This window comes from Streptomyces sp. UC4497 (assembly GCF_054871485.1).
Genome location: NZ_JBTYHB010000021.1, coordinates 1 through 56794 on the forward strand (window position 1 = coordinate 1; position 56794 = coordinate 56794).

The following is a 56794-nucleotide window of genomic DNA, read 5'->3' on the forward strand; positions in this document are numbered from 1 at the left end:
AGTAATTCGTGATTCGGTTGGCGGGAAGGACCTATAGTGGTCGCATGGAGGAGCAGACGACGTCGCACACCGGGTGGACGTTCTTGACCAACCACGCCCGGGTACTGGCAGCCATCGCCGACAACCGCCAGGTCCGCATCCGCGACCTGGCCGCGCACTGCCGCCTGACCGAGCGCGCGGTGCAGCGGATCATCACGGATCTCGAAGAGGCCGGGTACCTCTCGCATGTGCGCGAGGGCCGCAGCAACGTCTACGAGATCGACCCTGCGAAGATCCTGCGGCACCCGGCCGAGGCGGACGTGAGCGTCGCCTCCTTGCTGGCACTGCTCGCGCGCGACGAAGCCGATCGCACCAACCCCGCGCTGCGCCTGTCCTGAACCGCGCTCCCGCCGCGCCTCGCGGGCTTCAACCGGCTCGAGTTGGTCGGGCAATGCCCCCTGCACAAAGCCCGGCGACCCCTGCGCAAAGCCTGGCGCCTTCAAGGCGCACCTGTTAGCTTCCCCTCCCATCGATCATACATTCAGTCACGACGTGTATGAATGGAGGGATCATGCGGGGAACGACGGCCGTGGTGCTCGGCGGCAGCATCGCGGGGCTTTGTGCCGCGGGAGTGCTCGCGAACCATTTCGACAAGGTGATCGTCCTGGAGCGGGACCAACTCCCGCCGGACGCCGAGCACCGACGCGGCGTACCGCAGAGCAAGCACCCGCACTTCCTGCTCAACTCCGGGCGCCGCGCGATCGGTGAGATCTTCCCCGGCTTCGAGGACGCGCTGATCGCCGCGGGCGGGATGCTCCTGATGCCGTCGCTGGACGCGGCGTACTGCGAGAACGACGGCTATGCAGCGCGCAAGTCCAGTTCGATGACGATGGTCTACAGCTCCCGCGTGCTCATCGAGCGGGTCCTGCGCGACAAGGCCCGCGAACTCCCGGCCATCGAGATCCGCGAGGGCGTGACCGTCACCGGACTGCGTACCAGCGACGGCGGCACAACGTCCGGACGCGTGGAGGGAGTTGACCTCCGCACGGACGAGGGCCCGGGCTCGCTGTCCGCCGACCTCGTCGTCGACGCGCTGGGGCGTGGCTCCTCCGTCGCGGACTGGCTGAGCGGGGCGGGGTGGCCGGCGGCCGAGGAGAAGACCCTCGACGCCAAGGTCACCTACACCTCCCGGTGGTACGACCTGCCGCCCGCCGGCCAGCGTCCCGCGTCGTGGTGGTGGAAGCACCTGGTCGTCACCCCGACCCAGGACACCGGCGACCACCCCGAGGAGCACGAGTTCCTCAGCAACTTCTTCCCGATCGAGGGCGATCGGGCCATCGTGTGCATGGGTGCGTGGGGCCTGCGGATGCCGCGCGAGGTCGACGCGTTCGAGGCCGCGGCGGACCGTGTGCGGGCGGCGTCCTTCGGGCGGGCGATGCACGGCTGCACACCCACCTCCGAGGTGCACCTGACCCGCTCGACCGGCAACAAGTGGCGCCGCTTCGATCTGCTGGACCGGCCGCCCCTCGGCCTGGTGAGTGTCGGTGACTCGATCTGCGCGTTCAATCCGTTCTACGCCCAGGGTATGAGCTCGGCGGCCCGCTCCGCGCTCATCCTGGCCGAGCTGCTGCGCGCCCGCGACACCCTCGACGCCGCCTTCTTCCGCGAGTTCCTCGCGCGGCAGAAGAAGTCGCTCGACGTGCCCTGGATGCTCGCGATGGCCCGCGACCAGGCCTACGACTTCGCGACCGGCACCGAAGTCGTCCCCGCCTGGCGCCGCAGGATCGCCGCCCGCATGAGCTGGCCGGTCTTCAACGCGATCACCGCCACGAGCCGCGAGGACGACTACGTGGAGCGAACGTTCACCGCCGTCTTCAACCTCGACAAGTCGCTGCGGGAGATGGCCACCGACCCACGGTTCTGGCTCCGTATCGCGCGCCACAAAGTGCGCGAGCTGTTCGGGCGCACGGTCGTGCCGCACGGTTTCGACGACCAACAGGACCCGCCCGGCACCGACTTCACCGGCATCACCAAGGCCAACGCCCGGACCTACGAGAACCGCTCGCCCGCCACCGAATCCGACCTCGTCAACGACTGAGACAGCACCGCCTGGAGGAGTGACGAATGGGCTACTCATGCGACTCCGCGGCCGAGCGCCTCGCGGAAGGGCTCGGCTTCTCCTGCCATGACGCGGCTCCGGTCGTGGACTTCCGCAACCCGTTCGGCCTGGAGAGCGGCACCATGCCGTTCCTGGAACTGCTCGTCGTCGGCGGGGCGGTGTTCGCCTTCGTCCACGCGTGGCGGCGGTGGCGCCGCGACGGCGACCCGGTCAACATCTCGCTGTGGTTCGCCTCGGTCGTCTACCTGGCGGTGATCGAGCCACCGCTCTACTTCCCGAGCTGGTTCGGGCTCCAGGAGCACGTCGGCTTCATCTTCTCCCACAACGTGTTCACCGTGCAGTTCATGTACGACCGACTGCCGCTGTACATCGTGGCGTTCTATCCGGCGCTGTCGCAGCTCGCCTACGAACTGGTCCGCGTCCTCGGCGTGTTCGCCCGGCGCGGCCCGCTGGCCGGTTCGCTGGCCGTCGCGTTCGTCTGCCAGGTGTTCTACGAGATCTTCGATCAGCTCGGACCGCAGCTGAAGTGGTGGGCCTGGAACCCCGGCAACAAGATGATCAACGAGCCGGCGCTCGCATCCGTCCCGATGAACAGCATGTTCCTGTTCGCCTCGGTGTCCTTCGGCGCGATGACCTACCTCGTCGTACGGATGGTCGGCGCACGGGACGGACGACCCACACCCACCGGCCGCCAAACAGCTCTGCGCACCGTCGCCGCCGGTGTGCTGACACCACTGGCGATGGGCATCGCCGGCATCCCCAGTAACCTCTTCCGGGGCGGGGACCAACTCGGCATCCAGCGAGCCGTTCTCGGCGTCGAGATCGCCCTGGTCTGGATCGTGGGCCTCTACCTGCTCGCGGACGTGTGGCGTGCGCGCCGTTCGCAGCCGATGCCGGTCCCGGTCGAGTCCCCACTGTTCGCCCGCGTCTATCCGGCCCTGTACCTCGCCGTCCATGTCGTGCTCTGGCTGGTCGCGTTGCCCGCCTACCTCGATGCGTCCGGCGGCGTCACCGAGCAGGGCACCCCGGTCGGCAGCCTCTGGTACGCCGTCCTGTGCGTCCTCGCCGCGACCGGCCTGGTCGTGGCCGCACTCCGCGCGACCAGGCCCCAACGGACCCTGGAGCCTGTGCGATCCTGAGGCCATGGGGCACCACGGCTGGGGAGGCCGACCTCCCGCATCGGACGCGGAGGCACGGCAGCGGATCATCGACGCGACGGCCCGCTGCGTCGACCGGCACGGCGTCACGAAGACGACCCTGTCCGACGTCGCCGGCGAACTCGGCGTCACCCGCCAGACCGTGTACCGCCACTTCGGCCGCCTCAGCGACATCATCGCCGAGGTCGCGGCCCAGGGCGCCGAGTCGTTCGTCGACCTGATGATCACGCACCTGCAAGGCATCACCGACCCGGCCGAAGCCGTGGTCGAGGGCATGATCTTCTGCGTACGGACCATCCCCACCGAGCCGCGCCTGAGCCTCCTGCTGCAACTCGGCGACACCACCGCCTTCGGCCGCGGCGCCACCACCAGTGACACCATCGTCTACGGCGCCAAGATGCTGCAGCGCTTCCCCGTCGACTGGTCCGCCGCGGGCATCGCCGAGGAGGACCTCGACGGCCTCGCCGAGATGATCATGCGCCTTCTGACGTCGCTGCTCCAGCACCCCGGCGAGTCGCCACAGGACGAGCCCCGGCTCCGCGCCCTCCTCAACCGCTGGCTGGCACCGGCGCTGTCCTGACGGAAGTGTTCAGGGACGTGTTCGCGGCCGGCCCGCCGCCCCGCTCACCGGCTTGAGCGATCGCCCGTGTCCGGCGAAACGGGGCGGCCGTTACCCGGGCAGGGTGCGCCGTCGTGGTGCGCCCTGGCGTGCCCAGCGCCCTCTTCGAACTGTTGGAGCTCTCAATGCGTGGATCCTCGCTTCGGTCTGCGGTCGGTGCCGCCGCTCTCGCCGCAGGCGCCCTGGTGTCCCTCGCGACCCCCTCTTCGGCCGCCGACAGCGCCTCGCCCCTCACCGGGAACGACACAAGCACCTGCGCCGAGTCCGCCGCCGCCCTGCCGTCGGTGGTGAGCGACGGAAGCCTGGCAGGCGTGTGCGATGTCATGGACCAGTGAGTCGGCCCGGCCCTCGACACCCCCTCCACGTCCGCCCACTGAGACGGAACTTGACCCGCGGACACCGATGCGGAACATTTCCCTAGTAATCCAGTAGGAATTGCAGGCAAGGAGGGAGGGGCCCGTGCATCCGCTCGACCTGCCATGCTCCGCTCCGGCGACGGGATCCGCCTCGGAGTACCCGCGCCCGGCGAGCCCCTCCCCTTCCTGCACATCCGGCACATTCAGCACAGGCGCGCTACTCGTCGCCCGTCGGCACATCGACCTCTGCCACTGCGCCAGCGCCTGCTGTCGGCACTGACGCCGCCCCTTTGCTACTTGCCCCCTGCTCCACGTTCTGTGAGGTCCTCACCCCGCCATGTCCACACTCACCTTCCACTGGTTCCTGCCCACCACCGGAGACAGCCGCCACGTCGTCGGAGGCGGTCACGGCTCGACCCCCGGCACCGCGGGGGGCGACCGTCCGGCGTCCGTGGAGTACCTGGGCCAGATCGCCCGTACCGCCGAACAGCTCGGCTTCGAGGGGGCGTTGACGCCCACCGGCGCGTGGTGCGAGGACGCGTGGCTGACCACGGCGATGCTGACGCAGGTCACCGAGCGGCTGAAGTTCCTCGTCGCCTTCCGGCCCGGCCAGATCTCCCCCACGCTCTCCGCCCAGATGGCCGCCACCTATCAACGGCAGTCCCACGGACGCCTGTTGCTGAACGTGGTGACCGGCGGCGAGAGCGCCGAGCAGCGCGCCTACGGGGACTTCCTCGACAAGGACCAGCGGTACGCACGGACCGGCGAGTTCCTCGACATCGTGCGCCGCCTGTGGGACGGGCAGACGGTCGACCACCACGGCGAGCACCTCCGCGTGGAGGGCGCCCGCCTGAACCGGCTGCCGGACCCGGTGCCCAGCGTCTACTTCGGCGGGTCCTCCCCCGCGGCCCTGGACGTCGCCGCCGCGCACACGGACACGTACCTGACCTGGGGCGAGCCGCCGGCGGCCGTCGCCGAGAAGATCGCCGAGGTCCGCAGGCGGGCCGAACTCCTGGGCCGTACGGTCCGGTTCGGCATCCGGCTGCACGTCATCGCCCGCGACACCTCCGCGCAGGCCTGGGCGGAGGCCGAGCGGCTACTCCAGGGCATGGACCCGGAACGCATCGCCGCCGTCCAGCGCGGCCTCGCGACCTCCGAGTCCGAGGGCCAGAAGCGGATGCGCGCGCTGCACGGCAGCGGCACCAGTTCCGACCTGGAGATCTACCCCAACCTGTGGGCCGGCGTCGGCCTGGTGCGCGGCGGCGCCGGCACCGCCCTGGTCGGCAGTCACACGGAGGTCGCCGACCGTATCGAGGAGTACCACCGGCTGGGGATCGACGAGTTCGTGCTCTCGGGCGTGCCGCACCTGGAGGAGGCGTACTGGTTCGGCGAGGGCGTCCTGCCGCTGCTGGAGCGCCGCGGTGTGTGGCACCACCCGGCCGCACCGGCCCCCGTAGAGCCCGGCACCGTGGCGTTCGCGGGCGTGTGAGCGCGGCATGAACACGGACACGGACACACCACTGACGCACGCCCAGGACACGGGCACGGAGAGCAGCACCACGTCGGGACGCAAGCTGCGCACCGTCGTCCTGTCCAGCCTGCTGGGCACCACCGTCGAGTGGTACGACTTCTTCCTCTACAGCACGGCCGCGAGCCTCGTCTTCGGGAAGCTGTTCTTCCCGGAGACGAACGGCACCGTCGGCACCATGCTCGCCTTCGCCACGTTCGCGGTGGGTTTCGTCGCCCGTCCGCTCGGCGGCCTGCTCTTCGGACACATCGGCGACCGCGTGGGCCGCAAGCGCACTCTCGCCTTCACCATGGGCCTGATGGGTGTCTCGACCGCGCTGATCGGCCTCCTGCCCACGTACGAACAGGTGGGCGCGCTCGCCCCCGTACTGCTGCTGGTCCTGCGTGTCGCGCAAGGTGTGGCGCTCGGCGGCGAGTGGGCCGGAGCCGTGCTGCTGGCGGTGGAGCACGGGCCGGAGGGCCGCAAGGGCCGGTTCGGCAGCTACCCGCAGATCGGTCTGGCGCTCGGACTCGCCCTCGGCACGGGGGTGTTCGCGCTCCTGAGCAACGTACTGAGCGACGACGCGTTCCTCGGCTACGGGTGGCGGGTCGCGTTCCTGGCCAGCCTCGTCCTGGTGGCGGTCGGGCTGACCGTACGTCTGAAGATCGACGAGACGCCCGCCTTCCGCGCCGTGCTCGGCCGGACGACGGGCCCCCGGGCCGTCCCCCTGGTGGAGGTGGTGCGCGAGCCACTGACGCGCCGTCACCTGCTCCTCGGCATGGTGGCCCGCTGGGGCGAGGGCGTGGCCTTCAACACCTGGGGCGTCTTCGCGCTGACGTATGCGACCGGGACGCTGCAACTGCCGCGCACCTCAGTGCTGTTGACGGTGACCGGTGCGTCGCTGGTGATGGCGGTACTGGTCCCGGTGTCGGGGCGGCTGGTGGACCGGTTCGGCGCACGGCGCACCTACATGACGGGCATGGCCGCGTTCGGGGTGTCGGTCTTCCCCGCCTTCCTGTTGTTCCAGACGGGCGGCGTGCTGGGCTTCGCCGTGGCGCTCGTGCTCGCCCTGGGCATCGTGCACGCCTGCTTCTACGGGGCGCAGGGCACGCTGTTCGCCGCGCTGTTCCCGGTGCACGTGCGCTACACGGGCATGTCGGCGGTCTACCAGGTGTCGGGCATCTTCGCGTCCGGCATCACACCGCTCCTGGTCACCGCGTTCCTCGCACTCGGATCCGGCACCCCGTGGCTGGCCTGCGGCTACCTCGTCCTGTCGGCGGCGGGCAGCGTCTGGGCGACGTCCCGGCTGCGCGAGAAGGACCTGTTCGTACGGACCGGCCGGGCGCCCGACGGTGAGTCGGACGCGCGGTCCGGGGAGCCTGTGCCTGCGTGAACATGGCTTGGCAAGGAAGAGGGCGGCAGCTCAGTTGCCGTGGGTGATCAGGCTGCCATCGGTGCAGTGTTCGAAGTGGCCCGAGTGGTCGCCCACGGAGTCGCCGAGCACGGGGGCGACGGCGACTTCCTGGAGGCAGGCGGCTGCGGAGCCGGCGTTCCAGTCGTCCGAGACACCGACTCCGGAGCCGAGGTTGCTGCCGTTCACGGCGTGGGCAGGTGCGGCGAGTCCGGTCATGGCGAGGGCGAGACCGGCGACGCTGATGATCTTCTTCATGCCGGGCAAACGACGCGGCGTGGCGGATGGGTGCGGGGCGGCGTGAGGTATCACCTGCCCGGGCGGACCGCGCGGCGAGAAACTGAACGACGGCGACGATCAGGCACAGCGGGACGGTTTTGGCCGCATACATCCGCGCGCCTGCCAATGAGGCGTTTCACCCGTGCGTCAGCGCTGCTCGGACGCCGCTGACGCCGGGGGCAGCGCCGTGGTCCGGGTGAGGGCCGCGGGGTGCGGGCCGTTGCGGCGGGCCAGGGACTCGCGGGCGGCCTCGCGGGGGTGGCGGCGGCGCCAGTACGGGTTGTCGTGCGGCAGCTTGGCCGACACCCGGCCGTACATCCCGAAGGAGGCCACGAGCAGACCCATCACGAAGCTGAAGACGACGTTCGTCATGCCGAAGTCCAGGACGTTGGCGGGGCGGTCCAGGACGAAGAGGTGGAAAAAGCCGCTCAGGACGAACAGGGCGCCGACCGTCATGTTGAGGGTGGACGCGACGTTGCCGCCGATCACCGCGCCGCCGATGAGCACGAGGCCCACGACGACCGAGATCAGGCTGAGCACGCCGTTGGTGGACATGCCGGCGATCTGCGTGCCGTCTGTGTCGAAAGGGCTGAGCTGGTCGGCGAAGCCGAGGCAGCCGAAGACCAGCAGGATGACCCCGCACAGCCCGGCGCCGTAGCGGTAGACCCGGGCCAGCCGGTGGTCGACGGGGAGTTCCTCACTGAGCCTCATGACGTGTCCTCTCCTGTGTCGAACGCGCCCCTCCCACGACGAAGCCGATACTCCGTCCGCTGGTGCCCCTACTTCACCGGGGGGAGGCCGAACGGTTGCAGTGAGCCCCAAAAGGGGACATTCGACGCGTTGGGGCATCCGGCTCGCCACCGTCACGCGAAGCATCTGTGGCATCCCGGCACGAGCCGTCCGGGAGCGCGAGCGACGAGAGGCACGGCCATGACAGTCCCCCACTGGCTCTTCGGTGACCAGCTCGGTCCGCACCACCTCAGCGGTCTCGGCGATGTGCCCGTGGTGATGATCGAGTCCCGTTCGGTGTTCCGGCGCCGCCGTTTCCACCGGGCCAAGGCGCACCTGGTGCTGTCCGCGATGCGGCACCGCGCCGCGGAGCTCGGCGACCGGGTGCGGTACGTGCGGGCCGAGACGTACCGGGAGGGGCTGCGCGAGGCGGTGCCGGACGGCGCCGAGGTGACGGTGAGTCACCCGACCTCGTACGCGGCGCTGCGCCTTGTGAAGTCGCTGGACACGGTGCGGGTGCTGCCCGCGCGCGGCTTCCTCGTGCCGCACGCGGACTTCCGGGCCTGGGCGGACGGGCTGGGCGGACACCAGCTGCGGCAGGAGGACTTCTACCGGTGGGTGCGACGCTCGCACGAACTGCTGATGGACGGCGACCGGCCGGCCGGCGGACGCTGGAACCACGACCACGACAACCGCGAGGCCCCGCCGAAGGGAGCGCGCACGCTGGGTGCCCCGGCGCCCTACCAGCCGCGCGAGGACGAGATCGACGAGGAGGTGCGCCGCGACCTGGACCGCTGGGAGCGCGAGGGCGCGGTCCGGTTCGTGGGCAGGGACGGGCCGCGCCGCTTCCCGGCCTCGCGGCGGGAGGCGCTGGCCGCGCTGCGCCGGTTCGTCGAGTTCCGGCTGGCCGGGTTCGGACCGCACGAGGACGCGATGCTGGCCCGGGACCCGGTGATGAGCCACAGCCTGCTGTCGTCCTCGCTCAACCTCGGCCTGCTGGACCCGGCGGAGTGCGTGGAGCGCGCCGAGGACGCCTGGCGGGCGGGAGACGCCCCCGTCAACAGCGTGGAGGGCTTCGTCCGGCAGGTCGCCGGATGGCGCGAGTACGTGTGGCAGCTGTACTGGTACTTCGGCGAGGACTACCGCCACCGCAACGCGCTGCGCCACCACGAGCCGCTGCCCGAGTGGTTCCTGGAGCTGGACGCCGACGCCGTACGGGCACGCTGTCTGGCCACGGCGCTCGCGCAGGTACGGGACACCGGCTGGACCCACCACATCCCGCGGCTGATGCTGCTGGGCAGTCACGCGCTCCAGCGGGGCTGGGACCCGGAGGCGGTGACGGACTGGTTCCACCGCTGCTTCGTGGACGGCTACGACTGGGTGATGGTGCCCAATGTCGTCGGCATGTCCCAGTACGCCGACGGCGGCCGCATGACGACCAAGCCGTACACGTCCGGAGGTGCCTACGTGCACCGGATGAGCGACCTGTGCACGGGGTGCGCCTACCGGCCCGGGGAGCGCACGGGCGAGCGGGCCTGCCCGTTCACCGCCGGGTACTGGGCGTTCCTGCACCGCCACCGGGCGCGGCTCGAACACAATCCGCGCATGGCACAGCCCGTTCGCGGCCTGGACCGGCTGGCGGACCTGGAGGAGCTGCTGCGCGGCGAACGGGAGCGCGGCGACGGTCCTCCGTGATCGCGCCCCCTCCGAGCCCGGACGTCACGCGGGCCCCGGCGGCGCGGCCGGGTCAGCGCCGCAGGTCCTGCAGCACCTCGCGGGCGGCCCGGGCGCCGGAGGCCAGCGCGCCCTGGACCGAGCCGGTGGCCCGGTGGTCGCCGCACACGTAGCGGCCCGGCGTCACGCGCGTGGTCCGGGTCAGCGGCTGCGGCGGTGTCATGGCGGGCAGCGCGTCCTCCACGGTGCGGTGGGTCAGCAGGTCCCAGCCGTCACAGCCGGTGCCGTACGCCTCTCCGGCGGCCTCCCGCACCGCCCGTTCACGGCCCTGCGTGTCCCGGCCGAGCACCGAGGTGGCGACGAGCGTGTGGCCGGGCGGCGCGTACTCGGGCACGACGTCGCTGAGCACACACGTGTTGAGGAAGCGGCGTTCGGTGTCGACGAGCAGGGTCGGTTCGCCGAGCGGGGAGCGCGGGGCGACGTGGTAGTACGTCGTCACCACGCGGGAGCCGGGCGTGGTGACCTGCGGCAGCAGCCCCGGGACTGCGCCCGGGCCGGTGGCGACCACGATCGCCCGCGCGCGGATCTCCTCGCCACCGGTGGTGAGCACGCCTGCGTCGGTGAGTTCGGCGACGGGGGTCTCCAGCCGTACGGCGTACGGCGGCAGGGCCCCCGCGAGGGCCCGCGGCAGCGCGCCGACCCCCGTGGCCGGCAGGCACAGTGTGCCGCGCAGCATGCTCCGCCACACCAGGTGGAACACCCGGGCGGATGTCTCGAGCTCGTCCTCCAGGAACACCCCCGACAGGAACGGGCGGAAGAACCGCTCCACGAGGTCCTCCGAGATCCCGGCGGCCGCGAGCGCGGTACGTGTGGTGGTGTCGGCGGACCGCTTGAGCAGCCGGGCGGGCGCCAGCATGTCGCGGGCGGACAGCGCGCCGAGCGCGGCGAGGTCGCGGGGGCCGGCGAGGCGGCCCGGCAGCAGGTCGGGCACCGTACGCGGGCGGCGGGTGGGGTCGCTGAAGCGGAGCCGGCCGCCGGGGGCGTGGATCAGGACACCGGGGGTGAAGGGCCGCAGGCGCAGGCCCCGCAGCGACACTCTGCGCCGGACCTGCGGGTAGGAGGTGTTGCAGACCTGGAAGCCGCGGTCCACGACGAAGCCGTCGACCCGGTCCGCGCGCATCCGGCCGCCCACCTCGTCCGCGGCCTCCAGGACCTGGGCGTCGACGCCGGCCGACAGCAGGTCCCGGGCGCAGGCGAGCCCGGCGACGCCGGCCCCGACCACGAGCACCTCGGCGCCGTCCCTGGCCGCGGACGTGCGAGGTCCCAGGGGCTTGCCAGTGGCGGACATGCGATCACCTCTTCCGTCCGTCGGCGTGGCCGGTCGGCCTGTTCCCTGTGTTCGGCGGAAGGTGGGCCGACGGATGCGGTGTCATCCGGGAGGGGCTGGGAGTTTGAAGACAGGCCCTCGCGTCAGCGTGCGCGCAGCGCGGTCACCGCGTCGCTGAGGCTGTGCGGGTACGCGGCGCCCGTGACCGCCGCGCCCCGCCAGCCGGGGCCGCCGAGCTGGACCAACGGTTTCTGGCGCGCGCCCTTGAGGCCCCAGCTGACGCGCAGGAGGTGCTCGGCGAGCGAGGCGCCGGCCGTGGAGCGTGTCTGGGACCAGAGCATCACCGCCGCGGGACCGGTTCGGTGCACCGCTTCGGCCAGAGCGTCGGCGGGGACGGCCGCTCCGAGCATCCGTACCGGGCGCCCCTCGACGGTGAGAGCGGCGTGCATCGCCTCAAGGGGCAGCGTGTGCTGTTCGCCGGGAGTGCAGGCCAGCAGGACGGGAGCGCCTGTACGGCGGATCGGTCGACGGTCAAGGAAGGGGACACAGCGCAGCGCCGTGGACACATGCCAGGACAGGAAGTGCTCGACCTCGACGTAACGGTCACCCCCGGACTCCCACTTGCGGCCGACCGCGTTCAGCGTCGGCATCATGAGCTCTTCCCAGGTGGCGACGACACCGTGGTCGCGCAGGAAGCCGTGGAGGCGGTCCTCGACGGTGTCGGCGTCGAGGCGCGCGGCCGCGCGGGCGAGTCCGCGGCACTCGGGGCGCGCCACACCGAGGGCGAGGCCCGCGTGCTCAGCGGCAGCCGGATCGGTGACATCGCCGTCGCCGTCGAGCGGGGGTGACTGCACTGGGCCCGCGCCGCTCTTGACGAGCCGCGCGGCCTCGCCGGGCGGCACACCCTGCGCGGTCAGCCGGCACATGTCCTCCAGCATCGCGACGTCGTCCGGGGACCACCGCCGGTGGCGGCCCTCGCTCCTGCGGGCCGGTCCCAGTCCGTAGCGCCGGTCCCAGGAACGCAGGGTGGTGGGTGACACACCGAGGCGCCGGGCCACGGTTCCGGACGTGAGACCGGCGCCGTCGGCCGCGCCGTCCGGGGCACCCGCCAACTCGTCGTACGCCTGCTGATCCATGTACGCACCATATCGATGCAAGAGCAGTGCACCACCGCACCGCCTGGGGTTGTCGTTTTGCCCGCGCACGCGCGCATCCAACCGGCCCACCGGCGCGGAAGAAGAGTTGCAAGCCGCCGGACCGTACCGCGCCCCGTCCCACCCTCTCCCGCCCCCACGCCCGACGAAAGCGCGAGGTACGCCATGTCCACGCCACCCGGGGACCGGCACCCACCGACCGAGGACCTCGCCCTCGTGGCGCTGGACGAACAGGTCCTGGACACCTTGGACACGGACCACGTCCTCGGCTGCCCCGCCTGTCTCCTGACCCTCGGCCTCATGGTGCGGGTGGCGCGGGCCGCCCGGTCGGGGCCCGCCCGGCCCGCCGCGCCGCCGACGTCGACGTGGCAGGAGATCCGTCGCAGGTTGTGAGGCCCGGCCGACGGCCTGACCAGCGGCCCAGCGGCGGACCGAGCAGCGACCGACCCACATATCGATGCAACTTCGCTGCAAGTCGAACCCGCCCTCTTTCGTCGGAACAGTGAGGGCCGGCAGCCGACGGCGAAAGGACCGGGCCATGTCTGTCCTACTGACCATGACGAAGGCGGAAGCACCGGGGGCGGGGATCCTGTCGGCACGGGGCGGCCCTTCGGACGAGGAGCCGGACGGCGAGACACCGGTCGACGACGAGACACCGGTCGACGACGAGCAGCCCGACGAGGAGATCGCCGCCGAACTGCTGCGCGGGAACGAGGCAGGCCTCGAAGCCGCCTACCGCCGCTGGGCGACGCTGGTGCACACCCTCGCCTACCGCTCGCTCGGTGACGCCCGCGAGGCCGAGGACGTGACCCAGCAGGTCTTCCTCGCGGCCTGGCGCGGCCGACGGAACTTCGATCCCCGGCGCGGTCAGCTCGCCGGCTGGCTCGTCGGCATCACCCGCCGCAAGGTGGCCGACGCGCTCAGCGCGCGCACCCGGCGCACCGAACTGATCGACGCCGCCGGGAAGTTGCTCGCGGTCCACCACCCGGTGCAGGAGCGCGACGTCCAGCGCGTACTCGACCAGGTCGTCGTCACCCACGCACTGGCTCAGCTGCCCGCGCCGCAGCGCCGCGTCCTGGAGCTCACCTTCTACGACGACCTGACGCAGACTCAGATCGCCGAACTCACGGGATGGCCGCTGGGCACCGTCAAGAGCCACGCCCGCCGGGGGATGCTCCGCATGCGGGACCAGCTCATGGCGACGACGGGCGCGTGAGCCCCTCCGAGACGATCACGGCAAGACGGTGCCGCGGCCGGAATCACGACCGGCCGCGGACCGCCACCACACATGGTCGCTACGACGTGCCGGACACCTTCAGACCGCGTATCCGACCGGCGTTGTCGAACGAACCGAAGCCCACGCGCCCGTCACCGGGTCGCGTGCTCACGGCCGTCATCAAGGGGTAGTGCGAACCGTCCATGTAGACGGCCGTCTCCCCCGTGTCGCCGCATCGCACCACCCGGACCTGGTGCCAGGCCGCGTCGCTGATCGCGGGAGGAGCGCCGGTGGTGCCGTCCCACTGGTCCTCCACCCGGAGGCGGTCGGCGTCGTCCACCGTGAAGACGCCGTTGTGCGGGTAGATGGAGTTGTCCTGGGACAGATGCGCGTAGCCGAACCGGGTGTCCGACTCGTGTCCGAAGACGACGACCACGTCCCGGTTGTCGATGTCGGTCGGCGTATCGATGCGGACCTGGGCGTCGATCCGCACATTGCGGTACGTGGGGCCTGCGGTCAGCACCGCGTACTCGTAGGGGCGGCGCGGTCCGGGCCGTTCGGCGCCCTGCTCGGTCATCACTGCCTCGCCGTCCTTGAACTGCCACTTGGACGGGGTGACGGGCTTCCAGTTCTCCGCGCCCATCACATCGGTGAGGGTGGTCCCGTCGGTGTCGCAGCTCGCGAACCTGCGGGTTCCCGTCACCTTCCAGATCTTGCCGTTGGCCTTGGAGAGGATGTACAGCTCGCCGTCGGCGTCCTGTCCGAAGCGCAGGTCGACGCGCTTGTCTCCGGTCAGCTCCTGCATGGAGACGCGCTTGCCGGACTTCGCGTCGTAGACCATCAGGCTGTGCAGCTGTGCCAGCCGCTGTTCGGTGCCCGGCTTCGCGCGCCGCATGTCGCTCTCGTCCGTGTAGAGCAGACGGCCGTCGACGATGTCACCGAAGATGTACGTGCCCTGGAGGCCGTGCAGATCGTGGCCGCGGTAGACGTAGCCGCCCGAGATGCCGCGGCCCACGTCGGACTTGCAGTCCCAGTCGGCCGGCGGGTCGTGGTCGTAGGCGGCGACCGGATAGGTGTAGCCGTACTTGGCGTCGTCGGCGGGGAGCGGGAGGATCTTGGCGCAGGGGTCGGTGGCCTTCTTGTCGAAGACGAAGGCGCCCTCGCGTTCGCTCCAGCCGTAGTTGTCGCCGGACCTGACCTCGTAGACGGACTCGATGGCGTGCTCGCCGACGTGGGACAGGAACATGCGGTGGCTGCCGCGCGTGTCCCAGCTGAAGCGGTGCGGGTCGCGCATGCCGATCGCGTAGATCTCGCCGAGGGTGCCCGATTGGTTCACGAACGGGTTGGCGGAGGGGATGCCGTACTGGCCGTTCGCGCTGTCGTGGCCGCGCGGGTCGATGCGCAGGAGCTTGCCGTGCGGGAGGGCGCGGTTTTGCGGGTCGCCGGTGCTGTTGCCCTTTCCGCCGTCGCCGACCGCGATGTAGAGCAGCCCGTAGTCCGCGTCGCCGGGCTTCGCGGTCGGGTTGAAGTCGATCTGCTGGACGCCGTGGACCTGGCCGTTGAAGCCGATGCGGAGCAGTTCGCGGTGGGTACCGGAGAACGTGGGGGCGCTCGGGTCGTCGGCGGTCCACTCAGTGACGATGCCGTGGAACCCGTTCCCGCTGGGCTGGTTGAAGTCCGGCTTGGCGTCGGTCAGTTCGGGCTTCTCGGTGTGGACCGTGTAGAAGCGGCCGTTGTGCCGGAAGTCCGGGTCGAAGGTGACGTAGCCGAATCCGGTGCCCAGGCCCCGGCTGGCGTAGAAGGCGGACGAGAACTCCTTGTACAGGTCCAGGTAGAGGTGCTGCCCGGAGCCGTCCTTGTTCAGGGAGTACATGCTGCCGTTCTGGTCCGCGACGGCCAGCCGGCCGGAACCGCCCGGGAACGGGGTCAGGTAGTTGATCCGGTTGTAGCGGATGAGACGGTCGTCCTCGACCGGGCCCGGGCGCGGCTCGGACTTGGGGAGCCGGGCGAACTCCTCGACCTCGAGGCCGAGGCCGGAGGTGACGGGTTTGCCGGGGATGGGGTCCGTGATGGCGCTCGCCCCGGTGTCGGCGGTCGGTTCGGCCGCGCCCGCCGGTGCCACGGCGAGTGTCGCGGCGAGCAGGGCGACGGTGAGGATCTGGATCAGGAGGGGTCTTTTACGGGGCCGGACGTGCGGGGCCGACGGGGACAAGGGGGCTCCCTTCGTACGCTTCGTACGGTGTGTGCAGGAGACGAGATCTGGACGGGCGCTCAGGATCCGGGGTGCCCGCCGGTGCGGCGGTACTCGGCCCGCACCTGGCCGGCCGTGGCGGCGCGGTCCAGGAACAGCAGGTCGTCCATGCGGCAGTTGCACGGGTTGGCCTCGCGGGTGTTCTGCGGAAAGCTCCCGCCGATCTTGATGCCGCGCGGATCGGTCGGCGAGGCGAGATCGGGTTCCGGGTCTCCGGCGAGCGCCCACGGGTCGTCGTCGCGTACGTAACTGCCGGGCAGGGCACGGCCGTTGCGGTACAGCGCCATGTCGCCGGTGTCGAAGTCGAAGGTCGCGGCCAGGTGGACCCACTGGCCGTCCGGCAGGTGCTGCCGCCAGTCGCCGTCCGCGGCGAAGGTCTGGGACGCGGAACCGTCCACGCGGCGGCCGAGGGCGACCAGTCGCAACTCTCCGTCGACGTCGATGAGTTCAAGGAGGGCGCGGACGTCGTGGCCGTTGGAGTCGCCGGTCAGGACGCCGGCGAGGCCGATGGCGTTGTAGAGGTCGGAGGGGTCGGCCGTTCCCGAATTGGGGCTCGGATTCTGCCCGGTGGTGCGGAACCAGCCCATCACGGTGGCCTGGCGGGTCCCGTTGAGGGCGTGCATCGAGGCAGCGCCGTCCGGGTCGTACACGCCGGACTTCCAGTCGTCGTTGCCGGCCGCGCCCGGCTGCACCTGCCGGGTCTGCAGGACGTGGCCGCGGCGCGGATCGACGTCGTCGCGCACGCGCATCGCCGCACCGCCGTTGACGAGCGACAAGGTGGTGCCGGACGGCCCCACGTCGCGTTCGCGCCCGGCGTCCGCGGGGTCCGGATGCTCGAAGTCGTAGCCCGCGACCAGGCTTCCGCCGAGGCCGGACCCGGTGACCGCGGGGCGGGCATCCGGCGCGGATGCGGCCCCGGGCGGGGTGATGAACGCGGTGGCGAGCAGGGCGGCCCCGGCCGCCATCGCGGTGGGCCACAACCCCGGCCGCAGAGGTCTGCGTCGGCGTGACGGCACTGCGGTTCCAGGCGTCATGTCCCCTCCCGAGGGCAGGCGTTGAAAGCGCTTCCTGTCATGTCTGGTGCAACGTACAAAGATCAGGCGCGGGCGACAAGAGATCTGACAACGATGTCGAAATTCCTCCCAGCGAGCCCAGCCGGCTACCCGACCGCCCACCCCGGCCACCCTCCTTCCGTCACTTCCTGAAGGCTCAACCACCCCTTGTATGGCCTTAGTTGGACTTACCGCACCCCGCTCTCCGTGGACTTCTGCCGCAACCCTTGACGCCTCATTCACCAACCTGAAGCATGCGTCGCTCAGGGAGCGCTCCCACAACCCCCCATCGTTCATTTCATGAACCAGGAGAGCCGCTGTGACCCAGCCGTCCCGTCCTCCGTCTCCATCGCGCCGTGGTCTGCTCGCCGCGGGCGTCGCCGCCGCGGCACTGCCCGCGCTCGGCAGCGCGGCGGCGTCCGCCGCCACCACGAAGAAGTCCGCCAAGCCGGCGAAGCCCGGCAAGAAGCTGGCCGCCGGTGGTGACCTCGGGCCGAACGTCATCGTGTTCGACCCGTCCACGCCCGGCATCCAGGCCAAGGTCGACGAGATCTTCAAGCAGCAGGAGTCCGCCCAGTTCGGCACCGGCCGCTACGCCCTGCTGTTCAAGCCCGGCACCTACAACGGGCTCAACGCCCAACTCGGCTTCTACACCTCGATCATGGGCCTCGGCCTCTCCCCCGACGACACCACCATCAACGGCGACGTCACGGTGGACGCGGGGTGGTTCAACGGAAACGCCACGCAGAACTTCTGGCGCAGCGCCGAGAACCTGGCGCTCGTGCCGGTGAACGGGACGAACCGGTGGGCGGTCGCCCAGGCCGCCCCGTTTCGCCGGATGCACGTCCGCGGCGGCCTCAACCTCTCGCCGGACGGCTACGGTTGGGCCAGCGGAGGCTACATAGCCGACACCCGCATCGACGGCACCGTCGGCCCGTACTCGCAGCAGCAGTGGTACACCCGCGACTCCTCGGTCGGCGGATGGCAGAACGCCGTCTGGAACATGGTGTTCTCCGGCGTCGAGGGCGCGCCCGCGCAGAGCTTCCCCGACCCGCCGTACACCACGCTCGACACCACACCGGTCTCCCGCGAGAAGCCCTTCCTGTACCTGGACGGCGCGGACTACAAGGTGTTCCTGCCGGAGAAGCGCACGAACGCCCGAGGCACGACCTGGGGCAACGGCACCCCGCGCGGCACCTCACTCCCACTGAGCCAGTTCTACGTCGCTCAGCCCGGCGCCAGTGCGAGCACCCTCAACGCCGCCCTCGACCAGGGCCTCAACCTCCTTCTCACGCCCGGCATTTACCACCTGGACGCCCCGATCCAGGTGAACCGGGCGGGCACCGTCGTCCTCGGTCTCGGCTACGCGACGCTCATCCCCGACGGCGGGGCGACGGCCGTGAAGGTGGCCGACGTCGACGGGGTGCGTCTTGCCGGGTTCCTGGTGGACGCCGGGACCGTCAACTCCTCCACCCTGGTGGAGATCGGGCCGAAGGGAGCGTCCGCCGACCACTCCGGCGACCCGATCACCGTGCAGGACGTGTTCGTACGGATCGGTGGTGCAGGGGCGGGCAAGGCCACCACCAGCCTGGTCGTCAACGCCCGGCACACCATCGTCGACCACACCTGGATCTGGCGCGCCGACCACGGCGACGGGGTCGGCTGGGACACCAACCGCGCCGACTACGGACTCGTCGTCAACGGCGACGACGTCCTGGCCACGGGCCTGTTCGTGGAGCACTTCAACAAGTACGACGTGCAGTGGTTCGGGCAGCGCGGCCGCACCATCTTCTTCCAGAACGAGAAGGCCTACGACGCCCCCAACCAGGCCGCGATCCAGGACGGCACAACGAAGGGCTTCGCCGCCTACAAGGTCGACAACTCCGTGACGGATCACGAGGGTTGGGGCCTGGGTTCGTACTGCTTCTTCAACGTCGACCCGACGATCCGCCAGGACCGCGGCTTCACCGCGCCGAACACACCGGGCGTGAAGTTCCACGACCTGCTCGTCGTGTCGCTGGGCGGCAAGGGCCAGTACGAACACGTCATCAACGACACCGGAGCCGCCACCTCGGGCGACACCACGGTGCCGTCGACGGTGACCTCCTACCCGTAACCCCGCACGCACGTCCGCGAGTTGCACCCCTGCACCGGGCTCCGCTCCATGCATCGAGGAGCGGAGCCTCCTCGCAGGGGCGGAGGGGACGGTCCGGCGTCCTGCCCCCTCCCTGGCGTCACCGTGTCACAGTGCCCGTCACCTCCAGAACCCGCACATCCCACGCTCCCAGCGCGATGGCATCCCCGCCCTCGTGGACGTCACCCGTCAGCACGTCGCGTACCGCTTCCGGCACGCTGAACGACTGCGGCTCCCAAGACCAGTTGTGCAGGAAGCGGACCCGGCGGCCGTCGTGGGTGGTCGCGGACGTGTTCGTGACGCTGGGGGCCTCGGGGCGCCAGGCCGTCGCGGGCTCGCGTACGGCCCAGCCGAACAGGGCGCGCCCCAGCGCCGGGTCCGGGACCGTGCCGACGTACGTGATGCGGCCAGAACCGTGCGCGCGCGTGGTGATCGCCGGCCAGCGCCCGAAGTGCGGGTGCTCGTACGAGGCCAGGGCCTGCGCGTCCGTCGGCGTCAGGCCGTCCGCCCAGTGCAGCGCTTGCGCGCCACCCTCCAGGGGGAAGTCGTCCGTGCCGTGGACCGTGAGGGGTGCGGACAGGTTGCTGAATTCGTCGTAGGTCACTCCGGCGGCCTCCGCCAGGCGCGCGGGCTGGGCGTCCGTGCGGGCGCGGGCCTCCTCGTCGGCGTACGCCGTGCGCGGGCCGATGATGAGGTGCCCGCCTTGCTCGGCGTACGCGGTGAGGAAGTCGAGGGTGGCGTCGTCGGCCGCGTAGTAGGCGGGCGCGACAAGCACCGACGGCAACCCGGTCCCTGTCTCCGCCAGTTGACCGGGGTGCAGCACCCTTGCCTGGAGTCCCGCGTCGAAAGCGCCGCGGTAGAAGGCGTCGAAGATGGTCTGGTACGAGTTCGGGTCCGCTCCTCCATCCGGCCGGGCGAGCGCGGGCTGCGCCTGGAGTGCCCACTTGCTGGGGCCCGCGTAGAGGAAGGCGACGTCCGCGTCGGGGGTGAGGCCCGCCGCCAGATCGCCTGCCGTCTCCAACTCGGCCCCGAGCGTGGCGAGTTCGCGGTAGACGCGACCGGGGCGGCCGTTGTGGGGCAGGATGCCGCCCCAGTACGTCTCCGTACCGAAGTGCAGCGTGTGCCAGTGCCAGTACTCGATCATCGAGGCGCCGCGCGAGATCAGCGCCCATGCCGCCTGCCGCCACTGCCCGTCGTACGCCGGGCGGTTGTGCCAACTGCCGCCGATGGCCTGGGCGTTGGTTTCCGTGACGAGGAAGGGTTTCTGGCGCGAGGAGTACATACGGTCGGCGCTGCGGTACAGGGCCCAGGTGCCGGAGGTGGTCCAGCCCTGCGGGGACTGCGGGCCCTCGGGGTGGGCGAGGCCGTCCTGCATCGCGTAGTAGGGGTTGCCCGCGGTGACGTCGAGGCGGCGCGTCAGTCGATCGTCCTCGATGCCGGGGCGTTCGTAGGAGATGCACGTCGTGACGAACTGGTCGTCGCGCGCGTACTCGCGCACGATGTCCGCCTGCCAGCCGATGAACTCGGTGGTGAGGTCGGCCTGGAAGCGACGCCAGGCCAGGTCGTACTGGGGCTGCGCGTTGTTGTCCGGGGTCCACAGGTCCGCCCAGGTGGCAAGCCGGTGCGACCAGTAGACCAGGCCCCATTCGCGGTTCAGGGTCTCCACGTCGCCGTACTGCGCGCGCAGCCGGTCGGTGAACTGCTGGAAGACACCGTGGTTGTGGAGGAGTTCGTTGCCGGGTTCGTTGTCGACCTGGAAGCCGATGACGGCCGGGTGGGAGGCGTACCGTTCGGTGATTTTGCGGATGACGCGCTCGGCGTGGAAGCGGAACGCGGGGTGGGTGAAGTCGACTTCCTGGCGGGCGCCCCAGCCGATCCGCTGCCCCGTCTTCCGCTCCCCCGCGATCTCCGGGTAGAGGCGGGCGAGCCACGGCGGTACGGCGTACGTGGGGGTGCCGAGGACGACGGAGATGCCGCGCTCGTGCGCACCGTCCAGGACGGGCTGGAGCCAGTCGAGGTCGAAGCGTCCGTTGTCGGGTTCCCAGGTCGACCAGACCGACTCGCCGACCCGGATGACGGTGAAGTGTGCCTCGGCCATCTGGTCGAGGTCGTCCTTGAGCCGGTCGTGGGGCTGGTACTCGTGGTAGTAGGCGGCGCCGAACAGGACCCGGTTGGGGAGGTTGAACATGCTTCTCCTATACGTGAGTTGAGGTGGGTCGGCGGGTGCCGATCAGCCCTTGACCGCGCCCGTGGACAGGCCCTCCAGGAGCTGTTTGCGCAGGAGGACGAAGACGAGGACGGCGGGGAACACCGCGAGCACGGAGCCCGCGAGGACCAGGTCGTACTGGCGGTTCTCGGCGCGGAAGAGGGTCTGCAGGCCGAGAGGGAGGGTGTACTGGGAGCTGTCGGAGACCAGGACCAGCGGCCACAGGAAGCTGTTGTAGCTCTGCAGGAACTGCCAGACACCGAGCGCGCCGAGCGAGGGCCTCAGCAGCGGCAGCACCACGCGCCGGAAGATCCCGAACTCGCTCGCGCCGTCGATGCGGGCGGCCTCCAGGATCTCGTCCGGGACGCTCTGCACGATGTACTGCTGCATCATGAAGATCCCGAACGCGGGTGCCACCCACGGCACGATCAGCGCGAACCACGGGCTGCCGAGCCCGGTCTTCACGAGGATCACGAACAGCGGCACGAGGATCACCGCGAACGGGATCGACAGCGAGCTGAACATCACGCCGAACAGGAACCGTTTCCCGGCGAAGCGGAACTTGGCGAAGCCGTATCCGGCAAGGGCACATACGAACACCGAGACCACGGTGGCCAGCAGTGCGACCACGGCGCTCATCAGGAACCAGCGGCCGAAGGGCTGCTCGGTGAGCAGGGAACGGAAGTTGGCGAGCGTGGCAGGGGACGGAATGAGTTTCGGCGGGTAACCGAAGATGTCGCCGCGCCGCTTGAAGGACCCGCTGACCGCCCAGAGCAGCGGGGCGGTGAAGGCGAGCAGCAGCACACCGAGGGTGGTGTAGAGGAGAGGGCGGCGCAGCACCGTGACGTTCACTCGGGCGTTCGCTGGAGCGCTCACTGGGTCCTCCCGATGCCGAGCAGCCGGTTGAAGATCCGGCTCAGGGTGAAGACGACGACGAACAGCACGACACCGGCGGCGGCCGCGTAGCCGAACTGCTGGCGCTCGAACGCGGCCCGGTAGATGAACATCGCCACGGACAGGGTCGCTTCGGCAGGACCGCCGCCGGTCAGCAGATACGGCTCGTCGAAGATCTGCGCGGCACCGATGAACGAGGTCACCGCGACGAACGCGGTCACCGGCTTCAGCGCGGGCAGGGTGACGGTGACGAAGGTGCGCACCCGCCCGGCGCCGTCGATGGCCGCGGCCTCGTACAGCTCGCGCGGCACGTTCTGCAGTCCGGCGAGGAAGAAGATGGTGAGGTAGCCGGTCCAACGCCACACCATGACAAGGGAGATGGCGACCTTGGACAGCGTCGGATCGCCCAGCCAGTCCACCGAGCCGGTGCCGAACAGCGCCCGCAGGAGCGAATTGAGCAGCCCGAATTGCTGGTCGAAGATGAGCCCGAAGATCAGGGCGACGACGATCGGTGACACCACGATCGGCACGAAGTACGCGGTCCGCCACAGGTCGCGGGCGCGTACCCCGCGGGCGTTGATGGCCTGGGCGACGAAGAGCGCGGCGGGCACGATGACCAGCAGGCTGACCAGGACGTAGATGCCGGTGTTGCCGAGCGCCCGGTGGAAGCTCGCGTCGGTCAGCAGGTGCTGGTAGTTGCGCAGACCGACCCAGTGCGGGGTGCCGAGCCCGACCCACTCGCACAGGCTGAGCCACAGCGCCACCGCGATGGGGACCAGCATGAACAGCACGTACAGGACGTAGAACGGGGCGATGAAGAGGTACGGGTGGAGGGGCGCGCGGCGCTTCCGGCCATCGGTGGCGGCGGTCTCGGTGACACGGACGGGGCGGGCGCGCAGGGATATCGAGGTCATGGCTACCTCCCCGCCTGGTCGCGGAAGTCGGCGGCGGCCTTGCGGATGGCGGCGCGCGGTGTGAGGTCGCCGCGGTAGGCGCTGAGCAGACAGCCGGCGAGCACGTCGTTGAGGATCGACTGGTCGGGGCTGACATACACACGGGGTGCGTCGTCGAGGAGTGCGGTGTAGACGTCGAACGGGCGCTGCCCGCCGAGGTACGCGTCGGTGGTGCGCAGCAGGGCCTTGTCCTTGTAGACGGAGGCACGGGTGGGCAGATAGCCGAGGTCGTGGAAGCGGCGGACCTGGGCCTCGTGGGTGAGGTAGGCGCTGTACAGGAACTCCGCGGCGGCCTGGGAGTTGGGCTTGTTGCGCAGCACGCCGAATCCGGTGCCGCCGCTGGTGGAGGTGGCGTGGCCGGCCGCGGCGAACCGTGGCGGGGCCGTCATACCCCATCTCCCTTTCTGTTCGGGCACGTTGGGCATCAGGCCGTAGATCTTGAACCAGGTCGCCATGAGGACGCCGATCACCTTGCCTTGCTTGAGCGCCGCCTGCATCGGGCCGCCGAAGTAGTCGGAGACAGGGGTGATGAAGCCGGCGCGCAGGCCGCGGCAGACGAACTCCAGGGCCTCGACCGCCTCGGTCGAGTCCAGGGTGAGGTTCTGGTCCTCGTCGAAGAGGCCGCCGCCGCGCTGGTTGAACAGCATTTGGAAGGACTGCACGACCTGGTTGACGTCGGGGCCTGTGACGACCGCGTTGAGCGCGACGTCGTGCTTGCGGTGTGCGCGTTCCCCGATCTTGGCGAACTCCTCCCAGGTGTCGGCCGCGACCGGGATCCCGTACTTCTCGAAGAGGTCCCTGCGGTAGTAGTGCACGACCAGCGGGGTGTCGGAGTCCAGGCCGTAGAGCTTGCCGTCCTTGCTGAACGGGGCGGTGCGCGCGGGCAGCAGGTCCTCCTTCAGGCCCGACACCTTCGCCACGTCCTCGCCGAAGTCGCGCAGCAGCCGCTCGGCGATGTCACCGCGCAGCATCCGCGGAAAGGCGCTCATCTCGAAGCCGACCACGTCCGGCACACCACGCTCGGCGACGGCCTGGGCGAGCAGCTTGGTGACCAGGTCGGGGGCGCCCGCGCGCGTGGTGCTCAGGTGGTACGCGAAGTCGGTGAGCCGGTCGGCGGCCGGTATGGAACGGGTGAAGAACTTCTCGTAGTTCTGGTCGTGGGTCCACAGGGCGAGGGTGACGTCGCCGGACGTACGGGGCGTGGTGGCACCCTGCCCGCAGGCGGCGAGCGCGGCGGTGACACCGAGGCCGACGGCGCCTCGGAGCAGGGCGCGGCGGGAGGGTGGTCGGGGTGTGGGTGGGTGGTGGAGGTGGCGGTTGCGGCTCGGGGTGAACACGCGTGACTCCTCACGTGGTGCGGGTGGGGGCGGGAGCGATGCCTATGTGGGTGCGTGTCGGGGGCCGGGCGGGGCTGCGTGCGGACATGGCGGGGCGGACCGGGGGTGTGCCGGTCTGTCGGGTCAGTGGTCGGAGGTGGGTGGGTGTCTACGTCGTCCGGGGTCTCGGCGCGGTGGATTCCCGCAGGACCAATTGACTTGCCAGGTAAGGGGGTTCGGACGGTCGAGGGGTGTCCTCGATCATGGCGGTCAGGACGTCGACGGCGCGGGTGGCGACGGTCGCGAAGTCCTGGCGGACGGTGGTGAGCGGCGGGGTGAGGTAGGCGGCCGCCGGGATGTCGTCGAAGCCGACGACACCGACGTCCTCGGGGACCCGGCGCCCGGCCTCGGTGAAGGCACGCAGGGCGCCGAGCGCCATCTCGTCGTTGGCCACGAAGACGGCGGTGACGTCGGGGTCGCGGGCCAGCTGCCGGGCCGCGCGGTAGCCGGAGGCAGGGGTCCAGTCCCCCGCGGGGGCGAGCGGCGGCACCTCGGCTCCGGCCGCCGAGAGCGCGGCACGCCAACCCCGTTCGCGGTCACGGGCGCTGAACCAGTTGTCCGGGCCCGGGATGTGCCACACGGTGCGGTGGCCGAGGGCGAGGAGGTGTTCGGTGGCGCACCGGGCGTCGGCGACACCATCGGCGCTGACCACGGCGCCGGCGGCGCCGGACAGCTCCACGGGTTCGCCCAGGCTCACCATCGGCACGTCGCAGCGGAACCGGAGCGGCGACCCGTCGTCGACCGGTTCCGACAGCACGACGCCGTCGACGCCCTGGTCCAGCAACGAGGCGACGGCCGCGGCGAGACTCCTGTCCCGGCCGTCACGGGTGCCGGCCAGCGCGAACGCGTAACCGGCCCGCTGCATGGCCCGCTCCAGAGCCATGAGGAGAGTCGTGGGCCCGTAGTGCGCGCTGCCGAGCGAGACCACGCCGATCCGGCGGTGCCTTCCCTTGAGCAGCGCGCGGGCCGTGTTGTTGGGGCGGAAGTCGAGGTCCCGGATGGCCCGGTGCACGCGCTCGCGGATCTCGGCGCTCACGTACGGCTCACCGTTGACGACGCGGGACACCGTCTTCTGGGAGACGCCGGCGGCGCGGGCGACGTCGGTCATGGTGGTCGGCATGCGCCCTCCCGATCGTCCTCGGCCGTGTGAACGGTGGCCGGCCTGACTACGTAGTCAGGCCATCGTTCACACGGCCGAAACGAGCGTCAAGACTTTGCGCACGATGTTCGGTGGGCCGCACAACGTGCCACCGTCGCAGGCATGTTGGGCCGCCGGGCCGCGTGCGCCGCCCGGCGGTCTCCACGTCGCGTACTAGCGAACGGGAGTGGCGGTCGTCGCGCTCGCGAGCCAGCACCCGTTCTCGGCCTGTTCGGCGAGGCCGCTGTCGGTGAGCTTCTTGAGGTGGCGTGTCACCGTGCGGGGTGTCCAGCCGACCGCTTCACACAGTTGCTCAAGCGTGAGTCCGTGTGATGCCTCTTGCAGCCGCTCCAACGTCAGCAGGGTGTTCTTCGCCAGGGCCGGGCTTGCCCCGGGGCCTGGCGAAGAGCTCGTCTCGGCGGTTACCTCAGGGCTCGGCTCTGGGCTTGCCTCAGGGCTCGGCTCTGGATGTGCCTGAGCGCCCGCCCCCGGGCTGGTGTCAGGTGTTGCCGGTGCCGGGACGCGCAGGCGCCTGTAACCGAGCCTGTTCAGTACGCGGTCCAGATCCGGGCCGCTCGTCTGCTGCGGCACCCGGCCCACCGCCGGCTCCTCGACGGCCGTCCGTCGAGTCACCGGCCGCGGGCTGCGGTTGACCGTGCGATGCTTGCGCCCCTTCTTCTTGGCCTTGTTACTCATCCGTCGCCTCCTCGAACACGTTGATCATGGTCACGTGTCTCAACGACGAACCCACCCCAAAGTCGCGCAATTGATCTATTTCGCCGATGAGCTCGGCTACATCCAGGCGGTGGCCCCGTCGGGACGGACGGGCACCCTGCGGTTCCAGGAGACCCAGTCGTCGGCCACCAGAGCGTCCTCGTCGATCTCGATGCCCCAGCCGGGCCGGTCGGGGCGCAGCTCCAGATGGCCGTCGACCGGGAGGTACGGGTCGGGGCACCAGGAGACGTCGTCGACCTGGTAGCCCATCCCGTATTCGAGGATGCCGAAGTTCGTGGTGGCCGCCGCGAAGTGCACGTTCGCCGCAGTGGCCAACGGGCCCATCGGATTGTGCGGTGACACGGGCACGTAGTGCGCCTCGGCGATCGCGGCGATCTTCACCATCTGCGTCATCCCGCCGACCACGCAGATGTCGGGCTGCACGATGTCGGCGCCGCCCGCCGTGAGCAGCGCGAGGAATTCCTGTGTGGTGTAGAGCGATTCGCCGGTGGCCAGCGGCACGCGCAGGTCCGAGCGGATCCGGCCCCACGCGGGAATGTACTCGGGGCGGATCGGCTCCTCGAGGAACAGCGGCTGGTTGGGGGCGAGCGCCGCGCCCAACTCGACTGCCTGGTGCGGCTCCCAGAGGCAGGCGTGGGCGTCGAAGGCGAACTCCCAGTCCTCGGGGTGGTGTTGTCGTACGTCGCCGAAGTAGTCGCCGAGTTCGTGGACGACGAGGCCGTAGCGGGTGTTGTGCGGATTGCGGCGGTAGGGACTCAGCTTGAAGGCCGTGAATCCGAATCGCTCGTGCAAGTCGGCGGTCCTGTCGCGTAGTTCGGCGACGTCCGGGGCGTTGTACAGCCCGGCGTAGACCCGCACCCGGTCGCGGACCGCGCCGCCGAGCAGCTGGTACACGGGCACGCCGAGCGCCTTGCCGGCGATGTCCCACAGGGCGTGGTCGATCGCGGCGATGGCGGCGGTGCCCAGGGCCCCCTGCGGGAAGCGGGCGGACTGGTGCAGGAACTGGTTGACCGCGGTGGGCCGCAGCGGGTCCATGCCCTTGATCTGGTCGAAGAGGTGGTCGAGCAGCGGGAGGTAGGCGAGGTCGGGGCCGTGGTTGTACACCTCGGACCAGCCGGACACACCACTGTCGGTGGTGATCTTCACCAGGACGCGGGGGCGGTCGCCGACCCGCTGGCGGAAGGTCTCCAGGGACTCGATCTTCATGCCACGAACTCCTTGAACTCCTCGTCGAGGGCGGGCACGAGCTCCCGCCAGGGCCGGACGGACTCGGTCACCTCGGCCGCCCGGGCACGGGACAGTACGTGGCTCGGCGGGCGCACCTCGCGCCTGCACAGGCCGAGTTGGTGCATGGCTTCCTTCACCACGGACACGTTGTCGGCCGAGTGATTGCGGGCCCGCATCTCCTCGAAGGGGCGGATCCGCCGCCAGAGGGCCGCCGCCTCCTCGTAACGCCCCGCTTGCAGGGACGCGAGCAGCTGAAGGGGGACGGCCGGTGCGACATTGGCCAGGCCCGAGGTGAACGCACGTGCACCGGCCTGCCAGTAGGCGGACGCGTAGGACTCCGCCAGGCCTGCGATCCAGAGCAGACCGTCCCCGGCCTGCTCGCGATGGGCGGCGAACACCACCGGGTCGGGCACCGAGTACTTGAGGCCGACGACGTTGGGGGCACGCTCGGCGAGGGCCGCGATGTGTGCGCCGGAGATCGCCGGGTTGCTGAGGTAGGGCAGGACGCCCAACTCCGGTACTGAGTCGGCGATCGCCGCGTTGTACTCGACCCAGCCCTCCGGTGACATGTAGGGCAGCACCGGCTGGTGGATCATGATGGCGTGCGCGCCGGTGTCACGGGCGAAGCGGGCGTCCGCGATCGCGGTGTGCACGTCGAATCCGACTCCGGCGACGAGGGTCGTGGAGGCCGGGCACGCCGCGGTGACGGTGGTCAGGACCGCCCGTCGTTCGGCCGGAGTGAGGGCGTAGAACTCGCCGGTGTTCCCGTTCGGCGTCAGGACCGAGATGCCGCCTGCGACGAGGCGGGCGGCGAGTGCGCCGGCGCGGTCGTGGTCGATCCCGCCGTCCTCGCCGTAGGGCACCACCGGAATGGCGAGGACGGTGCTCAACCGCTCGATGAGATCAGTGGTGTTCAGGGTCGAGCTCACGAAGTGGCCCCCTTGGATGCGGAGTCGGAGTCGGTGTCGGGGCCGGAGCCGGAATCGGTGGCTGACACAAGGGCGCTCACGGGTGTGACGGGCTTGATCCGTACCCAGAACAGATAGATGGCCGCGCTGATCAGGCAGCAGGCGGCGGCGCCGAGCAGTGGGCCGAGGTAGGAGCCGTTGCCGAAGGTCAGGAAGAGTCCGATCACGATCGGGCTGGTGAGATTGCCGAGCTGGGAACCGAAGTTCTGGAACCCGGCGACCGAGCCGACGGTCGCCGGCGAGGACGCGACCTCCGCCGGCAGGCTCAGGATCGCGGCCCCGGCGAAGGAGTGTGCCGCGTTGCTGACGGTCAGCACGGTCATGACGACGACGTTGCTCTCGATGAAGGGGGAGAACCCGATGCAGGCGCTGAGTGCGAGCCCGGAGACGATCGGTATCTTGCGTGCCAGGTTCGTGGACATCCCGGACGCCAGCATGCGGTCGGAGACGATGCCGCCGAGGACCGTGGAGCCGATGGCGATGAGCGGCGGGATGGCGCCGACCATCCCGAACTCGGCCTCGGAGAAGCCTCGGTCGTCGAGGAGGTAGCTCGGGTACCAGGTGAGGAAGAACGCGCCGGCGAGGGAGCGGAAGACGTATCCCGTCATCAGCGCCCACACCTGGTTGTTGCGCAACAGCACACGCCACGACGCCTCGGGGGCGTCGTCCGCGTTCTGCGCGGCCACCATCTCGCCCTGGTCGGACTGGATGTGCGCCAGCTCCGAGGCGGAGACGCGCGGGTGCTTCTCGGGCTCGCGGTAGACCATCCGCCAGCCGACGATCCAGAGCAGGCCGGCGACACCGATCACCACGAAGGCCATGCGCCAGCCGCTGAACGTGATCAATGCGGTCACGATCGGGACCGAGAGCGCCGTTCCGATCTGCTGACCCATGTCGAACAGGCTCGACGCGAAGGCGCGCTCCCGGCGCGGGAACCACTGGGAGACCACCTTGACGTTCGCCGGCTGCACCGGGGCCTCACCGATGCCCAGGCCGAGCCGGAACACGATGACCGAGCCGACCCCCTGGGCGAAGGCGGTCAGGGCGGTCCAGATCGACCACCAGCCGACCGCGATCGGGTAGATCACCCGGGGCCCGAAGCGGTCGAGCAGCCAGCCGGACGGGAGCTGGAAGAGCGCGTACGTCCAGAAGAAGGCGGAGAGCAGGACCCCCTGCACCGCCGAGCTGATGTGGAACTCTTTGGACATGAACGGCATCGCGACGCTGATGGCGGCGCGGTCGAGATAGGCGATGGTCAGCCCGAGGGCCGAGAATCCGACGATCGTCCAGCGCATACGGCTGCGCTCGCGAACGGGACCTGGCCCTGCTGGGGCGGACGTGCGCACGTTAGACTGGGGCATCGTTGCTCCTAGTGGGTAACGGCGACGCTCCTCGCGGAGCGTGGATCTCTGAGGTGCGGCCCGGGATCTTGGCGGTGAACGGGCCGCATCTCGTCTTCAGTTGTTCCGTTGTTCAGCTGTTTCAGTTGTTTCAGTTGTTTCAGTGAGTGAGCGTCTCCTCCTGAAGGTGCCGGGCCACGAAGCCCTCGATGTGACGCCGGACGAGCGTGGCGGCCTCGTCGGCCTTCCCCGACCGGACACACTCGAGTACGGCCGCGTGCTCGCGGGACTCCTCCTGCCACGACGGTGACCGGGCCCAGGAGGACGCGGAGACCAGCGCCGTCTGATCGCGGAGCCCGTCGAGCGTGCGAAGCAGCAGCGGGTTGCCGCACCCGGCGTAGAGACCGCGGTGGAAGTCCCTGTTGGCGGTGGAACGGGTCGAGGCGTCCTCGGCCAGCGCCGCGCGCTCCAACGCCTGTGCCGCGTCGGAGAAGTCACTGCCCGCGACGACACTGCGCCGCACCGCCTCCGGCTCCAGCAGCAGCCGCATGTCATAGACGGCCATCGCGTCCTGCTCGCTCAACTCACGCACCGTGGTGCCGGCGAACGGCCGGATCACGACGAGCCCCGAGCCCTCCAGCGCCTTCAACGCCTCCCGCACGGGCGTCTTCGACACACCGAACTCCCCCGCCAGCACGTTCTCCACCAGCGCGGTGCCCGGCTTGAACTCCCCATTCAGGATCGCCGCCTTGATGGCCTCGAGTACGTGCGCGGTCCGCGACGGCAGGGTGGCCGGACTGAAAGCAGGCAAGGTCGCGCCCCCAAATGGAATCTCATATGTCATATACGACTGGACCGTAACTGCCGCGGCGGCCAAGGGCAATGGGTCTGCCACCAGCTTCCCCAAATCCCCCTCGACCCCCGTGCCACCATCACCCGCGGCTACGCCATCCGGCTGAGGCCCATCGTCCAGTTGGTACGCCAGGCGACTCCGCCGCCGCAGGAGAACACTTGCCCCCAACGGGCCGTGTCAGAGCCGGAGTTGGCCCAGTCGGCCGACACAGCAGAACCCACGCTCAGCCCCTTTGTGAAACATCGCCCCATTCACGGGAGCCGTACTCCGCCAGAGTGGGCTCAAACGCGCATACACTTAAATCAGACAATGTAATACTCAATTAGCTTAACTTTCTCGAATGCCCAATACAGTGCGATCTCATAGTCGAGTAGAAGCACGCCCGCGGCCGAGGGCCGGTCGAGCGGCCAGGACGCTGTCCGCGATGACGCTGGCGGGAGCGGCCGTGCTGCCGCAGGCGGCCTCCGCCTCCGAGCCGCCCGCTCCCCAGCCGTCCCACCCGTCCGCAGGCTCCTCGGCGCAGCGGGTGCCGGAGTTGCGCGCGGCGGGCCCGTTGCAGTTGGAGAAGACGGTCTCCCCCGATCCTCTGACGGTGGGTGACACCGCCGTCTACACCCTGGTGGTGACCAACACCGGTGACCAGACGGCGCATGACGTGACGGTCTCGGACACCCTGGACGCCCACCTCGCCCTGGAGGGGTCGGCCCCCGAGGGCTGCACCGTCGCCGGATCGGCCGTGACCTGCGGCGGCAGCGGTACCGACCTGGCGCCCGGCGCCTCGGCGACCTACCGGATCCCGGTGCGGGTCCTGGCGGACACCACGGACGGCACGAACATCGTCAACGAGGCCACCGCCACCAGCAGCGACGCGCAGAGCGCTCAGGCCCGCACCATCACGATCGCCCAGACCCTCAGCAACGTCGTGCTGAAGAAGTCCGGGCCGGCCAGTGTGAACCCGGACGGCACGTACACCTACACCTTCACGGTCACCAACGAGGGCCCCTCCGACGCCGAAGAGGTCACCGTCGAGGACAACACGGACTCCCTCGACCTCGACATCGAGGACCTGCCCGCCGAATGCCCCGCCAGCGGCACCACGATCACCTGCCCCCTGCACACCCTGAAGCCAGGCGAGACACACACCTTCGACGTGACGGTCCACGCACACGATGACGTGCCCGGTGGGACAGCCATCGAGAACTGCGCCGACGTGTACACCGGCAGCCGCGAGACCCAGACCGCGGACAACCACTCCTGCGTCACGACGTCGGTCACCCCGGAGACAAAGGACCCCACACCTCCCGACCCGGACACGCCGACACCGACCGACTCGCCCACGCCCACGGACTCGTCCACACCGGCACCCACCGACTCCCCCACGCCCACCCCCACCGACTCGGCCATGCCGACACCTGCGCCCACCGACTCGCCAACTCCCAGCATCACTGGCAACCCGACCCCGTCGGGCTCGTCCACCCCTGTCCCGTCACACGGCGAGGAACTGGCAGGCACCGGCGCCCGCGAAATCGGCCTCCTCGGTGTCGCAGCCCTGGTGCTGGCAGCGGCAGGCGCCTGGCTTCTCCGGCTCGGCAAGGCCACCAGCCGGAGGCGCTGAGCACCGCGTCGAGCCACGTGCTCCACAGGAAACGGGCCCCGGGCGCGGCTCCCACGCTCAACCGTGCAGCGACCGGTACGCCGCGAGCGCCCCTGGGTGCAGAGCGATGCCTCCGGTGCCGATCAGGCTGCGGACGTCGAGGAACTGGGTGCCCACGGCGTTGCCGGGCACGAGGGACGTGGCGCGCCGGACCAGCAGGCGAGTGAGCGCGTCTGCCACGTCCCGGTCGAGGTCGGGGCGGCACACCAGGAGGTTGGACACACCGATGGTGGCGACCCCGCCCGCCGCCCGGTACGCGTCCTGCGGCAGCGCCACCTGTTCAAGGCCCGAGGCCGCCCGTGCGTCCCGGCCGCCGAGCCGGGGCAGCAGTTCGGCCAGCGGCAGGAAGCCCAGGCCGGGCCGCTCGTCGAGGTCCTTGAGCGCGGGCAGGGGCACGCCACCTGCCACGAGCAGCCCGTCCACGGAACCGGCGGCCATGGCGCTCGCCGCGTCGTTCAGCGGCAGATGGCGTACGCGAACGTCCGTTCCGGCCGACAGGCCCGCGGCGCGCAGCAGCCGTTCCCCGAACACGGCCGCGCCCGAGCCCGGGGCGCCCAGCGAGACGACGTGTCCGCGCAGGTCGGCCACGGTCCGCACGCCCGCGTCGGCGCGTACGGCGAACTGGAGGTACGTCTCGTAGACCCGGCCGATCGCGCGCAGCGGCACGGGATGCGGGAACACGTCGGTGCCCGCGGCGTCCCGTGCGGTGGCGGTGAGGACGAGGGCGAGATCGGCCCGGCCGTCGCGCAGCCGCTCGATGTTGTCGACGCTGCCCGCGGTGGTGCGGACGCGGCATTGCAAGCCGGGGTGTGCCGCCGTGAGTTCATCGGCCAGGAGGTGTCCGAAGGCCTCGTAGAACGCGGTCGGTTCCCCGGTCGCCAGGTGCAGCACTCCGCTGGGACCGTGGCCGATTCCGGAGACGTCGCCGGCGAGCGCGCCGCCGAGGGCGACGGCGCCCGCGGTGCCGAGCGTGGCGCGAAGGACCGTACGCCTGTTCGTCAGGACCGTACGCCGATTCTTCATGGGGACACCTCTCGGCCGGCCTCAGCGGCCTCTTCGGCTGCGCGTGGCACGACCGCTCGTGCGCGCAGCCCGCGAGGCCGCGCCGAGCCGAGTTCCAGGCGTCCGCCGCGGCCCGCGAGGAGTTGTTCCGCGATGGCGAGGCCGAGTCCCGAGCCCGTCGTGCCGGACTGCTTGCCCGAACGCCAGAACCGTTCCGTGGCGCGGGTGAGTTCATCGACGTCCAGGCCGGGTCCGTTGTCCGTCACCGTGAGGACCGCGTGTGCTCCCTCCACCGTGCAGCGCAGCGTGATCTCGGCGTCCTCGCCCGCGTACTTGATGGCGTTGTCGATGAGGATGTCGGTGATCTGGGCGAGCTCGTGTTCCGTGCAGGCGACGAGGACGGGGGCGGCGGGATGCGTGGTGAGGTGTGCTCCGCGGCGGCGGGCGACCGGTTCCCACCGCCGGTGCTGCTCGGCCGCGACCGCCGCCGCGTCGCAGGGGGCGTACGGCCCGTCGCTCACGGTCAGTTCACCGGCCCGGTGTTCCGCCGTGGCGAGCGCCAGCATGTCGTCGAGCAGGGTCTCCAGGCGGTCGAGTTCGGTGGTGACTCCGGTGTACGTGCGGTCCGCCGCGGCGGGCAGGTGGGTGTGCAGCGCGTCCACGCGGAGCCTGAGCGCGGCCATAGGGTTGCGCATCTGGTGGGAGGTGTCGGCGACGAGCCGGCGCTGTTGCTCCAGGGCGGAGGTGACGGTGCTCGCCATCCGGTTGAACCCGGTGGCCAGTTGGCGCAGTTCGGGCGGCCCGGAGGCGTGCGTGTGTTCCGGAGGAAGCCCAGCTGCGAGCTGGCCGACGGCGCGGTCGAGGCGGCGCAGCGGTCTGACCACCCAGCGGGTCACCGCGCGGGCGAGGGCCGTGCAGGCAAGGGCGACCACGGCCGCCGCCGCGAGGACGGCCGCCCACCGCCGGGCGATGTCACCGGCCGCGGCCCGTACGGAGGCCCGCAGGACGACGGCGCCGGACACCTGGGTGCCGGTGCCCGCGGGCTCGGCGAACATCCTGTGCCCTCCCGACCAGGGCGTCAGCGAGGCCGTGGGGTGCGCGGTCTGGTTGCGCAGGGCCGCGTCGATGAGGCGTGACACGGCCGGGTCGGCGGCCCGCATCCCGCCGGTCTCCACCACGGGCTTGTGGCGCGCGTCGGTGACCACGAGTGCCTCCCCGTAAAGCCGGGTGTAACGCCGTGCCTCGGCGACGACCGCGGCGGTGTCCCCGGTGGTCGCCGCCTGGTCCATCAGCGAGGCGAAGCGGTCGAGGTCGGAGCTACGGGCGAGCACCAGCTGCTGCGTGCGGTCGGATGCGGTGGACACCAGCAGCGGAACGGCGAACGCGGCCACAGCGAGCACCACGAACGCGAGGAGTGCCGCCTGGACCCGGTTGCGCACGTGCCCGCTCCCTCAGTCCGTGGGGCCGGAGGCGGCGTTGTCACCGAAGTCCGTGGGGCCGGACGTGGCGTCGTCACCGAAGCGGTAGCCGAAGCCGCGGATCGTCGTGAGCAGCTCGGGGCGGGACAACTTGGCCCGCAGCTGGGTGAGGTGTACGTCGAGCGAGCGGGACACACCATGGTGGGCGTCTCCCCACACCTCGTCGAGGACCTGCTCGCGGCTCACGGCCGTTCCGGCACGCGCGGCGAGTACGGCGAGGATGTCGAACTCCTTGGTGGTCAGCTCGACGTCCGCCCCTCCTGCCCGGACCCGCCGCGCGTCGAGATCGACCTCGACGTCACCGGCTTGGATCCGGCTCACCTCCGGGGCGCTCTTCGCGGCGCTGCGCCGGGTGACGGCCTCAATGCGGGCGAGCAGTTCGGCGAGGCGCACGGGCTTGACCAGGTAGTCGTCGGCGCCGAGCCGCAGCCCACGCACCACCGAACGCTCGTCGCCGCGCGCGGTCAGCACCACCACCGACATGTCACTCACCGCACGCAGAGAACGCAGTACGTCGAGGCCGTCGACGTCGGGCAGGCCCAGATCGAGGAGGAGCAGGTCAGAGCTGCGGTGGTACGTCATGACATCTCGGCCGTGCGTGACCCGCCGGGTGACATGGCCGTGGTCGTACAGGACCTCGAGGAGCGCCGCGGCCACTCCGTCGTCGTCCTCCGCAAGCAGTATCTGCACTGTTTCCCGCCTCCCATCAGCGGTGTCTGTGCGGATACCGCCCACGTCCGAATGTAGACCACGTCCCTGAGCACACTCCGTGGCCGGTGTGCCGGAGCGGGTCGACGGGGCCATCGGCCGGGCCGGAATGTTAAGGGACGGTTAGGTCCGTGTGCGGGGCCGTCGCGGGGCCGCACGGTCCGGGGTCAGGCTGCTGCCGTCGAAGACGACAGAGTCGGCCCCTAAGGACACAGCACATGATCATCGACTGCCACGGCCACTACACGACCGCACCGTCGGCGCTCGAATCCTGGCGCAAGCGGCAGATCGCCTCACTCACCGACGGCACGCACTCCCCCGCGCGGGCCGAGCTGCGGATCAGCGACGACGAGCTGCGCGAGAGCATCGAACCGAACCAGCTGCGCCTCATGGACGAACGTGGCATCGACCTGACCGTCTTCTCGCCGCGCGCCTCGTTCATGGCACACCACATCGGCGACTTCGACACTTCGGCGGCCTGGGCGTCGATCTGCAACGACCTGTGCCACCGCGTCGCACAGCTCTACCCCGAGCGCTTCGCCCCCGCCGCGATGCTCCCCCAGTCCCCCGGCGTCGACCCGGCCACCTGCATCCCCGAACTCACCCGCTGCGTCGAGGAGTTGGGCGCGGTCGCCCTCAACCTCAACCCCGACCCGTCGGGCGGACACTGGACTGCGCCGCCGCTCACCGACCGCTCCTGGTACCCCGTCTACGAGAAGATGGTCGAGTACGACATCCCGGCGATGGTCCATGTCAGTACGAGCGTCAACCCGGCCTTCCACACCACGGGCGCGCACTACCTCAACGCCGACACGACAGCGTTCATGCAGCTCGTGCAGGGGGACCTGTTCGCCGACTTCCCGACCTTGCGCCTGGTCATCCCGCACGGCGGCGGCGCCGTCCCGTACCACTGGGGCCGGTTCCGCGGCCTTGCGATGGCGCTCGGCAAGCCGCCGCTGGAGGAGCACGTCCTCGGCAACGTCTTCTTCGACACCTGCGTCTACCACCAGCCGGGCTCGGACCTCCTCTTCGACGTCATTCCGTCCAGGAACATCCTCTTCGCCTCCGAGATGATCGGCGCCGTCCGCGACATCGACCCGTGCACCGGTCACCACTTCGACGACACACGTCGGTACACCGAGGCGGCCGGGCTGCCCACGGACGACCTCGCGGCCGTCCAGGAGCACAACGCCCGCGCCGTGTATCCCCGGCTCGACGCACTGCTGAAGCGCCAGGGCCGCTGAGCGGCACGCACCCCAGCACACCCCCGGACCCGACACACCACCGCGTATGGAGAGCAGAGCAGTGCACACCCTTGCCCCCAAGACCCCCGGATGGCTCGACTGGTACGAAGGACCGTCCGAGCCGACGTTGCGGCTGCCGGCCGGAGCCGTCGACACCCACTGTCACGTTTTCGGCCCGCAGGCCGAGTTCCCCTTCGCGCCGCAGCGCAAGTACACACCCTGCGACGGCGGCAAGGACCAACTGTTCGCTCTCCGCGACCACTTGGGCCTCGCCCGCAATGTGATCGTGCAGGCCACCTGCCACGGCGCGGACAACTCCGCCATGGTCGACGCCGTCCGTTCCGCGGGCGGCAGGGCGCGGGGCATCGCCACCGTCCGCCCGGACATCACCGAGGCCGAGCTGCGGGAGCTGGACGCGGCGGGCGTGCGCGGGGTCCGCTTCAACTTCGTACGACGCCTGGTAGACGCCTCCCCCAAGGACGCGCTGCACACCATCGCGCGGAAGATCGCGCCGCTCGGCTGGCACATCGTCCTGTACTTCGAGAGCGCCGACCTGCCCGAACTGGAGGATTTCTTCGCCTCGTTGCCCGCTCCGCTGGTCATCGACCACATGGGGCGACCGGACGTGAGCCGGCCCGTGGACGGCCCCGAGTTCACCCGCTTCCTGCGCTTCGTGGAGCACAACGACGTCTGGGTGAAGGTGACATGCCCCGAGCGCCTCAGCGTCACCGGGCCCGCCGCACTCGACGGCGAACAGCGCGCCTACACCGACGTCGTCCCCTTCGGCCGCCGCGTCGTCGAGGAGTTCCCCGACCGGGTGCTGTGGGGCACCGACTGGCCCCACCCCAACCTCACCGACCACATGCCCGACGACGGCCTCCTGGTCGACCACGTACGGCACATCGCCGTCACGGACGAGCAGCGGCACAAGCTCCTCGTCGCCAACCCGATGCGCCTGTACTGGCCCGGCGAGGACGTCTGACCTCGAATCCCCCCTCCCCCAAACCCACCTGACAAAGGCGTCACATGTCCCCACCCACCCAGACCCACCGGCCCAGCCACTCCAACGCGCTGAACAGGCTCAACCGGCTCCCCATATCCCGCTTCCACAAGCTCACCCTGCTCGCCGTCGCCTTCGCGTACTTCTTCGAGTTCGCGGACATCAACAGCTTCGCCACCACGGCACCGAAACTCGTCGACCTGTGGGGCATCACGGTCGACCAGGTCGCGTACGTGACCTCGCTGTCCTTCGTCGGCATGTTCATCGGTTCGATCGTCGGCGGCGCCATCGCCGACCGCTGGGGACGCAAACGGGCACTGCTCCAGACGACGTTCTTCTTCGCCGTCTTCTCGTTCGCCTCGGTGTTCTCCTGGGACCTGGTGTCCCTCGGTGTCTTCCGCGTGCTGACCTCGGCGGGCCTGTCCGCGATGACCGTCGTGGCCGTCGTCTACGTCAGCGAGATGTATCCGGCCGCGGTCCGCGGCAAGTACCAGGCGTACGCCGTCGTCATCGGTATCTGCGGCACCCCGGTCACCAACCTCATCGCCAGCCTCGTCGTCCCGCTCAGCGACTGGTCGTGGCGGCTGGTCTATCTGTGGGGTTCGCTGGGCATCCTGCTCGTCCTGTTCACCCGGCACCTCAAGGAGTCGCCGCGCTGGCACGAGAGCAGGGGCGACCACGCCGCGGCCGACGCGGTGCTCCGGGAGATCGAGGCGCACGTCGCCGCGGAGAAGGGACCACTCCCCGAGCCCGCGCCGCCGGTCGACGAAGTCCCGGCCCAGAAGGCCCCGTTGAAGCTGCTGCTGCAAAAGAAGTACCTGCTTCCGACGCTCCTCCTCACGGTCCTGTGGGTGACGCAGACCATCGGCTTCTTCGGCTACTCGAGCTGGGCGCCGACCCTGCTGGCCAAGGAGGGACTCAGCGTCGAGAAGTCCGTCTTCTACGTGGCACTCACCACGGTCGGCGCACCGCTCGGCTCGTACCTGGCATCACTGGTCACGGACCGCTTCGAGCGCAAGTGGTCGCTGACGGTGTTCGGCACGGTCATCGCGATCTGCGGCCTGCTGTACGGGCTCACGTTCAGCCCGGTCTTCATCGTCGTGTTCGGCTTCCTGGTGAACTTCTTCGAGCGCGGCTACACCGCCCTGGCGTACGCCTACTCCCCCGAACTCTTCGACACCCGCGGCCGCTCCCTGGGCACGAGCGTCTCCTACGGCCTCGGCCGCCTGTCGAACGCCGCGGGCCCGCTGATCGTCGCGGCCCTGTACACCAACCACGGCTACCGCACGGTCTTCTACTTCATCGCCGGTACGTGGATGGTCGGCGCCGTCGTCCTGGCACTCTTCGGCCCCCGCACCCGCCGGGCCCGCCTCGCCGCGACCAAGGCACCCACGGAGGCTGCTGACGTGACACCGACCACCTAGCGAACGATCTCCGGCAGGGGCACCCCCAGATCGACCGCCCGCTCCCCCAGATCCCGCCAGACCTTCGGTGCCACCGGAATGTCGAAGACAAACAGGATGCGGTCGTCGCTCAGATACTTGATGGTGCATCCACAGCTGCGCGTGCCAGCACCGTCATTACGCGTCCTGGTTCACCTGCGTGAGGTGGGCGTCCATCGCGGCGCACATCTCCCCCAGCAACTCCCCGAACTGATCGAGGAGTTCGGGCGGGTAGCGGCCGATGATGGTGTCCATGGGTGCCGCCAGGGGACGGAAGAATTCGTCGGCGCGCTCCTGGATGTGCCGACTGCTGCGCAGGGTGACCACGCGGCGGTCGCTGTGCTCGCGGCTGCGGACGATGTGTCCTGCATCCTCGAGGCGGTTGAGGAGGGAGGTCGTCGCCCCGGACGAGAGCAGGATGCGTTTACTGAGGCGGGCCGGGGAGATCGGGGCGCCGCGCTCCTCGGCCGCGATGATCTCCAAGAGTGCGGCCGCGTCCGTGGAGTACAGGCCGAGGTGGGCGGCGAAGCTGCGGCTGAGTTCCGCGTAGTGGCCGCCGTAGACCCTCAGGGATTCCACCAGCGCCTCGCGCCGCGCCGCCACCTCGTCGAGCGCCGACTCCTCCATCACGAACGGGCCGTCCTTCCCTGCGTCTGCGTCACCATCGCCGGACCTGCACTCACAGATCGCCTCGGACAATTTACCCATACCCCATGGTGTGGCGCTGATCGCCGTGGACACGACGATCGTCTTCGGTGCCACCAGCGTGCTCGCCGGTCTTGCGCCGACCGGGAGCGAGACGGCCGAGACCGACACGGAACCGGCCCTGCCTTGACCGACGATCCGTACGCTCGCCGACCCACCACCCCGTCAACCGAACAGCGCAGACCCGACCGACCCCCGGCATGTCCTCAACTGGAGCGGACACCCGTCAAGTTGGAACGGCCGCCCCCGATCATGGCGATCGGTGGCGGCCGTCGAGCGCGAGGACGGACGGCTCCCCCACCGCCTCCTCGCGCGGGTGCCCTCTGCGACAGCGGGGAGCGGGAGTCCCCCGCTCGTAGTCGCGCGGATGGGCGGGGATGCTGGATCCGCGCTGATTCGATATGGCGCGGCTCCAGCGGGCCCGGATGGACTGGCGTCGACATCGGGGACAGGGAGCCGACAGGCAACGAACGCGTGAGACGAGGGTACTGCTCGTGTCGCCCGCACAACCAGGGCTCGGATACGACGCATTCCGTTGGCATGCAACGGCCCGGACATGACACCGGGGCCGGCGGAGACGTTCTCCACCGGCCCCGGTTTGGCGCAGGGCGCGCCCGGCGTACCGACAATCACGCAGGGTGCAGCTCAGACAGGGTTCAGCTCAGAAGTAGTGCTTGCGCCCGCCGACCGCGCGCCCCGTCGAACCGGCGATCCACAGAACCGCGCCGACCACTACGAGCACACTGCCGACGATCGTGAGCAGCGAAATACCGACCAGCAGGCCGATGATGAGCAGGATGGCTCCGAGGACAATCATTTTCGGGCTCCGATCTCAAGGGCTCTTCGGTGCGTACGGGATCCTCGTCCCACAGGATCCGCCGCACCCGGTCCCTGCCCGTCCGTGTGTTCCGGGCCGGGGTGGCAATCCCAGCCGACCGCGCGTTCGGCCGCTGCTGGATTCCCTCGTGCCCGCTCCGAGTGCCCCGCCATCCGCCGTCCATGCGTCAACAAACCACGAGCCGAGGCCAGTTGTCGTGAATCGGGTGCCGATCCTGCCGCGACGGCGTTGCTGTCGGCGGCGCATCGGTCCGGCCCGACCGCCGCTCGGCCGGATGCGTCGATGCATCGCCTCCCGATCCGGGGGCATTCGGTGGGACATGGCCACTCGATGGGCACCACCACGCGGCCGCGGGCAAGCGCGCCGCGCGGCGAACAGCAACGCGGTCGCGGCAGGAGCCCGTGCGGGCTTCGTCGCTCGGGGAGTCCTCTACGTCCTGATCGGCGTCCTGGCCCTGCGGATCGCCTTCTCCGACGGCGGAGGCGATCAGGCGGACCGGGGCGGCGCGGTCACCGAGATCTCCCAAAAGCCCTTCGGTACCGCCCTGTTGTGGATCCTCGGCATCGCCCTGGCGGGGATGGCGCTGTGGCGGCTGTCCGAGGCGGCGTTCGGTCAGGCTGGACCTGACGGCCGTAAGGCGAGCAAGCGGGCGATGTCCGCGGCCCGTTGCGTGTTCTACGGATTCGTCTCGTATTCCGTGCTCAGCTACGCGGCCGGGAACGAGGGCAGCGGCAGTGGCAGCTCGGACAAGAACTCGCAGGATGTCACGGCCAAGGCCCTTGAGTGGCCCGGCGGCCGGTGGATCGTGGGGGTCGCCGGTGCCGCGCTGGTCGTGATCGGCCTGTCGCTCGCCGTCAGGGCCCTGCTGCGCAAGTTCCGCAAGCATCTGAAGATGTCCCAGATGTCGAGGCGGCCCCGGCAGGCGGTCGAGGCGGCCGGGGTCCTCGGTGGCACGGCACGCGGCGCGGTCTTCTGTGTCGCCGGTGCCTTCGCCATCACCGCGGCCGTCCGGCACGAGCCCGGCAAGGCCAAGGGCGTGGACGACACCCTGCGCGCCTTCACCGACACTCCCGCCGGACCCTGGCTGCTGGCATTGATCGCGCTCGGCCTCATGGCCTTCGGCGCGTTCTCCTGGGCGAACGCCCGGTGGCGCAAGGTCTGAACTCCGTGGAGGCGAACCGCACTTCACGTACGACTGCGCCAGCCGGAGTTGGGCCGCCCCCGAGCCGTTCCGCAAGGGCCGCCCAACCCGCTTCCCGCGGCGGACCGCCTCGTCCCCGCGACCGCTCAGACGGTGAACTCCCGGATCACGGTGTTCCTGAAGACCGCCTTGCCGTCGATCGTGAACAGCGCGAGCCGGGTGTCCGCGAGGTAGGGGAACGCCTCCATCGAGTGGGTGTGCCGGCCGTCGTCGAAGAACACCTCGACCGAGGTGCGGTCGACCAGGACGCGCAGCGTGACCTTGCGGGCCGATGCGTCGAAGGGGCTCTTGCTCTCCTGCCACTTGCCGGAGGTGTCGGGGTTGGCGGCGCCCCGGCGGTTCACGAAGGCGTAGTCCCCGTACACGCCCGCGTCGATGTGCCGGCTGCCGTCGGCGGACCTGCGCAACTGGACGCCCGCGCCGGTCATCTGGTCCCACGTGATCTCGGTGGACAGTTCGTACGCCGTACCCGTGTAGTCGAGGACCAGTTGGCCGTCGACGGTCACGTCGCCGAGGTCGACGGTCCGTGAGACATGCTGGTCCAGGGCCCGCACGGGGCGGGACGCCAGGTAGTGGGTGCCGGACGCGGCGCGTTGCAGGGTGATCTCGCGGACGATCGAGTCCGTGCCGTTGAAGCCGTCGGCGTCGATGGTCGGGGTGGTGTTGGGGTAGTCCCAGTTGTTGAGCCAGCCGATGGCGTAGCGGACGGCCGGGTCGACGGCGCCGTTCGCGGCGTGCTTCTCGAAGGTGACGGCGCCGTACCAGTCGAAGCCGTGGTCCAGCCACTGCGGGTCCGGCGCGTCGGGCGTGAACGTGGTGCCGTCGAACGCGCCCGTCCAGTACGCGTAGGTGTTGGGCAGGCCGGACGCCTTGCCGTTGGCGCTGACCCCGAGCACCCACTTCGCGGTGCCTGCGGCCGTGGTGATGCGGAACAGGTCGGGGCACTCCAGGACGCCGATGCCCTCCTTCACGAAGTCGCCGACGTGCTTCCAGTCCTTGAGGTTCGCGGAGTGGTAGAAGCCGACCTTGGCGCCCTCGGCGAGCACCATCACCCAGCGGTCGCGCTCCTCGTCCCGGATCACCTTGGGGTCGCGGAAGTCCTGCACGCCCGGGTTGGGGACGGCGGGATCGGTGCCGTGGTTCTTGAAGGTGCGGCCCTTGTCGGTGGAGTACCACAGGTACTGGGCCTGGCCGTTGGTGGTGGTCCCGTCCGGCTGCATGGTGGCAAGGACGACGACCGCGCCGGCGCCGAAGCCCGCGGTGTTGTCCGTGTCCACCACCGCGGAGCCGGACCAGACGTCGCCGTTGGAGGTGGTGTCCTTGGGGATCGCGATGCCCCGGTCCTTGAAGGAGACCAGGTCGGTGCTGGTGGCCAGGCGCCAGGCCGTGCCGGTGGTCGTGCCACCGGCCAGATAGTCGGCGTTGTAGAGGTAGTAGTAGTGGTACTCGCCGTCGATCCAGATCGGCTTCTGCGGGTCGTTCTTCCACTGGTCGGGGACCGTGAAGTGGTACTCGGCCCGGTAACTCGCGCTCCGCTTACCGGACTTGGCACTCAGGGCGGCCGCCGATCCCGCGGGTATCGCGGCCAGCGCCGCGCCCACGGCTCCGGCCCGGATCAGCGTCCTTCTGGTCATGTCTCGCATCGTCAATCGTCCCTTTCGTGACACTGGCGGCTCATGGCGGGACCACGCCGTGCGGCGCCGGTCCACGCTGGGTCAGGACTGTAGACCTAACTCGTTAAAGGTCAAGCTCGGCACAGGGGTTGACACCGGCGTAACAGGGTTCTCATCATCTGGTTCACGGAAAACAACTAACACGAGTTAGGCCCTCCGATGACCGACTCGCCCCACCCTCCCGACCGCACCTTCCCCCGTCGCACCCTGCTGCGCTACGGCAGCTACGGAGCCGGCGCCGCCGCGCTCGCCGGCACGGCCGCCAGCTGGGACCGGCTCACCGGCGCCGACATCCCCGGCCGGGACGGCGACTCGCTGGTCGTCGCCACGCTCGGCTCCACCTTCGACCCGGCGGCGCAGCGCGCCCTGCGCGAGGGCTTCCGGAAGCTGCACCCAGACATCAAGCTGCGCCTGCTGCCGATCCAGGCCACCGACTGGTCGGACTTCTTCGCCAAGATCCTCACCCAGATCGCCGCGGGCACCGAACCCGACCTCGTCTATGTCGCCACCGAGGGCGTGCAGCTCTTCGCCCAGCGGCTCGGCGTCCCGCTCGACGGCCTGGTGCGGCGCGACGCGGACGAGTTGCGCGAGTACTTCGCGGACGTCCACCCGTCCCTCGTCGAGTCGATGATGTACGAGGGGAGCCTTTATCAGCTCCCCTTCGAGTTCAACGCGGCCGACATGTATCTCAACAGCGAGGTCCTGAAGAAGGCGGGCGCCGAGCTGCCGCCGCCCGACTGGACCCGCGACGACTTCACGGCGCTGCTGCGGGACATGAAGCGCACCGGCGGCTCGCACTTCACGCCGTACTTCTGGACGAACCGGCTGTGGGGCGGAGTCGTCCCCTGGCTGTTCGCCAACGACACGAACATCCTCGCCGAGTCCAAGGCGCCCGGCGGCGACTGGCTCTGGGAAGGCTTCTATCCGGCGGCCCAACGCCGGGGCCGCGGCGGCGGTTTCCGCTGGCGCACCCCGCAGGCCACCCATGAACGCGTGGAGGAGGTCTACGACCATCTGGCCTCGCTCATCCAGGACCGGCTCTGCTCACGCCCGGAGGGCGGCAACGGCGACAACCTGGTCGGTGTCTTCTCCACCGGCCGCGTCGGTGTCACCCCGGCGGGCGGCTTCTGGGCGGGCGGACTGCACGACGCGGGCATGCGGCGCACGGAGTACGACGTGCAGTACTTCCCCCGCTGGCGCACCCAGCGCCACCAGTTCGGCGCCGCCGGCTTCGCGCTCCTGCGCACGTCGAAGAAGCAGGACGCGGCCTGGGAGTTCATCAAGTACTCCGTGCGCAAGGACGTCCTCGCCGAGCTCTTCGTGGCCAACCAGACGACCCCGGCCCGTCGTTCGATGGTCCAGGCGGCCCGCTACGCGAAGACGGGGCCGACGAACTGGCAGGTCTTCTACGACACCCTCGACAAGTTCCCCACCACAGGGCCGATCCCGGCACCTCCCCAGGTCGCCGAGGTCGAGCAGCTCCTCCTCAAGCACACCGGCACCGCGCTCGCCGATCCGCGCGGGGTGCGTCCCGCACTGCGGCGGCTGCAGGGCGATCTGGAGAAGGCCATGGAGCGTGACGCATGACAACCACCCAGCACAGGGCAGAGGTCAGGGCCGCCGTCGGGAAGCCGGAGCCCCGGCCCACCGCCCGGGAGCGTGGAACACGCCTCCTGGCCGCGCTCTTCCTCGCGCCGACCGTCATCGGCGTCCTCGTCTTCACCGTCGTGCCGATCGTCGGGTCCGTCGTCCTGAGCTTCTTCCACTGGAACGTCATCGACCCGCCGACGTTCGCCGGGACCGACAACTACCGCGAGGCCTTCACGGACGACACGGTTCGCGTCTCCTTCGCCAACACCCTCCTCTTCATGTTCTTCGCGGTCGCCCTGCAGATGCTGCTCGCGCTCGTCCTCGCGCTGACGCTCAACAACCGGCTGCCCGGCTGGCTGCGTTCGACGTTCCGCTCGGCGTTCTTCTTCCCGCTCGTGCTGTCCGCGGCATCCATCTCGGTGGTCATGAAGTACCTCTTCAACCAGGAGTTCGGGGTGATCAACTGGCTGCTGGGCCATGTCGGCATCGACCCGATCCCCTGGCTGACCTCCGAGAACTCCGCGATGGCGGCGGTCGTCCTGGTCTACGTCTGGCAGCAGTTCGGCTTCTCCTTCCTCCTGTTCATCGGGGGACTCAACAACATCCCCAAGGAGATCCACGAGGCCGCGTCGCTGGACGGGGCCACCGGCATCCGCAAGCACCTCGCCGTCACCCTGCCGCTGCTCTCGCCCACCCTCCTCGTCGCTTCGGTGGTGGGCATCATCAACGCCCTTCAGGTCTTCGAGCAGCCGTACGTCCTGACCGACGGCGGGCCCGGCGACTCCACCCGCACCGTCGTGATGGTCATCTACCAGAGCGCCTTCGAGCAGCTGCGGTTCGGCGAGGCCTCGGCGGTCGGCGTGCTGCTCTTCGCCTTGATCCTCGCGGTCACGGCACTCCAGTTCCGGCTCAGCCGGCGATTCGTCCACTACCAGTGAGCCCGGTGATCCCTGTGAACCGTATGAAGTACGGACTGTCCTCCTGGGCGCGGATCACCGGTCTGACCGTGGTCGCGCTGCTCACCCTCGGCCCGGTGATCTGGACCGTGTCCACCTCGCTGCGGACCCCCGCCGAGTCCTTCGACCTGCCGCCGCAGCTCATTCCGTCGGCGCCGACGACCGAGGCGTACCGTCAGGTCTTCGCGGAGATCGACGTATGGCTGTACGCGCTCAACTCGACCCTGGTGACCGCGCTGATCGCGGTGGGCCAGATGATCACCGCGGGGCTCGCCGGCTACGCGTTCGCGCGCCTCGAATTCCGGTTCAAGAAGCCGCTGTTCGGGCTCGTCCTCGCGACGATGATGGTGCCCTTGCAGGTGACGATCGTCCCGGTGTTCCTGGTCCTGAAGTCGATGGGCCTGACCGACACACTGCTCGGACTGATCATCCCCGCCTGGCCCACCGCGTTCGGGACGTTCCTGATGCGGCAGTACTTCCTCGGCATGCCCAAGGATCTCGGCGAGGCGGCGATGATCGACGGCGCGGGGCCCTGGCGGATCTTCCGCTCGGTGTACGCGCCACTGGCCGCGCCGGGCCTCGCCATCGTGGGGGTCCTCGCCTTCAACTACCACTGGAACGAGTTCTTCCGCCCGCTGATCCTGGAGACGTCGACCGAGAACTTCACGCTGCCGCTCGGCCTGGTCTCGCTCCAGGGCAACCTCGGCACCGGATCCGTGTCCGTGGTCCTCGCGGGCGTCGCGCTCTCCATGATCCCCGCCATCGCCGTCTTCGCCGTCGGCCAGCGCCCGCTGCGCGAGGGCATCACATCCGCTGGAGTGAACCGTTGAGCACGCCCCGCCTCAAGACCGACGACGTCCACGCCCCGCGCTTCCGGGTCAGACCACCCGCCAACTGGATCAACGACCCCAACGGTCCTTTCCGTTGGCGAGGCCGATACCACCTCTTCTACCAGCACAACCCCGACGCTCCCGTGCACACGAACATGCACTGGGGCCACGTCTCCAGCGCCGACCTCGCACACTGGGAGCATCACCCCATCGCGCTCACCCCGACACCGGGCGGCCCGGACGAGGGCGGCTGCTGGTCGGGCTGTGTGGTGGCCGACGCGGGCGTCCCCACCGCCGTCTACACCGGCATCGACCACGCACACACCGGGATCGGCACCATCTGCCTGGCCCAGGCGTCCCCCGAATCCCCGGAGTTGACGACCTGGCACACGCTGCCCGAGCCGGTCGTCTCCGGACCGCCACCGGGCCTCGACGTGACGATGTTCCGCGACCCGTTCGTCTTCCGGCACGGCGGGCGCCGCTGGGCCCTGGTCGGCGCGGGTCACGCCGACGGCACACCATCGGTCCTCCTGTACGACTGCGACGACCTCACGTCCTGGCGCTTCGCCGGAGTGCTGGTGGACGGGCACGATCCGGTGGCGCAGAAGGCGTTCGGCACCGGCGCGGTGGGCTGGGAGTGCCCTCAGCTGTTCGAGGGGGACGGCGGCGACTGGACGCTGGCGGTGTCGCTGTGGGACGGCTCTCCGGTGTCGACCGGATACCTGACAGGCCGTCTCATCACGTCGAGCAACGGCGACTTGACCGGTTTCACGCCTCACGTCGGCGGTCCGCTCGATCTGGGCAGGGACTGCTACGCACCGGCCGTGCTGCACGACTCCGCAGCGGGCCGGAATCTGCTGTGGGGCTGGTCCTGGGAGGCGCGGGGGCAGCGGGAGGTCGACGATGCCGGCTGGTCCGGCGTTCTGACGGCGCCGCGGGTCGTCAGAACGCACCCCGACGGCACGGTACGCGTCAGCCCGGCACCGGAGCTCCAACTCCTGCGCGCGCAGACGCCGTTCGTGACGGAGCAGGCCAGCCGGGCGCCACTCCCCCTCGCGTACGACATCGAGGTCACCGCCGTCGCACCCACCACGGTCACCCTTCTGCGGGCCGCGTCGGGCGCGGAGCTGACGCTGTCGCTCGCCCCGGCGGCGGGCACGGCGACGCTGGACCGCGCCGGATGGCCCCGCGAACGGCCCGGCGGCGCGGCACCGATCACGCTGAAGTCAACTCCCGCCCCAACCAACGGGCTTGCCGTCCGCATCCTGGTCGACGGCTCCTTGCTCGAGCTCTTCGTGGCGGACCGCGCGGTGGCGACAGAACGTATCTACAGGCGCCCGGACGACGTCGCCGAGCTGACGGTCACCGGAGAAGGCGCGCGGGTCACCGGCTGGGAAGTGTCACCGCCGGGGCACGAGTGAGCCGACCTCGGCAGAGCGCGCCCCGCACACGGGCCGCACCCCGCACCCTCACGAACGAGGCGGCCCCACCGAGTCACGCACCACCACGGGACACTCCAGTCGCCGGACCTCCACGGCAGGTGGCGTGGCGTTCTCGATGGCGTCAAGAAGCAGCCCCGTCGCCACCTCCCCCATGGCACGGTGCGGCAACGCGACGGTGGTCAGCGGCGGGTCCAGGAACTCCGCCATGTGCTCCTGATCGTCGTAGCCGACCAGCGAGAGGTCACCGGGGACGTCGATGCCGAGCCGGGCCGCGGCGTGCAGGACGCCCGCCGCGACCCGGTCGTTGTAGCAGACGATGCCCGTGGGGCGCCGCTCGGCGGGCACACCGTCCAGCAGGCGCATCGCTCCCGCGTAGCCGGCGGAGATCTCGCCTCCGCCGCGCACGATCCGGTCCTCGCCCGCGCGCTCCCCCACCGTCCGCAGCGCGTCCCGGAAACCACGCAGGCGCTCCGCCGAGGCGATGTCGTCGAGCCCGCCGACCAGGGCGACTCTGCGATGCCCCGCGTCGAGGAGGAGCTTGGCCGCCGCCCGGCCGCCGGACCGCTCGGCGGGGATCACCGCGGCCAGCGAGCCGTCGCCGGGAAGGCAGTTGGCGAGCACCGCGAAGGTGCGCTTCAGGCCCGCGGGGACACGGGCGGAGCGCAGGGACATGGCGGCGTAGATGATGCCGTCCACCCGCCGGTCCAGGAGTTCGGCGACGGCCGCATCCTCCTTGGCGGGGTCGCCGGTGGAGTCGACGGTGAGCACCAGGTGTTCACGGTTCCAGGCGGTCTCCATCGCGCCGCGCAGCAGCGCCCCGGCGAACGGCGACGAGGCGATGTGGTCGGTGACCAGGCCGATCACGGCCGTCCGACGGCGGCGCAGACCGCGGGCGACGGCGTTGGGCCGGTAGCCGAGTTGCTCGGCGGCCTTGCGGATGCGCGCCTGGGTGGCGGGCGAGAGATTGCCTTCGGCCCGGCCGTTGAAGACGAAGGAGACGGCGGTGTGCGAGACACCGGCGAGACGCGCGACGTCCTTCGACGTCGGCCGCTCGGGCCTGCCCAGGCTGTCGGCGTTCTCGATGTTCCCCGCCCCCTTCGATGCCGCACGCGTGACCTGCCTTGATCCAGGTCACCCTAGCCGCGCCCCCTGCGTCCCGACACGGCCACATGCTCCAGCGATACTGGCGGTGCCGATCGTTGCCCGCAGCCACCCACCGATCCACCCACCAGGAGAAGACACGACGTGAGCCGCCCCACCGCCCTCGATGTCGCCGAGCTCGCCGGGGTGTCACGCGCCGCCGTGTCGTTCGTCTTCAGCGGCCGCGCCGAAGGCAATCTCTCCGCCAAGACCCAGGCGCGGATCAGGAAGGCCGCCGATCAGCTCGGTTACCGCCCCGACGAGGTGGCGCGCTCGCTGCGCAGGCAGCGCAGCGCGGTGATCGGACTGCTCAGCGACGAGATCGCGACGAGCCCGTTCGCCGGCCGTCTGGTGCTGGGCGCGATGGAGGCGGCCCGTGAGCGCGGGCACCAGGTACTGCTCCTGGAGTCCCGCCTCGACCGGGCCGCCGAGGCCGAGGCGGTCGCCGAGCTGCGGGCCCGCCGGGTGGACGGGATCGTGTACGCGGCGATGTCCATGCGCCGCACCGCCGTACCCGACGGCATCGACCCGTCCCGGGCGGTGCTCGCCAACTGCCTTCCGCGCAAGCCCGGTTCGTACGCCTCGGTGGTGCCGGACGAGCGCAGGGGCGGCCGTTCCGCGGTGAACGTGCTCATCGAGGCGGGACACCGCGACATCGCGCTGCTCGGCGGCGCGACCGGTGACATCGCCGCGTCGGACCGGGCGCGCGGCTTCCGCGACGGGCTGCGGGCCGCCGGGATCACCGCCCGCGAGGAGTGGGTGCTCCGCGCGGGCTGGCAGATCGACGAGGGGTACGCGGCGGCGCTGCGGGTGCTCGACCGTCCCGCCCGGCCGACGGGCCTGGTCTGCGCGAACGACCGGATGGCCACGGGCGCGCTGCTCGCCGCGGCCCGCCTGGGCATCGACGTACCCACCGAACTGTCGGTGGTCGGCTACGACGACCAGGACCAGATGGCCGGCCACCTGGTCCCCGCCCTGACGACCATCGCGCTCCCGCACCACGAGATGGGCGCGACCGCGGTCCGCATGCTGCTCGACGCCTCCGAAGCGGACGAGCCAGTGGACCGGGAGACCGCGCGCCGCCTGACGTGCCCTGTGGTCACCCGGGACTCGGTTTGCCCGCCGGCGGCCCGCTGAGACTCAGCAGTGCGCTCCGGTGCCAGTCAGCATCTCTCTCGCGCTCGGCGGCTCGGCCCCCGCCCGTGAGCAGGTGATCGCCGCCGCGCGGGCGGCGAAGGCGAGCACCTCCCGCCAGGTGTGGCCCGGGGCCGAGGCGAGGGCCCGCGCCGAAAGGAGGTCCCGCTCGGACAGCGCGTACAGCAGCGCGGCGTTCACGGTGTCGCCCGCGCCGATCGTGTCCACGACGTCGACACGCTCGCCGGGCACGGAGAACTCCCGGCCGTCCCGGGTGAAGACCGTCAGGCCGTCGCCGCCACGGGTGATCACGACGGCGGCCGGACCCGCCGCGAGCCACCCCTCGACATCGGGCCCCAGCCAGTCCGCGTCCTCCTCGCTCAGCTTCAGCAGCGAGACGTACGGCAGCCAGCTCTTGAAACGGGCCCGGTAGGCGTCCGCGTCCGGGATGAGGCCCGCCCTGATGTTCGGGTCGAGCGCGATGAAGATCCCGCGCCCCGCCTCACGCCGCATCAGCTCCTCGTACGCGCTCGCCCCCGGTTCGAGGATGAGCGAGCACGTCCCGAGCGACAACGCCCGTGTGTCGGCGGCCAGTTCACCCGGCAGCTCGAAGAGCCGGTCCGCGCTGCCCTCGACGTAGAAGCTGAACGCGGCCGAGCCGCCCGCGTCGATCGAGGCGAGGGCGAGCGTGGTCGGCTCGGGGCCGCGCTGGATGAGTCCGGTGCCCACCCGCTCGGCGCGCAGCCGCTCGACGAGCGAGGCGCCGAACGCGTCCGTCGAAATCCGCGAGCAGAAGGAGACCCCCGCCCCGAGCCGCCCGAGCGCGATGGCCGTGTTGTACGGGCCACCACCGCGCGCGGGCAGCAGGGACGCGGTCACGTCACCATGGGCCTGCGGCACCAGGTCGATCAATGCCTCACCGGCGACGACGATCACAGGGGTGTTCCTTTCGCGAAACTGCTGGTGCTGAAACTGCTCGTGTTGAAGCTGCTTGGGCAGAGGGGGCCGGGCTCAGACCTTGGCCGGTTCGGGAGCCGGCTCCGTGGTGGCCATCGGCGCCACGGCCTCCGGCAACCCCTTCCCGTCGGTCCGCAGCGTGCGGACCGAGATCAGGGTGAACGCGGCGACGAAGCCCGACATGATCAGGTACGTGTGGGCGTAGCCGATGCTGTCGTAGCCGATGCCCGCGAGCGGGGAGATGACGGCCGCGCCGATCTGCGTCGCCAGCTGGAAGCCGACGAGGTAGATCGAGGACGAGAGCCGGGGCTCGAAGTGCCGGTTGATGTACTTGAAGATCGCGATCAGCATGATCGGCAGCTCGACCGCGTGCAGGAGCTTCACCGCGGAGATCGCGACCGGGTCGGTGACCAGGCCGGACAGGCAGATCCGGGTCGCCATGATGCAGCCGGAGACGAGCAGCGACCGCTTCGGCCCGAGCCGGTTGACCAGGAACGGCGCGAGCGCCATGCCGCCTGCCTCCAGGAAGACCTGGACGGAGTTGAGGTCGCTGTACATGCGGTTGCCGTCGGCGGTGGTGGAGAAGAGCGAGGCGAAGTACGAGGGGAACATCGCGTCGTACGTGTTGTACGTCGCCGTCACCGCGACCACGAAGAGCAGCAGCCCCCAGAACGCCGGGTACGCGAGGAGCGACTTCACGTCGGCGACCGAGACGGACGAGGCGGCATGGTCGACGGCGGCGGCCCGGCGGCCGTTCGTCACGCGGATCGCCACCAGGAGCACGAGGAAGACGGCGGCGGAGGCGGAGGCGGCCCAGAAATTCAGGTCGGGGTCGATGTTGAAGAGGCGCCCCGCGAAGAAGGTCGCCGCGGCCCAGCCGAGCGATCCGAACATCCTGGCCCGGCCGAACTCGAAGCCGTGGAAGCGTCCCAGCCGCTCGGCGTAGCTCTCCAGCGTGGCGACGGCGACCGCGAACGCCATGGCCAGATAGGCGGAGCCGACGAGCAGGCCGATCGCGAAATGGGTCTTCAGGAGCGGTCCGTAGACATAGATGTACATCGGGCCGACGAGCAGCATCAGCCCGCCGATCCAGTACAGGAGGTTCTTGCGCAGGCCGAGGCGGTCCTGGATGAAGCCGTAGACCGGCATGGTCACCAGGCAGCCGATGGCGTTGGCGCTGACCACCAGGGAGCTGCGGCCAGCGCTCAGGCCGATGTCCTGGGTGAGCCAGATGGAGAACAGTGACCAGGACAGCGACCAGGTCACGAAGAACATGAAAAGTGCCGCGCTGATCAGGGTGAAGTTCAGGCCGCGCCTGCTTCGCCCCGGGGCGGTCGCGGCGGGGCTCTGAGCGGCTCGGCTCTCGGTCGCCGGGCTCTGGGTGGTCATGGGCGCTCCCTCGCGCTGGGCACTGCGGTGTCCCGCGCAGCGCCGACTCATGATGCCGGAACAGACTGTTCCGGTCCTTTCCTTACACGTGCTAGGGCGGGTCAACTATCACGTGTTAGGTTCCGGTTGGCAAGAGGCCGATTTCAAGAAAGTGACATCACCATGACTGAGGCAGACGACCGGAACATCCCGAGTCACCATGTACGTCCTGCCGCCGGGCAGTGGTGCAACGACCCCAACGGGCCGCTCTTCCACGCCGGCCGCTACCACCTCTTCTTCCAGCACAACCCCGGCGCCCCGATCTGGGGCGACATCCACTGGGGCCATGCGTCGAGCCCCGACCTGGTCACCTGGACCGACCACGGCATCGCGCTCGCACCCACCCCCGGCGGCCGGGACGCACGCGGTGCCTGGTCCGGCTGCGCGGTCGTCGACGACGGGGTGCCCACCGCCGTCTACACGGGCATGGACCGCGACGACGGCATCGGCTCGGTGATGCTGGCCCGCGCCACGGACGACCTCATCACCGAGCTGAAGGCCGAGCCCGAGCCGGTCGTCGCGGGACCGCCGCCCGGCCTCGACCTCGTCGCCTTCCGCGACCCGTACCTCTTCTCGTACCAAGGGCAACGCTGGGCCCTGATCGGCGCGGGACACCGGGCGAGCGGGGCCGGGGACGTGCTGCTCTACCGCGTGGACTCGCTCACCGAGTGGACCTACGCCGGTTCGCTCGTCGACGCCGCCGACCCGGTGGCGGGCCGGATCGCCGGCCCCGCCACGGCATGGGAGTGCCCGGCACTGCTGCCGACGGGCGACGGCCGCTGGGTGCTGCTCCTCTCGCTGTGGATCGACGACATCACGTACTCGACGTCGTATCTCGTCGGCGACCTGCGGGCGGCGGGCGACGGCCTGCGCTTCGTGCCCGCGACCGGCGGAATGCTCGACCACGGCAGGGACTTCTACGCCCCCACCACCCTGGTCGAGGACGACCGCACCCTGCTGTGGGGCTGGAGCTGGGAGTCACGCACCGAGGAGGAGTCCGTGGCCGCGGGCTGGGCGGGCTGCCTCACGCACCCGCGCGAGATCGGCGTACACCCGGACGGCACCCTGCGGCACGCCCCCGCCCGCGAGTTGACCGCGCTGCGCGGAACGCCGCTGCCCGTCGGCGCGGAGCTTCCCGCGGCGTACGAGATCGAACTCGACGTACGGGTCGACCGGCCCGACAGCGAGATCGTCCTGAGCCTCGGCGCGGCGGTGTCCCTCCGGGTGAACCCGACCCGCGGGACGCTCGTCCTGGACCGCACCGGCACTCCCGCGACGGCGTCGCACCCGCTGCCCCGGACGTCCGAGGCGATCGCGACCGTACCCGGCGGCACACGGTCCCACCTGCGGGTCCTGGTGGACGGCCCGCTGATCGAGGCGTTCGTCGACGAGCGGGCGATGCTCACGGAGAAGGTGTATCCCGCTCCCACGGGGCGCTACGAGGTGACGGTGGTCCGGGGGTCGGCGGAGGTGGAGACGCGGGCCTGGGAGTTCAGCAGTCGGCACTGACGTGTCCCGCAGGACATGGCGTGGGCGGGAAGCTCAGCCATGAGGCGTGGGCCGGCGACTCATGCGGGGTCACACCGCAGAGTCCAGCCGTTCGCGCTGATGGGCCGTCAACTCCAGTGCCACGCCCGCGAATGCCTCGTCCAGCTGCTCGACCGAGCTGACGCCGACGATCGGCGTGGCGGCCGGATTCCCTCCGGTCAGCCACGCCAGCACCACCCGGTTACGGTTCGTCCCGATCTCGGCGGCGATCTCGTCGAGCACCGCGAGACGGCGGACGGTGCCGGGGTGGTCGTACTCCTGGGGCAGTGGCTTGTCGGGGCGGGTGTAGCCGCCGCTCAGCAGCGGTGTGTACGCCCATAGCGCCATGTCGGGGTGGTGCTCCAGGTAGTGGAGCACCTCGTCGCTGACCGCACCGAACCGGTGCGACACATTGGGCCGCGTCCCGGGCCGCGGCTGAAGGTACGAACGCTGTTGCTGCACCGCGGTGAAGCCGGCGCCGCCGTGGTCCCGCGCGATCCGCCGCGCCCGATCGACCTGCCACACAGGGTAGTTGGAGCAACCGAGGCGCCCGACCGTGCCCGCGGACACGAGGTCGCCGAAGGCGGCCACCGTCTCCTCCAGCGGTGTGGCCGGATCGGGCATGTGGGCCCAGTACAGCTCGACATGGTCCGTTCCCAGGCGCCGGAGACTGTCCTCGATCCCCCGCTTGATGGCACCGGCCGACAGGCCCTCCGCGGTCTCCGGGAAACGTCCGGCCTCGGTCGGTTCGCAGCCCACCTTGGTGCTGATCCTGACGCGGTCACGGACGCCCGGGCGACGTGCCAGCCAGCGCCCGATCATCTCCTCGCTCTTTCCGCCGAAGCCGCTCGGATCGGCCCAGAACGCGTAGCAGTTGGCGGTGTCGATCCACACGCCTCCGGCGTCCACGAAGCGGTCCAGTATCTCGAACGATCGGCGCTCGTCCTGAGCCGTGCCGAACAGCATGGCCCCAAGGGCCAGATTCTCCGTCATGCGCTTCACGCTAGGCGCGTTCGGTTCGGCGGTACGCTCCAATGTCGTGGCTGATTCCCGGACCAATTACGCGTGGGCGACGCTGCTGGATGTCGGTTCCCCGGAGGCCGGGCGGCGGCGCCGCCTGCACGACCGTCTGGCGCACGCGCTGCGCACAGCGATCCGGGACGGCCGACTGACGGAGGGCGCCGCCGTGCCACCGAGCCGGGCGCTCGCCGAGGAACTCGGCTTCTCCCGTTGGGTGGTGACGGAGGCTTACGGACAGCTCATCGCGGAGGGGTACCTGTCCGCCCGGGTGGGTTCCGCCACGCGCGTCTCGTGGTCGCCGGAGGCATCCGGACCGACACCGCCGCGTCCGCACGTCCGACGCTCACCTGCCCCGCCGCCCGTCCGGTACGACCTCGCGCCCGGCCTGCCCGACCTGCGGGCGTTTCCCCGCCGCCGCTGGGCGGAAGCCGTCCGGGCCGTCATCGGCTCGGCCGTCCACTACGACCTCGGCCTGCCCGACCCCGCCGGACACACCGTGCTGCGCACCACCGTCGCGCAGTACCTGCGACGCTCGCGCGGCGCGGACGCGCACGCCGGGTCCGTGACCGTGTGCGCGGGTGTCACCGACGGTCTGCTGCGTACGTGCCGGGCGCTGCGCGCCGAGGGGATCGGCGACGTGGCCGTGGAACACCCGGGCTGGGGGCGGCTGCACGACGCCGTGACCAGCGCAGGCCTCCGCGTGCACCCGGTGCCCGTGGACCACGACGGACTCGACGTCGACGACCTCGCGCGCACACCGGCCCGGGCCGTCATCGTCGGCGCGGCACACCAATTCCCCACCGGCACGGTGCTGTCGCCGGAACGCCGGGCGAGTCTGGTGCACTGGGCCCGCGAGGTCGACGGCTTCGTCATCGAGGACGACTACGACGCCGAGTTCCGCTACGACCGTCACCCGGTCGCCGTCATGCAGGGCATGGCTCCGGGCCGGGTCTTCCTCCTCGGCTCGGTCAGCAAGACGCTGTCGCCGGCCCTGGGCCTGGGCTGGCTGGTCTCCCCCGCCAAGATGGCCCCGGTGCTCCGGGCCGCGAACCCCGTCGCCGCCGCGCCACCGGTGCTCGACCAACTCGCGCTCGCCACCTTCATCGACCGCGGGTGGTACGACGCCCATCTGCGCGCGGCGCGGCGGCGGTTCCGCACGCGCCGCGACCTG

The 56794-nt window shown here is 70.5% G+C and carries 49 protein-coding genes (1 of these 49 cut by a window edge); 23 read left to right on the plus strand and 26 right to left on the minus strand.

Annotated elements, in window-relative coordinates; translation table 11 throughout:
• The first annotated feature begins 44 nt into the window (after positions 1 to 44).
• The 7 genes from ACYSUO_RS26200 to ACYSUO_RS26230 all read left to right on the plus strand — a co-directional run bounded on the left by ACYSUO_RS26200 (position 45) and on the right by ACYSUO_RS26230 (position 7130).
• Complete coding sequence (locus ACYSUO_RS26200; protein WP_461778689.1) at positions 45 to 377, plus strand: helix-turn-helix transcriptional regulator; 333 nt, start codon at positions 45 to 47, stop codon at positions 375 to 377.
• 173 nt (positions 378 to 550) lie between these two features.
• Entirely contained in the window at positions 551 to 2077 is a 1527-nt protein-coding gene (locus tag ACYSUO_RS26205; protein WP_461778690.1) for an FAD-dependent oxidoreductase, read from the plus strand.
• 26 nt (positions 2078 to 2103) lie between these two features.
• Entirely contained in the window at positions 2104 to 3237 is a 1134-nt protein-coding gene (locus ACYSUO_RS26210) for a hypothetical protein (RefSeq protein WP_461778691.1), read from the plus strand.
• Positions 3238 to 3241: 4 nt separating this feature from the next.
• A complete protein-coding gene (locus ACYSUO_RS26215) occupies positions 3242 to 3835 on the plus strand; it encodes a TetR/AcrR family transcriptional regulator (protein ID WP_461778692.1) in 594 nt (197 codons plus the stop codon).
• A 164-nt stretch (positions 3836 to 3999) separates the two neighbouring features.
• Entirely contained in the window at positions 4000 to 4209 is a 210-nt protein-coding gene (locus tag ACYSUO_RS26220) for a hypothetical protein (RefSeq protein WP_461778693.1), read from the plus strand.
• 358 nt (positions 4210 to 4567) lie between these two features.
• A complete protein-coding gene (locus tag ACYSUO_RS26225; RefSeq protein ID WP_461778694.1) occupies positions 4568 to 5719 on the plus strand; it encodes an LLM class flavin-dependent oxidoreductase in 1152 nt (383 codons plus the stop codon).
• A gap of 7 nt (positions 5720 to 5726) precedes the next feature.
• Positions 5727 to 7130: an MFS transporter gene (locus ACYSUO_RS26230; protein WP_461778695.1), complete on the plus strand. Its 1404-nt coding sequence runs from the start codon at positions 5727 to 5729 to the stop codon at positions 7128 to 7130.
• A gap of 30 nt (positions 7131 to 7160) precedes the next feature.
• Here ACYSUO_RS26230 and ACYSUO_RS26235 read toward each other — a convergent pair whose 3' ends face one another.
• Entirely contained in the window at positions 7161 to 7406 is a 246-nt protein-coding gene (locus tag ACYSUO_RS26235; protein ID WP_461778696.1) for a hypothetical protein, read from the minus strand.
• 168 nt (positions 7407 to 7574) lie between these two features.
• Positions 7575 to 8138 carry a DUF4383 domain-containing protein gene (locus ACYSUO_RS26240; protein WP_461778697.1) on the minus strand — a complete coding sequence of 188 codons (564 nt, stop codon included), beginning with the start codon at positions 8136 to 8138 and terminating at the stop codon, positions 7575 to 7577.
• A 219-nt stretch (positions 8139 to 8357) separates the two neighbouring features.
• Here ACYSUO_RS26240 and ACYSUO_RS26245 point away from each other — a divergent pair, with 219 nt between their 5' ends.
• Positions 8358 to 9851 (plus strand): cryptochrome/photolyase family protein, encoded by a 1494-nt coding sequence (locus ACYSUO_RS26245; protein ID WP_461778698.1) that lies wholly within the window; start codon positions 8358 to 8360, stop codon positions 9849 to 9851.
• A 52-nt stretch (positions 9852 to 9903) separates the two neighbouring features.
• On the opposite strand, the gene ACYSUO_RS26250 is transcribed toward ACYSUO_RS26245, so the two are convergent.
• Both ACYSUO_RS26250 and ACYSUO_RS26255 read right to left on the minus strand, forming a co-directional pair.
• Complete coding sequence (locus ACYSUO_RS26250) at positions 9904 to 11178, minus strand: NAD(P)/FAD-dependent oxidoreductase (protein WP_461778699.1); 1275 nt, start codon at positions 11176 to 11178, stop codon at positions 9904 to 9906.
• Between the two features lie 122 nt (positions 11179 to 11300).
• A complete protein-coding gene (locus tag ACYSUO_RS26255; protein ID WP_461778700.1) occupies positions 11301 to 12293 on the minus strand; it encodes a MerR family transcriptional regulator in 993 nt (330 codons plus the stop codon).
• A gap of 183 nt (positions 12294 to 12476) precedes the next feature.
• Here ACYSUO_RS26255 and ACYSUO_RS26260 point away from each other — a divergent pair, with 183 nt between their 5' ends.
• Both ACYSUO_RS26260 and ACYSUO_RS26265 read left to right on the plus strand, forming a co-directional pair.
• On the plus strand, positions 12477 to 12704 hold the full coding sequence (locus tag ACYSUO_RS26260; RefSeq protein WP_461778701.1) for a hypothetical protein: 228 nt from the start codon (positions 12477 to 12479) through the stop codon (positions 12702 to 12704).
• Positions 12705 to 12849: 145 nt separating this feature from the next.
• The gene (locus ACYSUO_RS26265) at positions 12850 to 13527 is read left to right on the plus strand and encodes a sigma-70 family RNA polymerase sigma factor (protein WP_461778702.1); all 678 of its coding nucleotides are present in this window, start codon (positions 12850 to 12852) and stop codon (positions 13525 to 13527) included.
• Positions 13528 to 13606: 79 nt separating this feature from the next.
• On the opposite strand, the gene ACYSUO_RS26270 is transcribed toward ACYSUO_RS26265, so the two are convergent.
• Positions 13607 to 15739, minus strand: coding sequence for a PQQ-dependent sugar dehydrogenase (locus ACYSUO_RS26270; protein WP_461778703.1), 2133 nt, complete (start codon positions 15737 to 15739; stop codon positions 13607 to 13609).
• Positions 15740 to 15798: 59 nt separating this feature from the next.
• Complete coding sequence (locus ACYSUO_RS26275; protein ID WP_461778704.1) at positions 15799 to 16812, minus strand: LamG-like jellyroll fold domain-containing protein; 1014 nt, start codon at positions 16810 to 16812, stop codon at positions 15799 to 15801.
• Positions 16813 to 17149: 337 nt separating this feature from the next.
• On the opposite strand from ACYSUO_RS26275, the gene ACYSUO_RS26280 reads away from it, so the two are divergent.
• Positions 17150 to 18946, plus strand: a complete 1797-nt coding sequence (locus ACYSUO_RS26280; protein ID WP_461778705.1) for a coagulation factor 5/8 type domain-containing protein — start codon at positions 17150 to 17152, stop codon at positions 18944 to 18946.
• Between the two features lie 118 nt (positions 18947 to 19064).
• Here the strand turns inward: ACYSUO_RS26280 and ACYSUO_RS26285 are convergent, their stop codons facing one another.
• The 10 genes from ACYSUO_RS26285 to ACYSUO_RS26330 form a co-directional block, all read right to left on the minus strand.
• Positions 19065 to 21152: a beta-galactosidase gene (locus tag ACYSUO_RS26285; RefSeq protein ID WP_461778706.1), complete on the minus strand. Its 2088-nt coding sequence runs from the start codon at positions 21150 to 21152 to the stop codon at positions 19065 to 19067.
• Positions 21153 to 21194: 42 nt separating this feature from the next.
• The gene (locus tag ACYSUO_RS26290) at positions 21195 to 22046 is read right to left on the minus strand and encodes a carbohydrate ABC transporter permease (protein ID WP_461778707.1); all 852 of its coding nucleotides are present in this window, start codon (positions 22044 to 22046) and stop codon (positions 21195 to 21197) included.
• Positions 22043 to 22978: a carbohydrate ABC transporter permease gene (locus tag ACYSUO_RS26295; RefSeq protein WP_461778708.1), complete on the minus strand. Its 936-nt coding sequence runs from the start codon at positions 22976 to 22978 to the stop codon at positions 22043 to 22045. Before ACYSUO_RS26295 ends, ACYSUO_RS26290 begins: the two co-directional genes overlap by 4 nt.
• 2 nt (positions 22979 to 22980) lie before the next feature.
• A complete protein-coding gene (locus tag ACYSUO_RS26300) occupies positions 22981 to 24354 on the minus strand; it encodes an ABC transporter substrate-binding protein (protein ID WP_461778709.1) in 1374 nt (457 codons plus the stop codon).
• 148 nt (positions 24355 to 24502) lie between these two features.
• On the minus strand, positions 24503 to 25513 hold the full coding sequence (locus ACYSUO_RS26305; RefSeq protein ID WP_461778710.1) for a LacI family DNA-binding transcriptional regulator: 1011 nt from the start codon (positions 25511 to 25513) through the stop codon (positions 24503 to 24505).
• A 192-nt stretch (positions 25514 to 25705) separates the two neighbouring features.
• The gene (locus ACYSUO_RS26310; RefSeq protein ID WP_461778711.1) at positions 25706 to 26227 is read right to left on the minus strand and encodes a winged helix-turn-helix domain-containing protein; all 522 of its coding nucleotides are present in this window, start codon (positions 26225 to 26227) and stop codon (positions 25706 to 25708) included.
• A gap of 96 nt (positions 26228 to 26323) precedes the next feature.
• Complete coding sequence (locus tag ACYSUO_RS26315) at positions 26324 to 27472, minus strand: mandelate racemase/muconate lactonizing enzyme family protein (protein WP_461778712.1); 1149 nt, start codon at positions 27470 to 27472, stop codon at positions 26324 to 26326.
• Positions 27469 to 28410, minus strand: a complete 942-nt coding sequence (locus ACYSUO_RS26320; protein WP_461778815.1) for a dihydrodipicolinate synthase family protein — start codon at positions 28408 to 28410, stop codon at positions 27469 to 27471. Before ACYSUO_RS26320 ends, ACYSUO_RS26315 begins: the two co-directional genes overlap by 4 nt.
• Before the next feature lie 8 nt (positions 28411 to 28418).
• Complete coding sequence (locus ACYSUO_RS26325; protein ID WP_461778713.1) at positions 28419 to 29756, minus strand: MFS transporter; 1338 nt, start codon at positions 29754 to 29756, stop codon at positions 28419 to 28421.
• A 205-nt stretch (positions 29757 to 29961) separates the two neighbouring features.
• Entirely contained in the window at positions 29962 to 30645 is a 684-nt protein-coding gene (locus tag ACYSUO_RS26330) for a GntR family transcriptional regulator (protein ID WP_461778714.1), read from the minus strand.
• A 433-nt stretch (positions 30646 to 31078) separates the two neighbouring features.
• Here ACYSUO_RS26330 and ACYSUO_RS26335 point away from each other — a divergent pair, with 433 nt between their 5' ends.
• Positions 31079 to 32269 carry a DUF7507 domain-containing protein gene (locus ACYSUO_RS26335; RefSeq protein ID WP_461778715.1) on the plus strand — a complete coding sequence of 397 codons (1191 nt, stop codon included), beginning with the start codon at positions 31079 to 31081 and terminating at the stop codon, positions 32267 to 32269.
• A gap of 57 nt (positions 32270 to 32326) precedes the next feature.
• Here ACYSUO_RS26335 and ACYSUO_RS26340 read toward each other — a convergent pair whose 3' ends face one another.
• From ACYSUO_RS26340 to ACYSUO_RS26350, 3 genes are read right to left on the minus strand one after another with little or no spacing between them, the layout of a single operon-like run.
• The gene (locus ACYSUO_RS26340; protein ID WP_461778716.1) at positions 32327 to 33331 is read right to left on the minus strand and encodes a TAXI family TRAP transporter solute-binding subunit; all 1005 of its coding nucleotides are present in this window, start codon (positions 33329 to 33331) and stop codon (positions 32327 to 32329) included.
• A complete protein-coding gene (locus tag ACYSUO_RS26345; RefSeq protein WP_461778717.1) occupies positions 33328 to 34749 on the minus strand; it encodes a sensor histidine kinase in 1422 nt (473 codons plus the stop codon). The genes ACYSUO_RS26340 and ACYSUO_RS26345 overlap by 4 nt, the downstream gene beginning before the upstream one ends.
• Before the next feature lie 12 nt (positions 34750 to 34761).
• Positions 34762 to 35478: a response regulator transcription factor gene (locus ACYSUO_RS26350; RefSeq protein ID WP_461778718.1), complete on the minus strand. Its 717-nt coding sequence runs from the start codon at positions 35476 to 35478 to the stop codon at positions 34762 to 34764.
• A gap of 236 nt (positions 35479 to 35714) precedes the next feature.
• Between ACYSUO_RS26350 and ACYSUO_RS26355 the strand changes: the two genes are divergently transcribed.
• The 3 genes from ACYSUO_RS26355 to ACYSUO_RS26365 are packed head-to-tail and all read left to right on the plus strand — an operon-like array spanning position 35715 to position 39164.
• Positions 35715 to 36740: an amidohydrolase family protein gene (locus ACYSUO_RS26355; RefSeq protein WP_461778719.1), complete on the plus strand. Its 1026-nt coding sequence runs from the start codon at positions 35715 to 35717 to the stop codon at positions 36738 to 36740.
• A 46-nt stretch (positions 36741 to 36786) separates the two neighbouring features.
• Complete coding sequence (locus tag ACYSUO_RS26360) at positions 36787 to 37722, plus strand: amidohydrolase family protein (protein WP_461778720.1); 936 nt, start codon at positions 36787 to 36789, stop codon at positions 37720 to 37722.
• A 44-nt stretch (positions 37723 to 37766) separates the two neighbouring features.
• Positions 37767 to 39164, plus strand: a complete 1398-nt coding sequence (locus ACYSUO_RS26365; RefSeq protein ID WP_461778721.1) for an MFS transporter — start codon at positions 37767 to 37769, stop codon at positions 39162 to 39164.
• A gap of 156 nt (positions 39165 to 39320) precedes the next feature.
• Here the strand turns inward: ACYSUO_RS26365 and ACYSUO_RS26370 are convergent, their stop codons facing one another.
• Both ACYSUO_RS26370 and ACYSUO_RS26375 read right to left on the minus strand, forming a co-directional pair.
• On the minus strand, positions 39321 to 39809 hold the full coding sequence (locus tag ACYSUO_RS26370) for a MarR family winged helix-turn-helix transcriptional regulator (RefSeq protein WP_461778816.1): 489 nt from the start codon (positions 39807 to 39809) through the stop codon (positions 39321 to 39323).
• A gap of 739 nt (positions 39810 to 40548) precedes the next feature.
• A complete protein-coding gene (locus ACYSUO_RS26375) occupies positions 40549 to 40704 on the minus strand; it encodes a DUF6131 family protein (RefSeq protein ID WP_266723404.1) in 156 nt (51 codons plus the stop codon).
• 340 nt (positions 40705 to 41044) lie between these two features.
• Between ACYSUO_RS26375 and ACYSUO_RS26380 the strand changes: the two genes are divergently transcribed.
• On the plus strand, positions 41045 to 41887 hold the full coding sequence (locus tag ACYSUO_RS26380; protein WP_461778722.1) for a DUF1206 domain-containing protein: 843 nt from the start codon (positions 41045 to 41047) through the stop codon (positions 41885 to 41887).
• Positions 41888 to 42012: 125 nt separating this feature from the next.
• Here the strand turns inward: ACYSUO_RS26380 and ACYSUO_RS26385 are convergent, their stop codons facing one another.
• Positions 42013 to 43569, minus strand: coding sequence for a glycoside hydrolase family 32 protein (locus ACYSUO_RS26385; protein WP_461778723.1), 1557 nt, complete (start codon positions 43567 to 43569; stop codon positions 42013 to 42015).
• Between the two features lie 189 nt (positions 43570 to 43758).
• Here ACYSUO_RS26385 and ACYSUO_RS26390 point away from each other — a divergent pair, with 189 nt between their 5' ends.
• From ACYSUO_RS26390 to ACYSUO_RS26405, 4 genes are read left to right on the plus strand one after another with little or no spacing between them, the layout of a single operon-like run.
• Entirely contained in the window at positions 43759 to 45186 is a 1428-nt protein-coding gene (locus ACYSUO_RS26390; protein WP_461778724.1) for an extracellular solute-binding protein, read from the plus strand.
• Positions 45183 to 46127 (plus strand): carbohydrate ABC transporter permease, encoded by a 945-nt coding sequence (locus ACYSUO_RS26395; RefSeq protein ID WP_461778725.1) that lies wholly within the window; start codon positions 45183 to 45185, stop codon positions 46125 to 46127. Before ACYSUO_RS26390 ends, ACYSUO_RS26395 begins: the two co-directional genes overlap by 4 nt.
• Positions 46128 to 46150: 23 nt before the next feature.
• A complete protein-coding gene (locus ACYSUO_RS26400) occupies positions 46151 to 46975 on the plus strand; it encodes a carbohydrate ABC transporter permease (protein WP_403718528.1) in 825 nt (274 codons plus the stop codon).
• Entirely contained in the window at positions 46972 to 48396 is a 1425-nt protein-coding gene (locus ACYSUO_RS26405; protein ID WP_461778726.1) for a glycoside hydrolase family 32 protein, read from the plus strand. The genes ACYSUO_RS26400 and ACYSUO_RS26405 overlap by 4 nt, the downstream gene beginning before the upstream one ends.
• A 48-nt stretch (positions 48397 to 48444) precedes the next feature.
• On the opposite strand, the gene ACYSUO_RS26410 is transcribed toward ACYSUO_RS26405, so the two are convergent.
• Positions 48445 to 49500: a LacI family DNA-binding transcriptional regulator gene (locus ACYSUO_RS26410; protein WP_461778817.1), complete on the minus strand. Its 1056-nt coding sequence runs from the start codon at positions 49498 to 49500 to the stop codon at positions 48445 to 48447.
• A 162-nt stretch (positions 49501 to 49662) separates the two neighbouring features.
• Here ACYSUO_RS26410 and ACYSUO_RS26415 point away from each other — a divergent pair, with 162 nt between their 5' ends.
• Positions 49663 to 50694, plus strand: coding sequence for a LacI family DNA-binding transcriptional regulator (locus tag ACYSUO_RS26415; protein ID WP_461778727.1), 1032 nt, complete (start codon positions 49663 to 49665; stop codon positions 50692 to 50694).
• 3 nt (positions 50695 to 50697) lie between these two features.
• Here ACYSUO_RS26415 and ACYSUO_RS26420 read toward each other — a convergent pair whose 3' ends face one another.
• Complete coding sequence (locus ACYSUO_RS26420) at positions 50698 to 51627, minus strand: carbohydrate kinase family protein (RefSeq protein WP_461778728.1); 930 nt, start codon at positions 51625 to 51627, stop codon at positions 50698 to 50700.
• 75 nt (positions 51628 to 51702) lie between these two features.
• Positions 51703 to 53037 (minus strand): oligosaccharide MFS transporter, encoded by a 1335-nt coding sequence (locus tag ACYSUO_RS26425; RefSeq protein WP_461778729.1) that lies wholly within the window; start codon positions 53035 to 53037, stop codon positions 51703 to 51705.
• Positions 53038 to 53199: 162 nt separating this feature from the next.
• On the opposite strand from ACYSUO_RS26425, the gene ACYSUO_RS26430 reads away from it, so the two are divergent.
• The gene (locus tag ACYSUO_RS26430) at positions 53200 to 54585 is read left to right on the plus strand and encodes a glycoside hydrolase family 32 protein (protein ID WP_461778730.1); all 1386 of its coding nucleotides are present in this window, start codon (positions 53200 to 53202) and stop codon (positions 54583 to 54585) included.
• Positions 54586 to 54654: 69 nt separating this feature from the next.
• On the opposite strand, the gene ACYSUO_RS26435 is transcribed toward ACYSUO_RS26430, so the two are convergent.
• Positions 54655 to 55596 carry an aldo/keto reductase gene (locus tag ACYSUO_RS26435; protein ID WP_461778731.1) on the minus strand — a complete coding sequence of 314 codons (942 nt, stop codon included), beginning with the start codon at positions 55594 to 55596 and terminating at the stop codon, positions 54655 to 54657.
• Between the two features lie 46 nt (positions 55597 to 55642).
• Here ACYSUO_RS26435 and pdxR point away from each other — a divergent pair, with 46 nt between their 5' ends.
• A protein-coding gene (gene pdxR, locus ACYSUO_RS26440; protein WP_461778732.1) for a MocR-like pyridoxine biosynthesis transcription factor PdxR crosses the window boundary here: on the plus strand, positions 55643 to 56794 show its 5' portion. It continues 312 nt past the right edge of the window; only the first 1152 of its 1464 coding nucleotides appear in the window; its start codon is at positions 55643 to 55645; its stop codon lies beyond the right edge, outside the window.

Excerpts from the sequence above, each read along its gene's own strand:
- ACYSUO_RS26200 (WP_461778689.1), top strand. The coding sequence starts at position 45 with ATGGAGGAGCAGACGACGTCGCACACCGGGTGGACGTTCTTGACCAAC.
- ACYSUO_RS26205 (WP_461778690.1), top strand. The coding sequence starts at position 551 with ATGCGGGGAACGACGGCCGTGGTGCTCGGCGGCAGCATCGCGGGGCTT.
- ACYSUO_RS26210 (WP_461778691.1), top strand. The coding sequence starts at position 2,104 with ATGGGCTACTCATGCGACTCCGCGGCCGAGCGCCTCGCGGAAGGGCTC.
- ACYSUO_RS26215 (WP_461778692.1), top strand. The coding sequence starts at position 3,242 with ATGGGGCACCACGGCTGGGGAGGCCGACCTCCCGCATCGGACGCGGAG.
- ACYSUO_RS26220 (WP_461778693.1), top strand. The coding sequence starts at position 4,000 with ATGCGTGGATCCTCGCTTCGGTCTGCGGTCGGTGCCGCCGCTCTCGCC.
- ACYSUO_RS26225 (WP_461778694.1), top strand. The coding sequence starts at position 4,568 with ATGTCCACACTCACCTTCCACTGGTTCCTGCCCACCACCGGAGACAGC.
- ACYSUO_RS26230 (WP_461778695.1), top strand. The coding sequence starts at position 5,727 with ATGAACACGGACACGGACACACCACTGACGCACGCCCAGGACACGGGC.
- ACYSUO_RS26235 (WP_461778696.1), bottom strand. The coding sequence starts at position 7,406 with ATGAAGAAGATCATCAGCGTCGCCGGTCTCGCCCTCGCCATGACCGGA.
- ACYSUO_RS26240 (WP_461778697.1), bottom strand. The coding sequence starts at position 8,138 with ATGAGGCTCAGTGAGGAACTCCCCGTCGACCACCGGCTGGCCCGGGTC.
- ACYSUO_RS26245 (WP_461778698.1), top strand. The coding sequence starts at position 8,358 with ATGACAGTCCCCCACTGGCTCTTCGGTGACCAGCTCGGTCCGCACCAC.
- ACYSUO_RS26250 (WP_461778699.1), bottom strand. The coding sequence starts at position 11,178 with ATGTCCGCCACTGGCAAGCCCCTGGGACCTCGCACGTCCGCGGCCAGG.
- ACYSUO_RS26255 (WP_461778700.1), bottom strand. The coding sequence starts at position 12,293 with ATGGATCAGCAGGCGTACGACGAGTTGGCGGGTGCCCCGGACGGCGCG.
- ACYSUO_RS26260 (WP_461778701.1), top strand. The coding sequence starts at position 12,477 with ATGTCCACGCCACCCGGGGACCGGCACCCACCGACCGAGGACCTCGCC.
- ACYSUO_RS26265 (WP_461778702.1), top strand. The coding sequence starts at position 12,850 with ATGTCTGTCCTACTGACCATGACGAAGGCGGAAGCACCGGGGGCGGGG.
- ACYSUO_RS26275 (WP_461778704.1), bottom strand. The coding sequence starts at position 16,812 with ATGACGCCTGGAACCGCAGTGCCGTCACGCCGACGCAGACCTCTGCGG.
- ACYSUO_RS26285 (WP_461778706.1), bottom strand. The coding sequence starts at position 21,152 with ATGTTCAACCTCCCCAACCGGGTCCTGTTCGGCGCCGCCTACTACCAC.
- ACYSUO_RS26295 (WP_461778708.1), bottom strand. The coding sequence starts at position 22,978 with ATGACCTCGATATCCCTGCGCGCCCGCCCCGTCCGTGTCACCGAGACC.
- ACYSUO_RS26305 (WP_461778710.1), bottom strand. The coding sequence starts at position 25,513 with ATGCCGACCACCATGACCGACGTCGCCCGCGCCGCCGGCGTCTCCCAG.
- ACYSUO_RS26310 (WP_461778711.1), bottom strand. The coding sequence starts at position 26,227 with ATGAGTAACAAGGCCAAGAAGAAGGGGCGCAAGCATCGCACGGTCAAC.
- ACYSUO_RS26315 (WP_461778712.1), bottom strand. The coding sequence starts at position 27,472 with ATGAAGATCGAGTCCCTGGAGACCTTCCGCCAGCGGGTCGGCGACCGC.
- ACYSUO_RS26325 (WP_461778713.1), bottom strand. The coding sequence starts at position 29,756 with ATGCGCTGGACGATCGTCGGATTCTCGGCCCTCGGGCTGACCATCGCC.
- ACYSUO_RS26330 (WP_461778714.1), bottom strand. The coding sequence starts at position 30,645 with ATGACATATGAGATTCCATTTGGGGGCGCGACCTTGCCTGCTTTCAGT.
- ACYSUO_RS26335 (WP_461778715.1), top strand. The coding sequence starts at position 31,079 with ATGACGCTGGCGGGAGCGGCCGTGCTGCCGCAGGCGGCCTCCGCCTCC.
- ACYSUO_RS26340 (WP_461778716.1), bottom strand. The coding sequence starts at position 33,331 with ATGAAGAATCGGCGTACGGTCCTGACGAACAGGCGTACGGTCCTTCGC.
- ACYSUO_RS26355 (WP_461778719.1), top strand. The coding sequence starts at position 35,715 with ATGATCATCGACTGCCACGGCCACTACACGACCGCACCGTCGGCGCTC.
- ACYSUO_RS26360 (WP_461778720.1), top strand. The coding sequence starts at position 36,787 with ATGGAGAGCAGAGCAGTGCACACCCTTGCCCCCAAGACCCCCGGATGG.
- ACYSUO_RS26365 (WP_461778721.1), top strand. The coding sequence starts at position 37,767 with ATGTCCCCACCCACCCAGACCCACCGGCCCAGCCACTCCAACGCGCTG.
- ACYSUO_RS26370 (WP_461778816.1), bottom strand. The coding sequence starts at position 39,809 with ATGGAGGAGTCGGCGCTCGACGAGGTGGCGGCGCGGCGCGAGGCGCTG.
- ACYSUO_RS26375 (WP_266723404.1), bottom strand. The coding sequence starts at position 40,704 with ATGATTGTCCTCGGAGCCATCCTGCTCATCATCGGCCTGCTGGTCGGT.
- ACYSUO_RS26380 (WP_461778722.1), top strand. The coding sequence starts at position 41,045 with ATGGCCACTCGATGGGCACCACCACGCGGCCGCGGGCAAGCGCGCCGC.
- ACYSUO_RS26385 (WP_461778723.1), bottom strand. The coding sequence starts at position 43,569 with ATGCGAGACATGACCAGAAGGACGCTGATCCGGGCCGGAGCCGTGGGC.
- ACYSUO_RS26390 (WP_461778724.1), top strand. The coding sequence starts at position 43,759 with ATGACCGACTCGCCCCACCCTCCCGACCGCACCTTCCCCCGTCGCACC.
- ACYSUO_RS26395 (WP_461778725.1), top strand. The coding sequence starts at position 45,183 with ATGACAACCACCCAGCACAGGGCAGAGGTCAGGGCCGCCGTCGGGAAG.
- ACYSUO_RS26400 (WP_403718528.1), top strand. The coding sequence starts at position 46,151 with ATGAAGTACGGACTGTCCTCCTGGGCGCGGATCACCGGTCTGACCGTG.
- ACYSUO_RS26425 (WP_461778729.1), bottom strand. The coding sequence starts at position 53,037 with ATGACCACCCAGAGCCCGGCGACCGAGAGCCGAGCCGCTCAGAGCCCC.
- ACYSUO_RS26430 (WP_461778730.1), top strand. The coding sequence starts at position 53,200 with ATGACTGAGGCAGACGACCGGAACATCCCGAGTCACCATGTACGTCCT.
- ACYSUO_RS26435 (WP_461778731.1), bottom strand. The coding sequence starts at position 55,596 with ATGACGGAGAATCTGGCCCTTGGGGCCATGCTGTTCGGCACGGCTCAG.